72 protein-coding genes, 1 rRNA gene and 1 other annotated feature (1 of these 74 only partly in view) are annotated in these 54222 nt (G+C 51.3%); of the genes, 4 read left to right on the forward strand and 69 right to left on the reverse strand.

From position 1 onward, the window contains the following. The 3 genes from ACFSO0_RS05505 to ACFSO0_RS05515 form a co-directional block, all read right to left on the reverse strand. Positions 1 to 201, reverse strand: a 16S ribosomal RNA gene (locus ACFSO0_RS05505); the annotation flags it as partial. A 203-nt stretch (positions 202 to 404) separates the two neighbouring features. Then, positions 405 to 638 (reverse strand): hypothetical protein, encoded by a 234-nt coding sequence (locus tag ACFSO0_RS05510; RefSeq protein ID WP_376877471.1) that lies wholly within the window; start codon positions 636 to 638, stop codon positions 405 to 407. Positions 639 to 760: 122 nt separating this feature from the next. Next, entirely contained in the window at positions 761 to 1405 is a 645-nt protein-coding gene (locus ACFSO0_RS05515) for a stage II sporulation protein M (protein WP_376877474.1), read from the reverse strand. A gap of 127 nt (positions 1406 to 1532) precedes the next feature. Here ACFSO0_RS05515 and pdaB point away from each other — a divergent pair, with 127 nt between their 5' ends. Further along, the gene (pdaB, locus tag ACFSO0_RS05520) at positions 1533 to 2294 is read left to right on the forward strand and encodes a polysaccharide deacetylase family sporulation protein PdaB (protein ID WP_376877477.1); all 762 of its coding nucleotides are present in this window, start codon (positions 1533 to 1535) and stop codon (positions 2292 to 2294) included. A gap of 20 nt (positions 2295 to 2314) precedes the next feature. Here pdaB and ACFSO0_RS05525 read toward each other — a convergent pair whose 3' ends face one another. Continuing rightward, positions 2315 to 2902: a KinB-signaling pathway activation protein gene (locus tag ACFSO0_RS05525; RefSeq protein ID WP_376877480.1), complete on the reverse strand. Its 588-nt coding sequence runs from the start codon at positions 2900 to 2902 to the stop codon at positions 2315 to 2317. Positions 2903 to 3027: 125 nt separating this feature from the next. On the opposite strand from ACFSO0_RS05525, the gene gerD reads away from it, so the two are divergent. Then, positions 3028 to 3639, forward strand: a complete 612-nt coding sequence (gerD, locus tag ACFSO0_RS05530) for a spore germination lipoprotein GerD (RefSeq protein WP_376877483.1) — start codon at positions 3028 to 3030, stop codon at positions 3637 to 3639. A 62-nt stretch (positions 3640 to 3701) separates the two neighbouring features. Here gerD and ACFSO0_RS05535 read toward each other — a convergent pair whose 3' ends face one another. From ACFSO0_RS05535 to rpsJ, 38 genes are all read right to left on the reverse strand, one after another. Further along, positions 3702 to 4817: a P-loop NTPase gene (locus ACFSO0_RS05535; RefSeq protein ID WP_376877682.1), complete on the reverse strand. Its 1116-nt coding sequence runs from the start codon at positions 4815 to 4817 to the stop codon at positions 3702 to 3704. 100 nt (positions 4818 to 4917) lie between these two features. Beyond that, positions 4918 to 5634, reverse strand: a complete 717-nt coding sequence (gene cwlD, locus ACFSO0_RS05540; protein WP_376877486.1) for an N-acetylmuramoyl-L-alanine amidase CwlD — start codon at positions 5632 to 5634, stop codon at positions 4918 to 4920. A gap of 157 nt (positions 5635 to 5791) precedes the next feature. Continuing rightward, positions 5792 to 6184 carry a 30S ribosomal protein S9 gene (gene rpsI / locus ACFSO0_RS05545; protein WP_376877489.1) on the reverse strand — a complete coding sequence of 131 codons (393 nt, stop codon included), beginning with the start codon at positions 6182 to 6184 and terminating at the stop codon, positions 5792 to 5794. A gap of 20 nt (positions 6185 to 6204) precedes the next feature. After that, on the reverse strand, positions 6205 to 6642 hold the full coding sequence (gene rplM / locus ACFSO0_RS05550; RefSeq protein WP_376877492.1) for a 50S ribosomal protein L13: 438 nt from the start codon (positions 6640 to 6642) through the stop codon (positions 6205 to 6207). Between the two features lie 252 nt (positions 6643 to 6894). Beyond that, positions 6895 to 7629, reverse strand: coding sequence for a tRNA pseudouridine(38-40) synthase TruA (gene truA / locus ACFSO0_RS05555; RefSeq protein WP_376877495.1), 735 nt, complete (start codon positions 7627 to 7629; stop codon positions 6895 to 6897). Then, on the reverse strand, positions 7626 to 8423 hold the full coding sequence (locus ACFSO0_RS05560; protein WP_376877498.1) for an energy-coupling factor transporter transmembrane component T family protein: 798 nt from the start codon (positions 8421 to 8423) through the stop codon (positions 7626 to 7628). Before ACFSO0_RS05560 ends, truA begins: the two co-directional genes overlap by 4 nt. A 2-nt stretch (positions 8424 to 8425) precedes the next feature. Then, a complete protein-coding gene (locus tag ACFSO0_RS05565) occupies positions 8426 to 9298 on the reverse strand; it encodes an energy-coupling factor transporter ATPase (protein ID WP_376877501.1) in 873 nt (290 codons plus the stop codon). Next, positions 9274 to 10119 (reverse strand): energy-coupling factor transporter ATPase, encoded by an 846-nt coding sequence (locus tag ACFSO0_RS05570; protein WP_376877504.1) that lies wholly within the window; start codon positions 10117 to 10119, stop codon positions 9274 to 9276. Before ACFSO0_RS05570 ends, ACFSO0_RS05565 begins: the two co-directional genes overlap by 25 nt. 197 nt (positions 10120 to 10316) lie before the next feature. Beyond that, a complete protein-coding gene (gene rplQ / locus ACFSO0_RS05575) occupies positions 10317 to 10676 on the reverse strand; it encodes a 50S ribosomal protein L17 (RefSeq protein WP_376877507.1) in 360 nt (119 codons plus the stop codon). Between the two features lie 130 nt (positions 10677 to 10806). Continuing rightward, complete coding sequence (locus ACFSO0_RS05580; protein WP_376877511.1) at positions 10807 to 11751, reverse strand: DNA-directed RNA polymerase subunit alpha; 945 nt, start codon at positions 11749 to 11751, stop codon at positions 10807 to 10809. Positions 11752 to 11907: 156 nt separating this feature from the next. Beyond that, positions 11908 to 12309 carry a 30S ribosomal protein S11 gene (gene rpsK / locus ACFSO0_RS05585; protein WP_376877514.1) on the reverse strand — a complete coding sequence of 134 codons (402 nt, stop codon included), beginning with the start codon at positions 12307 to 12309 and terminating at the stop codon, positions 11908 to 11910. A gap of 16 nt (positions 12310 to 12325) precedes the next feature. Beyond that, positions 12326 to 12694 (reverse strand): 30S ribosomal protein S13, encoded by a 369-nt coding sequence (gene rpsM / locus ACFSO0_RS05590; protein ID WP_376877517.1) that lies wholly within the window; start codon positions 12692 to 12694, stop codon positions 12326 to 12328. A gap of 21 nt (positions 12695 to 12715) precedes the next feature. Continuing rightward, entirely contained in the window at positions 12716 to 12829 is a 114-nt protein-coding gene (gene rpmJ / locus ACFSO0_RS05595; protein ID WP_122906754.1) for a 50S ribosomal protein L36, read from the reverse strand. A gap of 34 nt (positions 12830 to 12863) precedes the next feature. After that, positions 12864 to 13082, reverse strand: coding sequence for a translation initiation factor IF-1 (gene infA / locus ACFSO0_RS05600; protein ID WP_023558720.1), 219 nt, complete (start codon positions 13080 to 13082; stop codon positions 12864 to 12866). Positions 13083 to 13197: 115 nt separating this feature from the next. Beyond that, positions 13198 to 13944: a type I methionyl aminopeptidase gene (gene map / locus ACFSO0_RS05605; protein ID WP_376877521.1), complete on the reverse strand. Its 747-nt coding sequence runs from the start codon at positions 13942 to 13944 to the stop codon at positions 13198 to 13200. Between the two features lie 6 nt (positions 13945 to 13950). Next, on the reverse strand, positions 13951 to 14595 hold the full coding sequence (locus ACFSO0_RS05610; protein ID WP_376877524.1) for an adenylate kinase: 645 nt from the start codon (positions 14593 to 14595) through the stop codon (positions 13951 to 13953). 60 nt (positions 14596 to 14655) lie between these two features. Next, positions 14656 to 15951, reverse strand: a complete 1296-nt coding sequence (gene secY, locus ACFSO0_RS05615; protein ID WP_376877527.1) for a preprotein translocase subunit SecY — start codon at positions 15949 to 15951, stop codon at positions 14656 to 14658. Beyond that, the gene (gene rplO, locus ACFSO0_RS05620) at positions 15951 to 16391 is read right to left on the reverse strand and encodes a 50S ribosomal protein L15 (protein WP_376877530.1); all 441 of its coding nucleotides are present in this window, start codon (positions 16389 to 16391) and stop codon (positions 15951 to 15953) included. Before rplO ends, secY begins: the two co-directional genes overlap by 1 nt. 32 nt (positions 16392 to 16423) lie before the next feature. Next, positions 16424 to 16603, reverse strand: coding sequence for a 50S ribosomal protein L30 (rpmD, locus tag ACFSO0_RS05625; RefSeq protein WP_092277020.1), 180 nt, complete (start codon positions 16601 to 16603; stop codon positions 16424 to 16426). 17 nt (positions 16604 to 16620) lie between these two features. Beyond that, the gene (gene rpsE / locus ACFSO0_RS05630) at positions 16621 to 17118 is read right to left on the reverse strand and encodes a 30S ribosomal protein S5 (protein ID WP_376877535.1); all 498 of its coding nucleotides are present in this window, start codon (positions 17116 to 17118) and stop codon (positions 16621 to 16623) included. Positions 17119 to 17136: 18 nt separating this feature from the next. After that, positions 17137 to 17499: a 50S ribosomal protein L18 gene (rplR, locus tag ACFSO0_RS05635; RefSeq protein WP_376877538.1), complete on the reverse strand. Its 363-nt coding sequence runs from the start codon at positions 17497 to 17499 to the stop codon at positions 17137 to 17139. 33 nt (positions 17500 to 17532) lie between these two features. After that, a complete protein-coding gene (rplF, locus tag ACFSO0_RS05640; protein WP_376877541.1) occupies positions 17533 to 18069 on the reverse strand; it encodes a 50S ribosomal protein L6 in 537 nt (178 codons plus the stop codon). 35 nt (positions 18070 to 18104) lie between these two features. Then, positions 18105 to 18503: a 30S ribosomal protein S8 gene (gene rpsH / locus ACFSO0_RS05645; RefSeq protein ID WP_376877544.1), complete on the reverse strand. Its 399-nt coding sequence runs from the start codon at positions 18501 to 18503 to the stop codon at positions 18105 to 18107. Positions 18504 to 18530: 27 nt separating this feature from the next. Further along, positions 18531 to 18716: a type Z 30S ribosomal protein S14 gene (locus ACFSO0_RS05650; RefSeq protein WP_005828830.1), complete on the reverse strand. Its 186-nt coding sequence runs from the start codon at positions 18714 to 18716 to the stop codon at positions 18531 to 18533. Between the two features lie 24 nt (positions 18717 to 18740). Beyond that, positions 18741 to 19283 (reverse strand): 50S ribosomal protein L5, encoded by a 543-nt coding sequence (gene rplE, locus ACFSO0_RS05655; RefSeq protein WP_376877549.1) that lies wholly within the window; start codon positions 19281 to 19283, stop codon positions 18741 to 18743. Between the two features lie 27 nt (positions 19284 to 19310). Then, positions 19311 to 19625, reverse strand: coding sequence for a 50S ribosomal protein L24 (rplX, locus tag ACFSO0_RS05660; RefSeq protein ID WP_376877552.1), 315 nt, complete (start codon positions 19623 to 19625; stop codon positions 19311 to 19313). Between the two features lie 49 nt (positions 19626 to 19674). Next, positions 19675 to 20043: a 50S ribosomal protein L14 gene (rplN, locus tag ACFSO0_RS05665; protein WP_310768134.1), complete on the reverse strand. Its 369-nt coding sequence runs from the start codon at positions 20041 to 20043 to the stop codon at positions 19675 to 19677. Positions 20044 to 20084: 41 nt separating this feature from the next. After that, the gene (rpsQ, locus tag ACFSO0_RS05670; RefSeq protein WP_092277002.1) at positions 20085 to 20351 is read right to left on the reverse strand and encodes a 30S ribosomal protein S17; all 267 of its coding nucleotides are present in this window, start codon (positions 20349 to 20351) and stop codon (positions 20085 to 20087) included. 22 nt (positions 20352 to 20373) lie between these two features. After that, positions 20374 to 20571 carry a 50S ribosomal protein L29 gene (gene rpmC / locus ACFSO0_RS05675; RefSeq protein ID WP_005828838.1) on the reverse strand — a complete coding sequence of 66 codons (198 nt, stop codon included), beginning with the start codon at positions 20569 to 20571 and terminating at the stop codon, positions 20374 to 20376. Continuing rightward, the gene (rplP, locus tag ACFSO0_RS05680; RefSeq protein ID WP_376877558.1) at positions 20561 to 20995 is read right to left on the reverse strand and encodes a 50S ribosomal protein L16; all 435 of its coding nucleotides are present in this window, start codon (positions 20993 to 20995) and stop codon (positions 20561 to 20563) included. The genes rpmC and rplP overlap by 11 nt, the downstream gene beginning before the upstream one ends. Positions 20996 to 20997: 2 nt before the next feature. Then, a complete protein-coding gene (gene rpsC / locus ACFSO0_RS05685; protein WP_376877561.1) occupies positions 20998 to 21660 on the reverse strand; it encodes a 30S ribosomal protein S3 in 663 nt (220 codons plus the stop codon). 13 nt (positions 21661 to 21673) lie between these two features. Beyond that, complete coding sequence (rplV, locus tag ACFSO0_RS05690; RefSeq protein WP_376877564.1) at positions 21674 to 22006, reverse strand: 50S ribosomal protein L22; 333 nt, start codon at positions 22004 to 22006, stop codon at positions 21674 to 21676. A gap of 29 nt (positions 22007 to 22035) precedes the next feature. Further along, complete coding sequence (gene rpsS, locus ACFSO0_RS05695; RefSeq protein WP_376877567.1) at positions 22036 to 22317, reverse strand: 30S ribosomal protein S19; 282 nt, start codon at positions 22315 to 22317, stop codon at positions 22036 to 22038. Positions 22318 to 22366: 49 nt separating this feature from the next. After that, on the reverse strand, positions 22367 to 23197 hold the full coding sequence (gene rplB / locus ACFSO0_RS05700; protein ID WP_063231107.1) for a 50S ribosomal protein L2: 831 nt from the start codon (positions 23195 to 23197) through the stop codon (positions 22367 to 22369). 32 nt (positions 23198 to 23229) lie between these two features. Beyond that, positions 23230 to 23520 (reverse strand): 50S ribosomal protein L23, encoded by a 291-nt coding sequence (rplW, locus tag ACFSO0_RS05705; protein ID WP_376877571.1) that lies wholly within the window; start codon positions 23518 to 23520, stop codon positions 23230 to 23232. After that, on the reverse strand, positions 23520 to 24143 hold the full coding sequence (gene rplD, locus ACFSO0_RS05710; RefSeq protein ID WP_376877574.1) for a 50S ribosomal protein L4: 624 nt from the start codon (positions 24141 to 24143) through the stop codon (positions 23520 to 23522). Before rplD ends, rplW begins: the two co-directional genes overlap by 1 nt. Before the next feature lie 17 nt (positions 24144 to 24160). Further along, complete coding sequence (gene rplC, locus ACFSO0_RS05715) at positions 24161 to 24793, reverse strand: 50S ribosomal protein L3 (protein WP_376877577.1); 633 nt, start codon at positions 24791 to 24793, stop codon at positions 24161 to 24163. Between the two features lie 145 nt (positions 24794 to 24938). Then, positions 24939 to 25247, reverse strand: a complete 309-nt coding sequence (gene rpsJ, locus ACFSO0_RS05720) for a 30S ribosomal protein S10 (protein WP_005828858.1) — start codon at positions 25245 to 25247, stop codon at positions 24939 to 24941. 375 nt (positions 25248 to 25622) lie between these two features. Between rpsJ and ACFSO0_RS05725 the strand changes: the two genes are divergently transcribed. Continuing rightward, the gene (locus ACFSO0_RS05725; RefSeq protein WP_376877581.1) at positions 25623 to 26021 is read left to right on the forward strand and encodes a globin domain-containing protein; all 399 of its coding nucleotides are present in this window, start codon (positions 25623 to 25625) and stop codon (positions 26019 to 26021) included. Positions 26022 to 26032: 11 nt separating this feature from the next. Here the strand turns inward: ACFSO0_RS05725 and ACFSO0_RS05730 are convergent, their stop codons facing one another. From ACFSO0_RS05730 to ACFSO0_RS05855, 26 genes are all read right to left on the reverse strand, one after another. Further along, positions 26033 to 26968, reverse strand: coding sequence for a DMT family transporter (locus tag ACFSO0_RS05730; protein WP_376877584.1), 936 nt, complete (start codon positions 26966 to 26968; stop codon positions 26033 to 26035). 147 nt (positions 26969 to 27115) lie between these two features. Then, on the reverse strand, positions 27116 to 28306 hold the full coding sequence (gene tuf, locus ACFSO0_RS05735; RefSeq protein ID WP_376877587.1) for an elongation factor Tu: 1191 nt from the start codon (positions 28304 to 28306) through the stop codon (positions 27116 to 27118). Between the two features lie 121 nt (positions 28307 to 28427). After that, the gene (gene fusA / locus ACFSO0_RS05740) at positions 28428 to 30506 is read right to left on the reverse strand and encodes an elongation factor G (protein ID WP_376877590.1); all 2079 of its coding nucleotides are present in this window, start codon (positions 30504 to 30506) and stop codon (positions 28428 to 28430) included. Positions 30507 to 30577: 71 nt separating this feature from the next. Further along, positions 30578 to 31048, reverse strand: coding sequence for a 30S ribosomal protein S7 (gene rpsG / locus ACFSO0_RS05745; RefSeq protein ID WP_376877593.1), 471 nt, complete (start codon positions 31046 to 31048; stop codon positions 30578 to 30580). Positions 31049 to 31102: 54 nt separating this feature from the next. Then, the gene (gene rpsL, locus ACFSO0_RS05750; RefSeq protein WP_376877596.1) at positions 31103 to 31546 is read right to left on the reverse strand and encodes a 30S ribosomal protein S12; all 444 of its coding nucleotides are present in this window, start codon (positions 31544 to 31546) and stop codon (positions 31103 to 31105) included. Between the two features lie 120 nt (positions 31547 to 31666). Then, positions 31667 to 31921, reverse strand: a complete 255-nt coding sequence (locus ACFSO0_RS05755) for a 50S ribosomal protein L7ae-like protein (RefSeq protein WP_376877599.1) — start codon at positions 31919 to 31921, stop codon at positions 31667 to 31669. Positions 31922 to 32059: 138 nt separating this feature from the next. After that, positions 32060 to 35686, reverse strand: coding sequence for a DNA-directed RNA polymerase subunit beta' (gene rpoC / locus ACFSO0_RS05760; protein ID WP_376877602.1), 3627 nt, complete (start codon positions 35684 to 35686; stop codon positions 32060 to 32062). 29 nt (positions 35687 to 35715) lie between these two features. Continuing rightward, positions 35716 to 39255, reverse strand: a complete 3540-nt coding sequence (gene rpoB / locus ACFSO0_RS05765; RefSeq protein WP_376877605.1) for a DNA-directed RNA polymerase subunit beta — start codon at positions 39253 to 39255, stop codon at positions 35716 to 35718. 309 nt (positions 39256 to 39564) lie between these two features. Then, positions 39565 to 40161 carry a class I SAM-dependent methyltransferase gene (locus tag ACFSO0_RS05770; RefSeq protein ID WP_376877685.1) on the reverse strand — a complete coding sequence of 199 codons (597 nt, stop codon included), beginning with the start codon at positions 40159 to 40161 and terminating at the stop codon, positions 39565 to 39567. 120 nt (positions 40162 to 40281) lie between these two features. Continuing rightward, positions 40282 to 40644 (reverse strand): 50S ribosomal protein L7/L12, encoded by a 363-nt coding sequence (gene rplL / locus ACFSO0_RS05775; RefSeq protein ID WP_376877608.1) that lies wholly within the window; start codon positions 40642 to 40644, stop codon positions 40282 to 40284. 63 nt (positions 40645 to 40707) lie between these two features. After that, the gene (gene rplJ / locus ACFSO0_RS05780; RefSeq protein ID WP_376877611.1) at positions 40708 to 41223 is read right to left on the reverse strand and encodes a 50S ribosomal protein L10; all 516 of its coding nucleotides are present in this window, start codon (positions 41221 to 41223) and stop codon (positions 40708 to 40710) included. 24 nt (positions 41224 to 41247) lie between these two features. After that, positions 41248 to 41411 (reverse strand) — a sequence feature (ribosomal protein L10 leader region). A gap of 42 nt (positions 41412 to 41453) precedes the next feature. Beyond that, a complete protein-coding gene (rplA, locus tag ACFSO0_RS05785) occupies positions 41454 to 42137 on the reverse strand; it encodes a 50S ribosomal protein L1 (protein ID WP_376877614.1) in 684 nt (227 codons plus the stop codon). A gap of 89 nt (positions 42138 to 42226) precedes the next feature. Continuing rightward, complete coding sequence (rplK, locus tag ACFSO0_RS05790) at positions 42227 to 42652, reverse strand: 50S ribosomal protein L11 (RefSeq protein WP_023558754.1); 426 nt, start codon at positions 42650 to 42652, stop codon at positions 42227 to 42229. 183 nt (positions 42653 to 42835) lie between these two features. Continuing rightward, entirely contained in the window at positions 42836 to 43372 is a 537-nt protein-coding gene (gene nusG, locus ACFSO0_RS05795) for a transcription termination/antitermination protein NusG (protein ID WP_376877617.1), read from the reverse strand. 45 nt (positions 43373 to 43417) lie between these two features. Next, positions 43418 to 43666 carry a preprotein translocase subunit SecE gene (secE, locus tag ACFSO0_RS05800; protein WP_376877620.1) on the reverse strand — a complete coding sequence of 83 codons (249 nt, stop codon included), beginning with the start codon at positions 43664 to 43666 and terminating at the stop codon, positions 43418 to 43420. Then, positions 43666 to 43815, reverse strand: a complete 150-nt coding sequence (rpmG, locus tag ACFSO0_RS05805; protein ID WP_029101087.1) for a 50S ribosomal protein L33 — start codon at positions 43813 to 43815, stop codon at positions 43666 to 43668. Before rpmG ends, secE begins: the two co-directional genes overlap by 1 nt. A gap of 298 nt (positions 43816 to 44113) precedes the next feature. Then, positions 44114 to 44764, reverse strand: coding sequence for an RNA polymerase sporulation sigma factor SigH (sigH, locus tag ACFSO0_RS05810; protein WP_092276940.1), 651 nt, complete (start codon positions 44762 to 44764; stop codon positions 44114 to 44116). 81 nt (positions 44765 to 44845) lie between these two features. Further along, entirely contained in the window at positions 44846 to 45370 is a 525-nt protein-coding gene (locus ACFSO0_RS05815; RefSeq protein WP_376877625.1) for an NYN domain-containing protein, read from the reverse strand. A 2-nt stretch (positions 45371 to 45372) separates the two neighbouring features. Further along, a complete protein-coding gene (rlmB, locus tag ACFSO0_RS05820) occupies positions 45373 to 46128 on the reverse strand; it encodes a 23S rRNA (guanosine(2251)-2'-O)-methyltransferase RlmB (RefSeq protein WP_376877628.1) in 756 nt (251 codons plus the stop codon). 3 nt (positions 46129 to 46131) lie between these two features. After that, positions 46132 to 46533 (reverse strand): Mini-ribonuclease 3, encoded by a 402-nt coding sequence (locus ACFSO0_RS05825; RefSeq protein ID WP_376877631.1) that lies wholly within the window; start codon positions 46531 to 46533, stop codon positions 46132 to 46134. A gap of 17 nt (positions 46534 to 46550) precedes the next feature. After that, positions 46551 to 47957, reverse strand: a complete 1407-nt coding sequence (gene cysS / locus ACFSO0_RS05830) for a cysteine--tRNA ligase (protein ID WP_376877634.1) — start codon at positions 47955 to 47957, stop codon at positions 46551 to 46553. Next, positions 47938 to 48603, reverse strand: a complete 666-nt coding sequence (gene cysE / locus ACFSO0_RS05835; protein WP_376877637.1) for a serine O-acetyltransferase — start codon at positions 48601 to 48603, stop codon at positions 47938 to 47940. Before cysE ends, cysS begins: the two co-directional genes overlap by 20 nt. A 382-nt stretch (positions 48604 to 48985) precedes the next feature. Next, entirely contained in the window at positions 48986 to 50452 is a 1467-nt protein-coding gene (gene gltX / locus ACFSO0_RS05840) for a glutamate--tRNA ligase (protein ID WP_376877640.1), read from the reverse strand. Between the two features lie 68 nt (positions 50453 to 50520). Continuing rightward, positions 50521 to 50994 (reverse strand): 2-C-methyl-D-erythritol 2,4-cyclodiphosphate synthase, encoded by a 474-nt coding sequence (ispF, locus tag ACFSO0_RS05845; protein ID WP_376877643.1) that lies wholly within the window; start codon positions 50992 to 50994, stop codon positions 50521 to 50523. 3 nt (positions 50995 to 50997) lie between these two features. After that, a complete protein-coding gene (ispD, locus tag ACFSO0_RS05850; RefSeq protein ID WP_376877646.1) occupies positions 50998 to 51684 on the reverse strand; it encodes a 2-C-methyl-D-erythritol 4-phosphate cytidylyltransferase in 687 nt (228 codons plus the stop codon). A gap of 21 nt (positions 51685 to 51705) precedes the next feature. Continuing rightward, entirely contained in the window at positions 51706 to 52794 is a 1089-nt protein-coding gene (locus ACFSO0_RS05855; RefSeq protein ID WP_376877649.1) for a PIN/TRAM domain-containing protein, read from the reverse strand. Positions 52795 to 53081: 287 nt separating this feature from the next. Between ACFSO0_RS05855 and ACFSO0_RS05860 the strand changes: the two genes are divergently transcribed. Beyond that, the gene (locus tag ACFSO0_RS05860) at positions 53082 to 53477 is read left to right on the forward strand and encodes a DUF1573 domain-containing protein (RefSeq protein ID WP_376877652.1); all 396 of its coding nucleotides are present in this window, start codon (positions 53082 to 53084) and stop codon (positions 53475 to 53477) included. A gap of 93 nt (positions 53478 to 53570) precedes the next feature. On the opposite strand, the gene pssA is transcribed toward ACFSO0_RS05860, so the two are convergent. Continuing rightward, positions 53571 to 54222, reverse strand: the 3' portion of a protein-coding gene (gene pssA, locus ACFSO0_RS05865; protein ID WP_376877655.1) for a CDP-diacylglycerol--serine O-phosphatidyltransferase. The gene runs 77 nt beyond the window's last position; 652 of the gene's 729 nt are visible here — the last part of the coding sequence; its start codon lies beyond the right edge, outside the window; it ends in the stop codon at positions 53571 to 53573.

A 54222-nucleotide genomic window follows, 5' to 3' on the forward strand; every position in this document is an offset into this window, starting at 1 on the left:
CACCTTTCCGTCTTCTCTCATGCGAGAGCAGACTCTATCTGGTATTAGCATAAGTTTCCCTATGTTATCCCAGTCTTACGGGCAGGTTGCCTACGTGTTACTCACCCGTCCGCCGCTAGGGTCCGAAGACCCTCGCTCGACTTGCATGTATTAGGCACGCCGCCAGCGTTCGTCCTGAGCCAGGATCAAACTCTCCAATAAAGTTTGTTTCTGGTTCATCGCTTTTCAAGCTGGCAAATCATTAAATAATAGACTCATCAACGCTTTCGCTGTTCAGTTTTCAAGGAGCAAATCGTCTTGCTTTCGCGCCTCAAGCTCATCGTATTTTGTTACGCCGTCTTAAGGACAAGAATTAATCTATCATGTTACCCATATTGGAGTCAATAGGTTTTTTAAAAAAGATTTCAAGTAAAATGCTCGTCCCCGATTTTTCTGCGTCTGACGTACTTGGAAAGCTCATTGGGGGAAGCGATTCTGGCGTACATGCGGAACATAATCGCGTACCTCTCCTCCATAGCCCGCTTTACCAAGCAGTCAATGCGCTTGTCACTTAAGTCCAGCAGCAACTCTTCCAATTCGCGTTTTAGCAGATACTCAAGCTCTTGCACTTCTTTCGTGTTAAACAAAAAACCTAACACTGAAATCGACCTCCGCCTAACGAATCTCCCTCTATCCTTTCCATCAGAATTCAGCCCTATTCAAAAATAAAAGCCTCCGTTTAGGAAGGCTTCAATACGATGGGCTATTTAGTTGGTAAAGCTCATTTCAGCAGGTTTAACTGCACCTTTCCTCCTATCCACTCATGCATGACATACGGCGTGATTGAGCTTTCCACAATCCCAGCCACCAGTAGCAACCCAATCACCAGCAAAACGGCTGCTGGAAATTGCTTCAGCGTATCATACCAATCATTTTTCAATTTTTCTGCTTTGTGCGGTTGAATCAGGACACCGACCGAGCGGAAACTCAGCACACCAAGACGCATCCCTACCCCTGCTGCAAAGAGCACCGCCGGCAGTTCAAAAATTCCGTGCGGCAAAATTCCAGCGGCGAGCATCAGCCACGGACTGACTCCCGAAGCATTGGCGAGGATAAACCCGAGCAAAATTCCGTTTGTGACCAATCCAATAATAGGAAACAATGCAAAAAACAGCCCAAGAGCCATCATCATCAATGCACTGACTACGTTGTTGGAGAAAATCATCCAGAAGGTCGCGAATACGCCCCCGCCACTTTCTTCAATCCTGTCCACTATTTCCTGCAGTTGACCGAGAAGCTCTTTGACCATGGCTTCCACAGCCGGTGCCTGCCAATATCCGATTAATCCGCCAAGAATAAACAGAAAGCATGCGGCAAGAAAATATCCCTTATTATCTGTCCACAACTGTCGCAATTGATTTTTCATGAGCCACGCTCCTTTTACAGCCTGGTAATTCCACTATATGCATTGTACCCCAACAATAGCCGGCAGGCCAAAGAATATCCTTGTCTTGCATGCATAAACTGTTATCGGACAAAGGAGGTGCTTTTCCATGAGAAGGATGTACGTGGTGAGTGCACAACGGCTGAAACAAATCTTGATCATTGTCACCGCCCTCTTGCTGGCTGCGGGGATCGGCTATGCGGAGCGCGACACCATCGCCGCCTTTTCGGGCAACAATCAGGCCCCTCAAGCGATCTACAAGGTCGATACCAAGGAAAAAAAGATCGCCTTGACCTTCGACATCAGCTGGGGAGAGACACGCACCGTTCCCATCCTGGACATTTTGAAAGCAAAAAACGTGAAATCGACCATTTTTCTCTCCTCTCCGTGGAGCCAGCGCCATCCGGAAATCGTTAAACGGATCAAGGAAGACGGTTTTGAAATCGGCTCACACGGCCACAAACATGACAATTACAGCAAATATACCGATGAGGAAATCCGCGCCCAGATCAGCAAAGCGGACACCATTCTCACGGAGATGACAGGCAAGAAGCCCAATCTGATCCGGCTGCCCAACGGCGACTTCGACAAACGCGTCCTGCAAATCGCCAGCGACCTGGGATATTCCGTCATTCAGTGGGATACGGACTCAAAAGACTGGACCAATCCCGGTACAGAGGCCATCATCAACAATGTACTGTCCAAAGCGCACCCTGGTGACATCATCCTGATGCATGCCAGCGATTCCTGTAAGGAGACGCATCTCGCCCTCCCTGTTATCATCGATAAACTGCGCCAGCAAGGCTACGAGTTTGTCACCGTATCCGAGCTGATCGCAGGAACGAATGTAAAAAGCAAAGAAGTTGAATAAAAAAAGCTGACCCACACCGGTCAGCTTTCTCTGTTTACCAGACGATGCAATTGCATGACTTGCCAGACGTTGCAAAACAATAACGGAACAAGCATGGACAAGGTGGAATGTACATCCGGCTGCTTGAGCGCAGGAATCCATTCCAGTGCCGTCCCGACAAACATGAAGAACAACGTAGGAATCCAGGCCGAACGGTTGGTCAAGCTCGATTTGCCATAGGCAGTCACCACGGCGACGATCAGCAGAAGAATCGGTTCAATAAAAAAAGGCCCGATGGCTCCCCCTTCTCCCAGAGCTGTATAACGCAGGTAAATCATATCAAAAAAGGCAAATATGACGAGGAAAACCTGGACGCTTTTCCACAAAGAAGGGCTTTTGAAGATAGTTTTGGCAAAGTAGTTGATCGTCATATACGCAAAAAAACCCATCTGGGCCACGATGCTGATGGTCATCCCGTACAATACGTACATCAAGATGCCTACCAAAAAATTGCCGACGCTGCTCTCCGTCAGTTTTCCAAAATCAAAAACAAGAGCGACAAGTGCTCCGCCTAATCCGCCGAGCAGCAAGGTCGTCAAGAACAGCCAGGCATACTTACGCAAACTCACCAAACATTCCCTCCCATCCACATCGAATATGATTGTACCAATGCATGCAAGAAAATACTAGCGTAAGAACGAAACAAAATGCGCACGTTACTTGTAGGTAGAGCAAAGAAGGAGGTGTCCACCCCATGGCAAGAAAGTCAATGACCATTTGGCTGCTGGCAATTGTCTGTCTGGTTATGACCGGTTGCTCAAGCGGCGGACAAGCACAAGGCTCATCGCAACCGGATTATAAAAGCGTAAAAGACATGGTGCTGGACATATTGCAAACGGACGAAGCGAAGGCGTCCATGGAAAAAATGATGAAGGACGAAAAGTTCAAACAAAATATTATGATGGACGAAGCTACGGTGCGCACCACTTTGATCCAGAGTATAACCAACCCGAACAGTCCCCATATCAAAGAGGCGTTCAAAGACCCGAAATTCGCCAGCACACTCGCCAAGTCCATGAAAAACGAGCAAAAGAACTTGATGAAGGACTTGATGAAAGACCCGGAATACCAAAAAGAACTGATCGCCGTCATGAAGGACCCGGAGTTTGAAAAAAATCTGATGGATCTGATGAAAAGCTCTGCTTATCGCCAGCAGACGATGCAGATTATGAAGGAAGCTTTGCAAAGCCCGCTGTTTCAGGCTGAAATGCTCAAGCTGATGACCAAAGCGCAGGAAGATTTGACCAAGCCGAAAGAGCTCAAGCCGAAAAAAGGCGGAAAGAGCAAAGACAGCGGCAATTCGTAGCAAAGCGGACAAAAAAGGTGAGCTCTTGATACGGAGAGCCCACCTTTTTGTTTCCGTTACGGTTATGATTTGACGATGCTGCTGCACTTCTCGTCGACGCGTTTGGCCATCTCCATGTAGAGCTGCCCGATGGCCGATTGCTCGCGGTAAATGGAAGGCGTATAGTCCGGCTCGGACGGATGGTTGTCAGGCTGACCCAGCGGAATTTGCGCCAGCAGCTCACAAGCCAGCGTTTCGGCCAGCTTGGCGCCTCCGCCTCGGCCAAAGACGTATTCCTTGGACCCGTCTTTCGCCTCGTACCAGGCCATGTTTTCCACAACGCCGAGAATTTCATGTCCGGTGCGCTTGGCCATAGCTCCGGCGCGTGCTGCGACGAAGGCAGCGGTCGCGTGCGGCGTCGTGACGACAATTTCCATGCTTTGCGGGATCATCGTATGGACGTCCAGCGCCATGTCCCCGGTGCCTGGAGGCAAGTCCAGCAAGAGGTAATCCAGGTCTTCTCCCCAGTGCACTTCCGAGAAGAAATTGCGCAGCATTTTGCCCAGCATTGGACCGCGCCAGATGATCGGGGAATTGTCCTCCACGAAAAAGCCCATCGACATGACTTTGACGTTCATTTTTTCCACCGGCAGGATCGTCTCGCCGATCACCGTCGGACGCTGTTCGATATTCATCATATCCGGCACGCTGAAGCCGTAAATATCGGCATCGATAATTCCGACCTTTTTGCCCAGGCGCGCCAGAGCGACTGCCAGGTTGACGGTTACGGTCGATTTTCCTACGCCGCCTTTCCCGGAAGTAATGGCGATGAAGGTCGTCTTCGAGTTTTTATCGAGGATCGGATTGAGCACAGGTGCTTGTCCGGGTGTCATGTTGTGCGTCTGTCCAGCACCTGCTCCTGCACGCAGCTGGGCACTCAATGCGGCACGCTCTTCATCTGTCATGGCTCCAAATTGCAGCTGGACATGCTCTGCGCCCAGCTCGCGCAATGCAGCGATGACATCGTCTTCGATCTTGGCTTTCAGCGGACAGCCCGTAATGGTGAGGACTACCGTAAGACTTACGGTAGTTCCTTCGATACGGATGTCACGGATCATATTCAATTCGACCAGACTGCGATTGATCTCGGGGTCCTTTACATCTCGCAGCGCCTCGAGCACTTTCTCTTTGGTCAACATCATGTTCACCTCATCTGTTTTCTTTTCGACGATCCCTAACTTTTATGTTCGCGCGTTCATTATAGCACATTCGCTTCCAAGGAACACGAGCCGCACATGTTCAGGGTGTATCTGGCACCTTTTCGCCCGAATAATGGCGCAGAATCCCTTGATAAATGGCATTTGCCATGGCTTTCTGGTAATCCACGGACTGCAGCTTCCTGGCCTCCTCTGTATTGCTCACAAACCCGACTTCGACCAAGACAGCCGGACACGTCACTTCGCGGATGAGAAAGACGTTGTTGATCTTGCTCGGCACCCGGTCTGTATTGCCGATCACGCGCTTGATCTCGTCCTGAATGAGGTAGGACATTTCCGCGCTCTTTTTGAAGGTCGGCGAGTAAAACGTCTGCGCACCCGACCACTTGGGAGATGGAATGGAATTGACGTGAATGCTGATGAGAAAGTCAGGAGCGTTCTCATTGACGAGCTTGACCCGGTTGCGGATGTCCTCGGACTTGCGCTTTCGGCTCGCGTCAGCATCCGGCGAGGCCAAATCTTTGTCCTCTTCCCTGGTCATGATGACGTACGCACCGGATTGCTGCAAAAAGTCCCGCAGGTACATGCTGATCGCAAGCGTCACGTCCTTTTCCACCACTTCTCCGGATGCGGAGGTTGCGCCGCCGTCTTTGCCCCCATGTCCAGGATCGATGGCAATCACTGTCCCAGCCAGTGGGAGCGACCACGCTGTCCAGGAAGAGCGATCCGGCGTTTCATAGGTGAACAACACCAACAGCAGCGCGAAAGCCAAAATCCAGCCTATCCCTTTTCGTGTCACTGTGTACCGTCCCCTTTGTCCCATTCTCGTATCCATCATATGGACAGACATGGGCAAATATTCCACGCGAAAACAGCGAGTCGGCAAAGGGAGCCAGCGGAAAGCATGAAAAAAGACCCCCAAACCAAAAGGTTCGAGAGCCTTGTACGCACAACAATTAGCGTTTGGAGAATTGAGGAGCGCGACGAGCAGCTTTCAAGCCGTACTTTTTACGCTCTTTCATACGAGGGTCGCGAGTCAGGAAGCCAGCGCGTTTCAGAGCGCCGCGCAGTTCCGGATCTGCTTTCAGCAGAGCGCGAGCCACACCGTGACGGATTGCACCAGCTTGACCAGTGGTTCCGCCGCCGTTTACGTTTACGAGAACATCGTAACGACCGAGGGTTTCAGTCAGAACGAGTGGTTGTTTTACAATCAGTTTCAGTGTTTCCAAACCAAAGTAAGTGTCCATGTCACGTTTGTTGATCACAATGCGACCTTCACCTGGAACCAGGCGAACACGTGCAACGGAGTGCTTACGACGACCTGTACCGTAGTATTGTACTTGTGCCACGTATATTTCCTCCCTTTACCTTAACCGCGAATTTGCCATACTTCTGGTTTTTGCGCTGCGTGCGGATGTTCAGTACCAGCGTATACTTTCAGCTTGGTGAACATTTGACGTCCCAGGCTGTTTTTCGGCAGCATGCCTTTTACAGCCAGTTCAAACATGCGAGCTGGTTTTTTGTTCAGCATGTCACCAGCAGTGGTCTTTTTCAAACCACCTGGATACAGGGAGTGAGTGTAGTAGATTTTGTCTTGCAGTTTTTTACCAGTCAGTTTCACTTTGTCAGCATTGATCACGATTACGAAATCGCCAGTATCAACGTGAGGAGTGAATTCCGGTTTCAGTTTGCCGCGCAGAATCGAAGCTACTTCGCTAGCCAGGCGGCCCAGCGTTTGACCTTCTGCGTCAACGATGTACCATTTACGCTCAACTTCGAGCGGTTTCGCCATATATGTGGTACGCATGTTTGTCCCTCCTAAGTATCTTACCTTGCACATTTCACATTTACTTGTAAAACAACACAGCTGAAACTTGCAATGGAAAGTGATGCTGCGTAACGGGTGAGCAACACTTCCAGGTGTTTCATCACGATCTTGTCTTTCAATCCCGGGGCTAGAGTGGGGCTAGCGGGGTTAAAATACCAAGGATTATCGTACTACAATCAAAGGGTCATAGTCAAGAGCCTTCACTCGCTCTATTAACTGGAAATTACGTCGTCAGTAGATGACTTCCCACATGGTTAGCCCTTTGGCTGGAGCGGTTTTCCCCGCCCTCTCCCGGTCGCAGGCAGCAAGAATGTCCCGCAGCTCATCGGGGTGGCGTTTGCCCTGTCCAACTTCCACCAGCGTACCTACGATGATCCTCACCATGTTGTACAAAAAACCGTTGCCCCGGCAGATCACCCACACTTCATTCCCCAGCCGCTCGACAGAAAGACTGTAAATCGTACGGACCTTGTCCTCCACAAAAGTCTTCGCCGAACAGAACGAGGTGAAGTCGTGCTCGCCGACCAAATGGCGGGCAGCCTGCTGCATCGCCGCAACATCGAGCGGAAAACGGATGTGATCCGCGTATCGATGGCGAAATACATCGGCAACCGGATTGTTGTCGATACAGTAGCGGTACTCTTTTACCTGCACGTCAAAGCGGGCGTGAAACGTATCCGGCACCTCTTCGACCGAGCGAACGACAATCGAGCCTGGCAGCTGATTGTTCAGCACAAATCCCCATTTTTCCAGCGGGATGCTGCTGGCCGTATCGAAATGAATGACCTGGCCGCGCGCGTGAACACCGGCGTCCGTTCGTCCGGAGCCGGATATTTGAATCTGCTCGCCTGTTACCCGCTGCAAAGCCGCTTCGATCTCTCCCTGCACCGTCACCTGATCTGGCTGCACCTGAAAGCCGCTAAAATCGGTACCGTCATAAGCTACTACACATTTCAGCCGTCTCAAGTACGCCACCACCCTATCACGCCCACCAGTACAACCCCTGCAACAGCGACGCAAACATCGCGCCAGGAAAAGGCGAGCTTGTTCAGCCTCGTTCTCCCGACTCCGCCCCGGTATCCGCGAGCCTCCATCGCAAGTGCCAACTCCTCTGCACGGCGGAACGCGCTGACGAACAGCGGGATCGCGATCGGAACGAGATTTTTCGCACGGCGAACGAGGTTGCCGCTGGTAAAGTCAGCTCCGCGAGCAGTCTGTGCCTTGATGATCTTGTCCGTCTCCTCCATCAGCGTCGGAATAAAGCGCAGGGCAATCGACATCATGAGCGCAATTTCATGGACGGGTACCCCGATGCGCCCAAACGGCCCCAGCAAACGCTCCAGCCCTTCAGTCAAATCAATGGGGGATGTCGTCAATGTCAGAAAGGAACTGATCAGCACGAGCAGCCCCAACCGCAGGGAAATAAAGATCGCTTGCCGCACTCCCTCTTCCTCGATGGTAAAGCTTCCCCATTGATAGTAGACGGCTCCGCCTTTTGTGATAAACACCTGCAGGACAACCGTAAACAGGATCAAGATCCAGACCGGCTTCAGGCTCTTCAAAATATAGCCGAGCGAAAGCCGGGACAGCAGCGCTACGAACAGCGAAAACACGACCAGCACCGCGTACGTCACCGTGTTGTTCGCCAAAAAGACCAAAGTGGCAAAAAGAATGATAAAGAGCAATTTGCTTCGCGGGTCCGCGCGGTGGAGAAAGGACTGTCCCGGCACGTATTGACCAATGGCAATGTTTTGCAGCATGCCTAACGCTCCTTTGGCACGGACAGCCGTTCCAGCAGATGGCCAATCAGCTCTTCTTCCCGATAAAGGGAGAGCGGCAAATGTTCGCTGTCCGGCAACAATTGATTCAGCCGGGAAACCATCGCGACAGTTTCCGGCACATCCAGAGATAACTGTTTCAGCAGATCAGCCTGCTGGAATACGTCCTGCGGCGTCCCCTCCAGCGCGACCTGCCCTCCTGCCATCACCAGCAAATAATCGGCGTACCGCGCCGCTTCCTCCATGCTGTGCGTGACGAGCAAAGTCGTCAGCCGCTGCTCCCGGTGAATGCGGTAGATCCCCTCCAGAATCGCCTTGCGCCCTGCAGGGTCCAAACCGGCTGTCGGTTCATCCAATACCAGCACTTTCGGCTGCAAGGCCAAAACGCCTGCGATCGCCACCCGCCGCATTTGCCCGCCGCTCAACTGAAACGGGGAGCGGTCCTTGACGGCTTCATAGTCAAGCCCGACGATTTCCAACGACTCCCGCGTCCGCGATTCGACCATGTCCGGGGGCAAATCAAAATTCAGCGGTCCGAACGCGACGTCCTTGGCCACGGTTTCCTCGAACAGCTGGTGCTCGGGGTACTGAAAGACCAGCCCGATCTCACGGCGCTTCGCATGGGGCAAACGCCGGGTCGGGGTAATTTCCACATCCCCGAGCAAGATCCGTCCGGACGTGGGGGCAAGGAGCCCGTTCAGATGCTGGATCAGCGTGGACTTGCCGGAGCCGGTCTGCCCGATAATGCCGACAAAGGAACCGGACGGAATCGTCAAAGAGACGTCCTGCAAAGCGAGCCGTTCAAATGGCGTTCCTCTGCCGTATATATGACTTACCTGGTCGAAAGTAATCTGCATACGTGCTCCACCAGCTCCTCTTGGTGCAGTACAAACGGGAGATTGATTCCCTGGGCCGCCAGCTCATGACGCACCCGAACGGCAAAAGGCACATCCAGCCCTGCTGCCTGCAACCGTTCTACCTGGCTGAACACGTCATGGGGCGTCCCTTCCATCAGAACTTCTCCCGCATTCATGACCGTCACGTGGTCGGAAAAGACCGCTTCCTCGGGGAAATGCGTAATGTTGATAATGGTAATGCCCTCTTCCCGATTAAGACGGCGAGCGAGCAGCATCACTTCCTGTCTGCCCTGGGGATCGAGCATCGCCGTCGCTTCATCCAAAATGATGGCAGATGGCCGCATCGCCATAATTCCCGCGATGGCGATGCGCTGCTTTTGTCCCCCTGACAACCGGTAGGGCTGCGTCGTCCTGTACTTCTCCATCCCGACCGCGTGCAGGGCCTCATCAATCCGTTTGCGCATCTCCTGTGGGTCTACCCCCATGTTTTCCAGGCCAAACGCCACATCGTCCTCGACGGTAGCTCCGACAATCTGATTGTCCGGGTTTTGAAAGACCATTCCGACATGACGGCGCACTTCCCACAGCATCTCCCCATCCCGGGTGTCAATGCCGCTGACGAGGATCGTTCCTTCCTCTGGCAAAAGCAATGCGTTCATCAGCTTCGCCATCGTGGACTTGCCCGATCCATTGTGTCCCAGGATGGATACAAACGAGCCTTTCTCGATCGTCAGGTCAACGCTTTTGAGCACCGGCACCCGCTCTTCCCCTTCGTACGAGAACGAGACATGGCGTAATGCCAGCAAACTCTCCTCACTCATGAGGCGTTCACATCCTCCCCAGCCTTCACAAGGAAATGAACCACAGACCATACTCCCTTATATCTGTACATAAGGAAAAAAGGGTTGAATCAGAGTCCAGCCTATGACCAGATCTGCCCCCACCCTTTTCGCGGTTGTTTCCGGGTCATGGCACGAGTCCCATACCCTTGATGAAACGACCAGATTGTATGGACCTATTAAACGAATTCGATGTAAGCCATTGGTGCAGCGTCGCCACGACGAGGGCCGGCTTTCAGGATACGAGTGTATCCGCCGTTGCGCTCTTTGAAGCGAGGAGCCAATTCATCGAACAGTTTTTGAACTGCATCGCGGCCTTCTGCGTTCGCTACTTCTTTGCGAACGAAAGCAGCTACTTGACGACGAGCGTGCAGATCGCCACGTTTCGCGAGAGTAATCATTTTCTCAGCGATTGGGCGGAGTTCTTTCGCCTTCATCTCAGTAGTTTCGATGCGCTCGTTGATGATCAGGTCAGTTACCAAGTCGCGGAACAGCGCTTTACGAGCATCGCTACGACGACCCAATTTACGGTGTGCCATGTTCTTACCTCCCTTTTCGCGCTGGCTATTCTTCGCAGATTGCTCTGCGATCACCCAGCCAGATCTGTAATCCCCCAAAGAGGGGACTTACTCGAGAGAACAGAGCGTGCCAAAGGGTATCCTGCTGTCTCTAGTCGTCGCTGCGGAGGGAAAGACCCAACTCAGCCAACTTTTCTTGAACTTCTTCCAGAGATTTGCGTCCCAGGTTGCGCACTTTCATCATGTCCTCTTCGGTCTTCTGCGTCAGCTCTTGCACGGTGTTGATACCGGCACGCTTCAAGCAGTTGTAGGAACGAACAGAAAGATCCAGCTCCTCGATCGTCATCTCGAGTACCTTTTCTTTCTTGTCTTCTTCCTTTTCCACCATGATTTCTGCATCTTTCGCCTCGTCGGTCAGACCGACGAACAGGTTCAGGTGCTCCGTCATGATTTTGGCGCCAAGGCTAACGGCTTCTTCCGGGCTGATGCTGCCGTTTGCCCAAACCTCAAGGGTCAACTTGTCATAGTTGGTCATTTGCCCGACACGGGTATTTTCCACTTGATAGTTAACGCGCTTGATTGGCGTGTAGATCGAATCAATCGGAATCACGCCGATTGGCATGTCTTCCGTTTTGTTTGCATCAGATTGAACATAACCACGACCACGTCCAGCTGTCATGCGGATGTGCAGACGACCGCCATTGGCCAACGTTGCAATATGAAGATCAGGGTTTAAGACCTCCACATCACTGTCAGCACGGATATCTCCCGCTTTGACAACGCCTTCGCCTTCTGCATCGATCTCGATTACTTTTTCTTCATCGGAATGGATCTTCAGCGCCAAGCCTTTGATGTTCAGGATGATCTCGGTTACATCTTCAACGACGCCTTCTACTGTAGAAAATTCGTGCAGAACTCCGTCGATTTGCACGGTACGAACCGCAGCTCCCGGCAAAGACGAAAGAAGGATTCGTCTCAGCGAGTTGCCAAGGGTTGTTCCGTAGCCACGCTCCAGAGGTTCTACAACAAACTTTCCATACGAGTTGTCGTCGCTAACTTCCACAACCTCGATTTTTGGTTTTTCTATTTCTATCATTAAACAAACCCTCCTTCAAAACGTCGAAATCCTTGGGTGGGCCGCATACGTGCCCACTCAGGAATTTCCCCGGCGGTTTACCGTTTGCGTGCATGACAAGCTATAAATCAGAATTTACCATTCTAGTATGGACATGTTCTGAACAATATAAACCAGTTACACGCGGCGACGTTTTGGTGGACGGCAACCGTTGTGCGGAATCGGTGTCACGTCTTTAATCACGTTCACTTCAAGACCAGCAGCTTGCAGGGAACGGATCGCAGCTTCACGACCAGCACCTGGGCCTTTTACAGATACTTCAAGAGAACGCATGCCGTGTTCCATCGCAACACGAGCAGCCGCTTCAGCAGCCATTTGCGCAGCAAACGGAGTGCTTTTGCGGGAACCCTTGAAACCGAGGGCACCAGCACTGGACCAAGAGATCGCGTTTCCGTGCGGGTCAGTGATCGTCACAATCGTGTTGTTGAATGTGGAGCGGATATGTGCTACGCCGACTTCCACATTTTTGCGATCACGACGACGGGTACGTGTAGCTGTAGCCTGTTTTCTTTTCGCCATGTCAGATTACCCTCCTTTACTTCTTCTTGTTAGCTACTGTACGGCGTGGGCCTTTGCGCGTACGAGCATTTGTTTTAGTGCGTTGGCCGCGAACCGGAAGTCCACGACGATGACGAATGCCACGGAAGCAGCCGATTTCCATCAGACGCTTGATGTTCAGGGAGATCTCACGACGGAGATCGCCTTCCACCTTGACGTTTTTGTCGATGTACTCACGAAGTTTAGCAACTTCGTCTTCTGTCAGATCGCGAACACGAGTGTTCACATCTACGCCAGTGGCGGACAGAATTTTTTGAGACGTGGGGCGGCCAATACCAAAGATGTAGGTAAGAGCGACTTCAACGCGTTTTTCGCGAGGCAAGTCAACGCCTGCAATACGTGCCATGTGTAAAAAGCACCTCCTTGTTTACCCTTGTTTTTGCTTATGCTTAGGATTTTCACAAATAACCATTACATTACCCCTGCGACGGATGACCTTGCATTTCTCGCAGATCGGTTTAACCGAAGGTCTCACTTTCATGGTTCTTGCCTCCCTTTTCTAGGGGTTTTACAAACTATTTATAGCGGTACGTAATACGTCCGCGGGTCAAGTCGTACGGCGACAGTTCAACAGTTACTTTATCCCCAGGCAGGATACGGATAAAGTGCATGCGGATTTTCCCGGAAACGTGAGCCAGGATCTTGTGTCCGTTCTCTAATTCTACCCGGAACATAGCATTCGGCAAAGGTTCGATTACCGTACCTTCTACCTCAATTACATCATCTTTTGCCATGGTAAACTCTCCTTTCTTCTGCTCTTCAGTCAGACCATGAGTTTTGCGAAATGATCACACAACGAACTTATCGTCGACACGTTGGACGACAATTCCAAACAAGAGGAATTCCCGCTTACACCCGTGTAAAAATCTCATAGCCATCTTCCGTAATCGCGATGGTGTGTTCAAAATGAGCACATGTTTTCCGATCCACTGTAACTACCGTCCAATTGTCCTCCAATGTGCGGACATAACGTTCGCCGGCATTTACCATTGGCTCAATTGCCAACACCATGCCCGGTTTCAACCGTGGCCCCCGACCGGGAGGCCCGTAGTTAGGAACCTGCGGATCTTCGTGCAAGTTTTGCCCAATCCCATGCCCCACGTACTCGCGAACGAGAGTGAAGCCGGCAGCTTCTGCATGAACCTGAATGGCATGTGAGATATCAGACAGTCTTGCACCCGGAACAGCCTTTTCAAGCCCCTTGTACAACGACTCTTCTGTCACCCGCAACAGCTTCTCATTTTCTGCAGAAATCGTACCTACCGGATACGTCCAAGCGGAGTCTCCATGGAACCCTTCAAACTGAGCCCCGATGTCCAAGCTGATGATGTCTCCCTCTTGTAATACCCGTTTTCCTGGGATCCCGTGTACGAGTTCTTCATTGACTGAAGCACAGATACTTCCTGGAAAGCCACCGTAGCCTTTAAACGATGGAATTGCTCCCATGCTACGGATAAACGTCTCGGCAATTTCGTCGAGTTGCTTTGTCGTGACACCAGGCTTGATCGCCTTGGCCAGTTCTTGATGGGTGAGTGCAACGATCCGACCAGCTTCGCGCATAACCTCAAGTTCTGCTTTCGACTTCAGGATAATCATTTGCAATTACCCTCTTAGCAAGGACGTAATTTCCGCAAACACTACCTGGATATCTTGTTCCCCATTGATATCACGCAGGAGCCCCTGAGCGGAGTAATAATCGATGAGCGGCTGCGTCTGTGCGATGTTGACATCCAGACGTTGTGCTACCACTTCCGGCTTGTCGTCATCACGCTGATACAGTTTGCCACCATCTTTGTCACACACGCCAGCCTCTTTCGGAGGGTTGAACATCGTATGATAGCTAGCTCCGCAAACCGGGCAGATCCAGCGACCGGTCAGACGTTCAATCAGCAGTTCCCGACGAACGTTGATATGAATCACATGATCAATATCGCGTCCCAGTTCCTTTAAAGTAGCTGTCAACGCTTCTGCCTGCGGAACAGTGCGAGGGAACCCATCGAGCAGGAATCCTTTTTCGCAGTCGTCCATCGACAGACGTTCCCGCACAATCCCGATGACGACCTCATCAGGAACGAGCAGACCTTTATCCATGTAGGACTTTGCCTGAAGTCCGAGCGGCGTTTCATTTTTGACCGCAGCCCGGAACATATCACCAGTCGAAATGTGCGGGATGGCAAACTCTTCAACAATTCGTTCTGCCTGTGTACCTTTCCCGGCGCCAGGCAGTCCCATCAGAATGATATTCACGTCCATTCCCTCCGTCCCATAAAGAAAAGCACAGAGACTTTTCCTGTAAAAACATAGGTATTACTTGATGAACCCTTGGTAGTGGCGCTTGATCATCTGGCTTTCGATCTGTTTCATCGTATCCAGGGAAACCCCGATTACGATCAAGAGCGAAGTGCCGCCGATGTAAATCGACTGCGGCAGATTCGCCAGCTTGCTGAAGAAGAACGGCAAGATGGAAATCAGCATCAAGAAGAGAGCGCCTGCCAATGTCAAACGGTTCAACGTACGTGTAATGTACACCTCAGTGTTTTTACCAGGTCGAATACCAGGAATGTAACCGCCGTTTTTCCTCATGTTCTCTGCCATTTGCACAGGATTCATCTGTACAAAGGTATAGAAATAAGTAAACCCGATAATCAAGATGGCGTACAGCACCATTCCAAGCGGTGCACTAACTTGGAAGTTTTGATAAATCCAGTTGGCAATGCCTGTTCCGGACTGGTCAACCCAGAACTGGGCGATTGTCGAAGGGAAAATCACGAGCGAGATGGAGAAGATAACCGGAATAACACCAGCAGAGTTGATTTTCAGTGGAATGTGGGTAGATTGACCACCGTACATTTTCCGTCCAACCACGCGCTTGGCATATTGCACCGGAATCTTGCGCACACCTTGCTGCATAAAGATAACCCCGACAACAATCGCGAGGATCACCACGAGGATAATCACAACTTTAACGATGCTGAAGAAAATGTTTTGGGATGGATCAGCAAACTGAGTCGAGTAAATCGTCGCAACACCGTTATGGATGTTCGCGATGATACCGGAAACGATCAGGATTGAGATCCCGTTACCGATTCCTTTCTCAGTAATCTGTTCACCCATCCACATCAAGAACGCGGTACCTGCCGTCAGTGACAACGCAATGAGAGCATAGCTGCCCACGGACGTATCCTTGAGCAAGCCAGGCGCCATATTGTTGAATCCGATTGTCATCCCGACCGATTGAATCGCACCAAGGACAATCGTACCATAGCGGGTAACCGTAGCGATCTTGCGTCGACCAACCTCGCCTTCACGTGCCCATTGCGTAAGCTTTGGGATAACGTCCATCGACAGCAGCTGCATGATAATCGATGCCGTAATATACGGCATGATTCCCATCGCAAAGATCGAGAAGTTTTTCAGCGCCCCTCCGGAGAAGGTATCCAACATACCAAGCAAATGGTTTGTGTTTTGCTTAAACAACTCGACGTTTACGTTAGGGACAGGTACGAAGCTTCCGATCCGGAAGACTACCAGCATCATGAGCGTAAACAAGATTTTGCGACGCAGGTCACTAATTTTAAAAATGTTAGTTAAGGACGCTAACATTAGATCACCTCGGTTGTTCCACCGACTTGTGCGATCTTCTCAGCAGCAGCTCCGGAGAACTTGTGAGCTTTTACAGTCAGCTTCACTTTCAGTTCGCCGTTAGCAAGAACCTTAACTCCGTCGCGCAGCGCACTGATAACACCAGCTTCTTTCAGCAACTCAGGCGTTACTACAGTACCCTCTTCAAAACGGTTCAGCGCATCCAGACTAACAATCGCAAATTCTTTGCGGCTGATGTTAGTGAAACCGCGCTTAGGCAGACGACGGTACAATGGGTTTTGACCACCCTCGAAACCAGGGCGTACACCACCGCCGGAACGAGCGTTTTGACCTTTGTGACCTTTACCGGCAGTTTTGCCAGTGCCGCTACCGATACCGCGACCGATGCGCTTACGAGTGTGACGGGAACCTTCTGCAGGTTGCAGTTCATGCAATTTCATACGTTGCACCTCCTAACTCTTGAGATGTTCAATTATACTTCTTTTACGTCTACCAGGTGTTTCACTTTAAAAACCATTCCACGGATTGCAGCGTTATCTTCTTTCACTACAGTGGAGTTGATTTTGCGAAGCCCCAGTGCTTTTACGGTTTCTTGTTGTCCTACTGGACGTCCGATCAGGCTGCGTGTGAGGGTGATTTGCAATTTTGCCATGTTCATTCCCTCCCTTATTAACCCAGCAACTCGTCAACAGTCTTACCGCGCAATTTCGCGACTTCTTCCGCTGTTTTCAGACGGCTCAGGCCTTCCAGCGTAGCGTTGACCATGTTGATAGGATTGTTGGAACCAAGAGACTTACTCAAAACGTCGCCTACACCGGCCAGTTCGAGTACGGCACGGATAGGTCCACCCGCGATTACACCAGTACCAGCGGAAGCAGGCTTGATGAGAACTTTACCAGCACCAAATTGGCACAGAACTTCGTGCGGAACAGTTGTTCCTCTCATTGGTACACGGATCAATTTTTTCTTAGCGTCGTCAATCGCTTTGCGAATGGCGTCTGGAACTTCTTGAGCTTTACCCATACCAGCACCTACGTGGCCGTTACGGTCACCCACAACAACCAGGGCGCTGAAGCTCATGCGACGTCCACCCTTAACCGTCTTTGCTACACGGTTAACAGCGACTACTTTTTCTTCGAGCTCTAATTTGCTAGGGTCGATACGCATTCCTTACCCTCCTTGTTGTTAGAATTGCAGTCCAGCTTCGCGAGCTGCTTCTGCCAGTGCTTTAATACGTCCATGATAAATGTAACCGCCGCGGTCAAAAATCACTTCAGTTGTACCTTTTTCTTGAGCACGCTTAGCGATCAGCGTACCAACTGCTGTAGCAGCTTCTACGTTAGCGCCGTTTTTCAGGCCCAGCTCTTTATCCAGAGAAGATGCAGATGCCAAAGTTACACCAGTCGCATCATCAATCAGTTGAGCGTAGATGTGCTTGGAAGAACGGAACACGTTCAGGCGCGGACGCAGCGCAGTACCGATCACGCGTCTGCGGATACGCAGATGACGTTTTTTCCGAGCTTTGTTTTTATCAGCTTTCGTAAACATTAAGCGGCCTCCTTTCTCATGAAGCTAACGAGCTTATTTACCTTTTTTACCTTCTTTACGACGAACCACTTCGTCACTGTACTTGATCCCTTTGCCTTTGTATGGCTCAGGTTTGCGCAGTGCACGGATTTCAGCGGCAACTTGACCTACGCGCTCTTTGTTGATCCCTTTAACCACCAGAGTGGTTTGGTTTGGCACTTCGATTTCAATGCCGGCTTCCGGTGTGATTTCAACCGGGTGGGAGAAACCGAGAGACAGTGTTACGCCGTTTCCGGATTTCGCTGCACGGTAACCTACACCGACCAGCTCCAGAGTGCGGGTAAAGCCTTCCGATACGCCTTTTACCATGTTGGCAATCAGCGCACGAGTCGTACCGTGAAGGGAACGATGCAGTTTGTTGTCGCTAGGACGTTCTACGACTACTTCGTTCTCAGCAATGTTGATTTTGATATCTTCATGAAAGTTACGAACGAGTTGACCCTTAGGGCCCTTTACCGTCAGCTCAGTACCGTTCAGAGTGAGGGTAACGCCTGCAGGGACCACGATCGGTTTTCTACCGACACGAGACATGTGGTGCACCTCCTGTGCTATTTCAATCTGTTAAATTACCAAACGTATGCAAGAACTTCTCCGCCGACAGCTGCTTGACGAGCTTGCTTGTCCGTCATTACGCCATTGGATGTGGAGATGATCGCGCAACCGAGGCCACCCAGAACCTTAGGAATTTCATTGTGTTTTGCGTAAACACGAAGCCCAGGTTTGGAGATACGTTTCAGACCTGTGATGACACGTTCGTTATCAGCACCATATTTCAGGAATACGCGGATGATACCTTGTTTGTTGTCTTCAACAAACTCTGCATCACGGATGAAACCTTCTTCCTTCAGAATGCGTGCGATTTCCTTCTTGATGGTGGACGCCGGGATTTCCACTTTCTCGTGGCGAACCATGTTGGCGTTACGAATACGAGTCAGCATATCTGCGATTGGATCAGTCATAACCATGAGAGAAAACCTCCTTCCCGTTTCAAATTACCAGCTTGCTTTTTTCACGCCTGGAATTTGACCTTTATAAGCAAGTTCACGGAAGCAAATACGGCAGAGTTTGAATTTGCGCAATACGGAGTGAGGACGTCCGCAACGCTCGCAACGAGTGTACGCGCGTACTGCGAACTTCGGCTGCCGTTGTTGCTTGATGATCATTGATTTCTTTGCCACATTCTTCCCTCCTTACGAGTGGGTTTATTTACGGAATGGCATACCCATTTCAGTCAGCAGTTGACGTGCTTCCTCATCCGTTTTCGCGGAAGTGACGATAACGATGTCCATACCGCGAACCTTGTCAATTTTATCATACTCGATCTCAGGGAAGATCAGTTGTTCCTTCAGACCAAGTGTGTAGTTACCACGGCCGTCAAATGCCTTGGAGGAAACTCCACGGAAGTCACGGACACGCGGAAGAGATACGTTCATCAACTTGTCGAGGAAGTGGTACATACGCTCGCCGCGCAGAGTAACCTTCGCACCGATCGGCATACCTTCACGCAGTTTGAAACCAGCGATGGATTTCTTAGCACGTGTTACTACTGGTTTTTGACCAGCGATCAATTGCAGGTCTTCTACAGCAGAATCCAAGGTTTTAGCGTTAGCAACTGCTTCGCCTACACCCATGTTGATGATGATCTTTTCGACTTTCGGCACTTGCATGATGGAAGTGTAGTTGAACTTGCTCATCAAGCTAGGCACGATCTCATTGGTATACTTTTCTTTCAGTCTTGCTGCCATCTAAGGACATCCTCCTTTCCAACCTGACTACTTGTCGATTACTTCGCCAGACTTTTTCGCGTACCGAACTTTCTTGCCGTTCTCCAATACTTTGTAACCGATGCGAGTAGCTTTTCCGGTCTTCGGATCGATCAAAGATACGTTGGAAACGTGAATAGCCGCTTCTTGAGTCACAATGCCACCTTGCGGGTTGGCTTGGGACGGACGGGTATGTTTCTTAATGAGGTTGATACCTTCAACCAGAACGCGTTCTTTTTTCGGATAAGCAGCGAGAACGCGACCTTTTTTGCCTTTATCTTTACCCGCAATTACGATAACAGTGTCGCCTTTTTTAACGTGCATCGCCTGGTGCACCTCCTATCGAACAAACTGCCTGAGTTTTTCCGTTCAATTAGATAACCTCTGGAGCCAGAGAGATGATCTTCATGAAATCCTTCTCGCGGAGCTCACGAGCCACAGGTCCAAAGATACGGGTACCACGAGGGGACTTATCTTCTTTGATGACTACAGCTGCATTTTCATCAAAACGGATGTAAGAACCATCCTGACGACGAACGCCGCTCACTGTGCGTACTACAACAGCTTTAACTACTTGACCTTTCTTGACAACGCCGCCGGGTGTAGCGGATTTAACGGAGCACACGATAACATCACCGATGTTCGCCGTTTTGCGACCGGAACCACCCAGAACCTTGATGCACATGAGTTCCTTTGCACCGGAGTTGTCAGCAACAGCCAATCTCGTCTGAGTTTGGATCATTTACTGTTCCTCCTTTCGGAATTGATATCCGAAAATCTGACTTATACGATTACTGCCTCTTCGACGATACGTACCAGGCGGAAACGTTTGTCTTTGGACAATGGGCGAGTTTCCATGATTTCTACGATGTCGCCCACTTTTGCCGTGTTGTTCTCGTCGTGAGCCTTGAACTTTTTGGAGTACTTCACGCGTTTGCCGTACAGTGGGTGAGTCTTGTAAGTTTCAACGAGAACAACAATGGTTTTATCCATTTTGTCGGAAACAACGCGACCAGTAACTGTTCGACGCATATTGCGTTCTGCGGTCATCGTTCAAACCTCCTTCCTATAATTAGCCGATTCCCAATTCTCTCTGGCGCAGGATGGTTTTCGCACGTGCGATATCCTTACGCACTTGTTTGATGCGAGATGTGGTTTCGAGTTGACCCGTAGCCAGCTGGAAACGAAGGTTGAACAACTCTTCTTTCAAAGAAGCCACGTTTTGTTCGATCTCGGCAGTGGTCAAATTACGGAACTCATTAGCCTTCATGTGCGTCACCACCCACTTCTTCACGCTTCACGAACTTGCACTTGATCGGCAGTTTGTGCATAGCCAGACGCATAGCTTCGCGAGCGACTTCTTCAGGAACGCCGGCAAGTTCAAACATGATCTTGCCTGGTTTCACTACCGCTACCCATTTCTCAGGAGAACCTTTACCGGAACCCATCCGTACTTCAAGCGGTTTTTGTGTTACTGGTTTATCAGGGAAAATTTTGATCCATACTTTACCGCCACGTTTGATGTAACGGGTCATCGCGATACGAGCAGCCTCGATCTGACGGTTCGTTACCCAAGATGGCTCCAATGCTTGCAATCCGTATTCACCGAACGCAACAGTAGTACCGCCTTTAGCATTACCATGCATTTTCCCGCGGTGTTGTTTACGGTGTTTCACGCGTTTTGGCGTCAACATGATTACTTGCCTCCTTCCTCAGTAGCGACGTTCTTTCTCGCTGGAAGGACTTCTCCACGGTAGATCCACACTTTTACACCGATACGACCATAAGTAGTATGCGCTTCTGCAGTACCGTAGTCGATGTCAGCACGCAGTGTGTGAAGCGGAACAGTACCCTCGCTGTAACCTTCAGAACGTGCGATGTCAGCACCGCCAAGGCGACCGCTAACCAAGGTTTTGATACCTTTAGCACCTGCGCGCAGCGTACGAGTGATCGATTGCTTTTGCGCACGGCGGAAGGAAATGCGGTTTTCCAGTTGGCGTGCAATGTTTTCAGCTACCAGAGTAGCATCCAGATCCGGACGTTTTACTTCGTTGATGTTGATGTGAACGCGTTTGCCGGTCAGATCAGTCAAAGCTTTGCGCAGGGTTTCAACCTCTGCTCCACCTTTACCAATTACCATACCAGGCTTAGCGGTGTGAATCGTAACGTTTACGCGATTTGCAGCGCGTTCGATTTCGATTGTGGATACTGCAGCATCTTTCAGACGCCCTTTTACAAACTTGCGGATTTTCAAGTCTTCATGCAACAGTGTCGCGAAGTCCTTGTCAGCGTACCATTTGGACTCCCAGTCACGAATGACACCGATACGAAGACCGACCGGGCTTACCTTTTGACCCACACGTAATCCCTCCTTATTTCTCGTTTAGTACCACTGTGATGTGGCTCGTGCGTTTATGGATGCGGCTGGCGCGGCCCATAGCGCGCGGACGGAAACGCTTCAACGTAGGACCTTGGTCTACGAAGATTTTGCTCACTACGAGGTTGTTTGGGTCCAGCTCGTAGTTGTGCTCAGCGTTTGCAATAGCCGACTTCAGGAGCTTTTCAACAACTGGAGAAGCTGCTTTTGGCGTGTGTTTCAGGATCGCCAGCGCTTCACCGACTTGCTTGCCTCTGATCAAGTCTACCACCAGGCGAACTTTACGAGACGCGATGCGAATATTGCGAGCAACTGCTTTTGCTTCCATCTTTGTACCTCCTCTCTCTCAAGAGAAAATTAGCGCTTCTTGGATTTCTTGTCGTTGTCGACGTGACCCTTGAAGGTACGAGTTGGTGCGAATTCACCCAATTTATGACCGACCATGTCTTCCGTAACATACACTGGTACGTGTTTACGGCCATCGTACACAGCAAAAGTATGTCCTACGAACTGAGGGAAGATGGTGGAACGGCGGGACCAGGTTTTGATCACGCGCTTCTCGTTCTTTTCATTTTGCTCGTCAACTTTTTTCATCAAGTGGTCATCCACGAAAGGACCCTTTTTCAAGCTACGTCCCATTAGTGAACCTCCCTTCGCCAATGGCGTTCGGTTATAGTATCAGCCTAGCTTACTTCTTGCGACGGCGGATAATGTATTGATCGGATTTGTTCTTCTTCTTGCGAGTCTTGAGACCCAGAGTTGGTTTACCCCAAGGAGTAACAGGTGCTTTACGTCCGATTGGAGCGCGGCCTTCACCACCACCGTGCGGGTGATCGTTCGGGTTCATCACGCTACCGCGAACAGTTGGACGAATACCCAACCAACGGGAACGACCTGCTTTACCGATGTTCAGCAGTTCATGATCCAGGTTACCTACTTGACCGATGGTAGCGCGGCATACGTTGTGGATGCGGCGGGTTTCACCGGAAGACAGGCGTACGATTACGAACTCGCCATCGCGGCCGAGCAATTGAGCGGATGCACCAGCAGCGCGAACCAGTTGGCCGCCTTTGCCAGGTTTCAGCTCGATGTTGTGGATCGTAGTACCTACAGGAATTTTTTCCAGAGGCAGCGCGTTACCGATTTTGATGTCGGCATCTGCACCGGATACGATCTCGTCGCCCACTTTCAGGTTGTGCGGAGCGAGGATGTAACGTTTTTCACCGTCAACGTAGTTGATCAGTGCGATGTTAGCGGAACGGTTTGGATCGTACTCGATCGTAGCAACGCGACCTACGATGCCATCCTTGTTGCGCTTGAAGTCGATAATACGGTATTTACGTTTGTGACCGCCACCTTGATGACGAACGGTAATTCTACCTTGGTTGTTGCGACCAGCTTTTTTGGAAAGAGGTGCCAGCAAGGATTTTTCGGGAGTCGAAGTGGTGATCTCCTCGAAAGTAGAAACCGTCATTTGGCGACGACCAGGAGAAGTCGGTTTAAACTTTTTGATACCCATGTTAATACCCTCCTTTTCGGTAGTCGTCGAGGTTATACGCCCTCGTAGAAGGCCAATTCTTTGCTGTCATCAGTCAGCTTAACGATCGCTTTCTTCCACTCAGATGTGTAACCGGAGTATTTTCCGTAGCGTTTTGGTTTCGCAGGAACACGGGAGGTGTTGACTGCTGCCACTTTTACGCCGAATACTTTTTCAACAGCTTGTTTGATTTCGGTTTTGTTGGCTTTGAGAGGTACTTCAAAAACGTACTTTTTCTCTGCCATCATGTCAGTGGTGCGCTCGGTAATGACAGGGCGCTTGATTACATCGTGAAGGCTCTTCATTATGCGAGCACCTCCTCTACTTTCGCAACCGCGTCTTTCGTCACGATTACTTTGTCATGCGCAACCAGGTCCAGAACGTTAATGCCTGCAGCATCTACGAATTTGGCTCCCGGGATGTTGCGAGAAGACAGCGCTACGTTTTGATCATACTCGGAAGTAACGATCAGCACTTTGCGGTCTACTTTCAGGTTGTTCAAAACAGCCGTCATTTCTTTGGTTTTTGGAGCTGCGAAGTTCAGAGTATCCAGTACCAGCAGTTCGTTGTTTTGAACTTTGGAGGACAGAGCGGATTTCAGTGCCAGACGGCGAACTTTACGGTTCAGTTTGTAACCGTATTTGCGCGGAGTCGGACCGAATACAACGCCGCCACCTTTCCATTGTGGAGCACGAATGGAACCTTGGCGTGCGCGGCCTGTACCTTTTTGGCGCCATGGTTTGCGGCCACCGCCACGTACTTCAGAACGGTTCTTTACATCATGTGTTCCTTGACGTTGGGATGCTTGCTGCATCACGATCGCATCGAACAGTACGGCGTTGTTAGGCTCGATACCAAACACGCTGTCTGCCAACTCGATTTCGCCAACTTGAGAACCGGATTGGTTATAAAGAGCTACTTTCGGCATGTCAGTTCCTCCTTTCCTTACTTGTTCTTCTTGACTGCCGTCGATACCAGCACGAAGCTGTTTTTCGGACCAGGCACGGAGCCTTTAACGAGAATCAGGTTGCGTTCTGCATCTACTTTCACAACTTCCAGGTTTTGAATGGTTACGTTGTCGCCACCCATTTGACCTGGCAGAGTTTGACCTTTGAATACACGGTTTGGCGCGATCGCACCCAGGGAACCTGGACCGCGATGGTAACGGGAACCGTGAGCCATTGGTCCGCGGGATTGGTTGTGACGTTTGATTGCACCTTGGAAACCTTTACCCTTGGTTACGCCGGAAACGTCTACGATTTCTCCCTCGGCAAAAATATCAGCTTTCAACTCTTGACCTACCTCGTAATCTGCGAGGTTAACTCCGCGGATTTCGCGAATGAAGCGCTTAGGTGCAGTGTTAGCTTTCGCTGCGTGTCCCTTTTCCGGTTTGTTAGCGCGCTGTTCTTTTTTGTCTTCAAAGCCGACTTGGATCGCTTCATAACCGTCATTCTCCAGGTCTTTCTTTTGGAGAACTACGTTTGGACCAGCCTCGATGACCGTTACAGCGATCGCTGCTCCGTTCGGACCAAAAACTTGGGTCATGCCAAGTTTTTTCCCTAAGATTCCTTTGGTCATTAGTGCCACCTCCTGTAGTTATTTCAAAAACATTTATGTTGTATCAAGTCCCCATCGATGCGCAGGGGTGCTATTTTAAGGGTTTGTTGCTTGGTATAACGCGCCCGGCAAGACAACGCCTACGCGTGTATCGCGTTTTGGGACCTTACAGTTTGATCTCGATGTCCACACCGGACGGCAGATCCAGACGCATCAGAGCATCTACTGTTTGCGGTGTAGGATTCAAAATGTCGATCAAACGTTTGTGAGTACGCATCTCGAATTGCTCGCGAGAATCTTTGTACTTGTGAACCGCACGCAGGATAGTGTAAACAGCTTTCTCCGTAGGGAGTGGAATTGGACCGGATACATTTGCACCGGAACGCTTCGCAGTGTCTACGATTTTTTCTGCAGACTGATCCAGGATTTTGTGATCATACGCCTTCAAACGAATACGAATCTTTTGCTTTGCCATTTTAGTCCCTCCTTTTTCGCCCATTTTCTAAACAGACATTTCTCCGTGGAAATATCCTGCACCCCGGTCATGGCAAAGGGGCCGGGTGTGTCAGCAACCTCCCACATCATCGCAAGTCCATGACCAACATTCACTATTGTACTAAATAGCATTGGGCAACGCAAGTTTTTTCTTAGGCTGCCATGCTTTTTTTGTACAAGCAAGCCTGTGCGCGGCAGGCTCACTTCGACCATCTTACCGAGAAAGCGCATGAAAGGCAAGCGGGATTGGCTGCCAACTGACCGATCAATCCGTCTACAGATCAGACTGTTTATATATAGAAGGAAGACGTTATACTTATAGTTGGACTTGTTCTCGTGAAGGAGGAACACACAGATGACCTTAGACAATCGAACCCCGTACGAACAGATCGGAGGCGCCGAAACATTGGCGCGTCTTGTCGATATTTTTTATAATCATGTGAAACGTCACCCGGATCTTGCTCCATTGTTTCCGGAAGATCTCACGCCGGTAAAGGAGAGGCAGTATCAGTTTCTCACGCAGTTTTTGGGTGGTCCTACCCTGTATTCAGACATACACGGGCACCCTATGCTGCGCGCACGGCACATGCGCTTTCCGATCGGGACCGCACAAGCGACAGCCTGGCTCGCTTGTATGGATAAAGCGATGACTCAAGCCGGAATCACCGGCGACATTCGCGAGCAGATTTTCGACAGACTTCGCCTCACTGCCCACCATATGATTAACCAATGGGAGCCAATAGAAGAAGCGTAGGGCCCTAACCCCTACGCTTTTGTCGTCAATTTGGAAGGCACTCCTGTCATAGCCGGCGAAGGCTTTGTCCGGCTGCCCGAGCCAAGGTATACACCTGCTACGATCATAAGCAGGGCGAGCAAATGAACAAGCTGCAGCTTCTCGCCTAAAAACAACGCTGCGAAAAGCAAACTGGCCAAAGGCATGCCGTTCAAAAACACGGCAGTTCTGCTCGCTCCCAGCTGACGGATGCCGTAATTCCATCCCAATGACCCGACCGCCGTAGACAAGATCGCAGAAGTCAAAATCACGAGCCACTGGAACGGTGTGACTTCCAGCCCTATATAATAGGAAGCCGGCTGAACGGCCAAAGCTGCACACCAGAGAAACAGGACGCCGAACATCTGCGACAGCGCCGTGATCAGCAGGACGGGAACTCCACGCACGGCCAGTTTGCGGATGAGCAAGCCCCCGGTTACATACATCAGCATCGAAAAGAACATGATCGCGTCTCCCCAGCCGTTTACGTGAATGCCGCCGTGCTGGGATACAACCACAATCAATACTCCCGCAAACCCGATGGCAACCCCAGCCCCTTTGCGCCAAGACATCCCCTCACCCAGGAACAACATCGCCAGAAGCGCCGTTGCCAGCGGATTTAACCCTAGAATGAGCGAAGCATTTCCCGCCGAGGTGTACTGCACTCCGGTCGCGAGCGTCACCTGGTGCATGGCGATAGAGCTGGCTCCTATCCCTGCCGCCAGCAACCAGTTCATCCGCCCGATCTGCAGCTTTTTTCGATAATAATAAACAATGGGCAATAATGCGACACCTGCAAGCGTCATGCGGATTGCCGCCACATACAAGGGCGGAAACATCGTCAAATACTTCACCATGACGACATTCAACCCCCAAAGCGTCACTACCCCCGCCAACATCGCGTACATCCATCGTTCTTTGTTTCTCATCTGATTTCCCCCATCCAATTCCTGTAGGTATTGTAGCACAATCCCTCAAAGTGGCTGGTTGAATCATTTTGATGGCAGTTATGAAAATAACCAATCAAAGGCAAAAACCCGACAACACGAGGCTGTCGGGTTTTCGGTTTGAAGAAATTACTCTTCGATGGAAGCTACAACACCAGCGCCTACTGTACGGCCACCTTCGCGGATAGCGAAGCGAGTACCTTGTTCCATCGCTACTGGAGCGATCAGTTCTACAGTGAACTCAGTGTTGTCGCCAGGCATTACCATCTCAACGCCTTCTGGCAGTTGGATGATACCTGTTACGTCAGTTGTACGGAAGTAGAATTGTGGACGGTAGTTAGCGAAGAAAGGAGTGTGACGTCCACCTTCTTCTTTGGACAGAACGTAAACTTCTGCTTTGAACTTGGTGTAAGGTTTAACGGAACCTGGTTTTGCCAAGCATTGTCCGCGCTCGATGTCTTTACGGTCAACACCGCGCAGCAGGGCACCGATGTTGTCACCAGCTTCTGCTTGATCCAGCAGTTTGCGGAACATCTCAACACCAGTTACAGTAGTAGTGCGAGTTTCTTCAGCCAGACCAATGATTTCTACTTGGTCACCAACTTTAACAACACCGCGCTCTACACGACCAGTAGCAACAGTACCACGACCAGTGATGGTGAATACGTCCTCTACAGGCATCAGGAATGGTTTGTCAGTTGCACGTTCTGGAGTTGGGATGTAAGAGTCAACTGCATCCATCAGTTCGATGATTTTCTTAGCCCATTCGCCGCTTGGGTTGTCCAGAGCTTCTTTAGCGGAACCTTTGATTACTGGAGTATCGTCGCCTGGGAATTCGTATTGGGACAGCAGGTCGCGGATTTCCATTTCAACCAGTTCCAACAGCTCTTCATCGTCAACCATGTCGCATTTGTTCATGAATACTACGATGTAAGGAACGCCTACTTGTTTGGACAGCAGGATGTGTTCGCGAGTTTGTGGCATTGGGCCGTCAGCTGCGGATACAACCAGGATTGCGCCGTCCATTTGAGCAGCACCGGTAATCATGTTTTTCACGTAGTCAGCGTGACCAGGGCAGTCAACGTGAGCATAGTGACGGTTTTCAGTTTCGTACTCAACGTGAGCAGTGTTGATGGTGATACCGCGCTCTTTTTCTTCTGGAGCAGCGTCGATGCTGTCATAAGCCATAGCTTTTGCTTTACCTTGTTGTGCCAATACAGTAGTGATCGCAGCAGTCAGGGTAGTTTTACCGTGGTCAACGTGACCGATGGTACCAATGTTAACGTGTGGTTTACTACGCTCAAATTTTTCTTTTGCCATGAGAGCTAAAGCCTCCTTAAATGATAAGGGTTTTATGTGTTGAAGAAAGGTTTACCCTATCCGGGATTGTCCCTCCAATATTGTAAACCTTTCCTGATTCAAGATAAAGCAGTACCTGCAATTATTCGCCTTTGGATTTCTTGATGATCTCTTCAGCGATGAACTTCGGTACTTCTTCGTAGTGGTCAATCACCATGGAGTAAACGCCACGGCCTTGGGTACGGGAACGCAGAACAGTGGAGTAACCGAACATCTCGGACAGTGGTACCATTGCACGGATGACTTGTGCGTTTGCACGAGCTTCCATACCTTCGATACGACCGCGGCGGGAGTTCAGGTCGCCCATTACGTCGCCCATGTACTCTTCCGGAATTGTGACTTCTACTTTCATGATTGGCTCAAGAATGACCGCGCCGCATTTTTTCGCTGCTTCCTTCAGAGCGAGGGAACCAGCTACTTTGAATGCCATCTCGGAGGAGTCGACATCATGGTAGCTACCGTCAACAAGCGCAGCTTTAATGTCTACCAGCGGGAAGCCGGCGAGAACACCATTCTTCATAGCCTCTTCGATACCTGCTTGAACAGCCGGGATGTATTCGCGCGGAACCACACCACCCACGATTTTGTTCTCGAACTCGAAGCCTTTTCCTGGCTCCAGCGGAGAGAACTCGACCCATACGTGACCGTATTGACCGCGACCACCGGACTGACGAACGAATTTCCCTTCGACTTTTGCAGAGTTGCGGAAAGTCTCACGGTATGCAACTTGTGGAGCGCCCACGTTCGATTCAACCTTGAATTCGCGTTTAAGACGGTCAACGATGATCTCCAGGTGAAGCTCACCCATACCGGAGATGATGGTTTGACCGGTTTCTTCGTCTGTGCGAGTACGGAACGTTGGGTCCTCTTCAGCCAGCTTGGACAGGCCGATACCCATCTTGTCTTGGTCTGCTTTGGATTTTGGTTCGATCGCAACAGAGATAACTGGCTCTGGGAATTCCATGGACTCCAGAATTACAGGAGCCTTTTCATCACACAGAGTGTCACCGGTTGTGGTGTCTTTCAAACCTACAGCAGCAGCAATGTCACCGGAGTAAACCGTTTGGATCTCTTCGCGGTGGTTTGCGTGCATTTGCAGGATACGGCCTACGCGCTCGCGTTTACCTTTGGTAGAGTTGAGTACGTAGGAACCGGAGTTCAGTACGCCGGAGTATACACGGAAGAAGGTCAGACGGCCTACATACGGGTCAGTCATGATCTTGAACGCAAGAGCAGCGAACGGACCGTTGTCGTCAGCAGGACGCTCAACTTCATCTTGAGTATCTGGCAGTACGCCTTTGATTGCCGGGATATCTACCGGAGACGGCAGGTATGTTACAACGTTGTCCAGCATAGGCTGAACGCCTTTGTTGCGGTAGGAAGAACCGCACATAACCACAGTCAGTTTGCACTCGATGGTACCTTTGCGCAGAGCTGCACGGATTTCGTCATTGGTCAGCTCTTCGCCTTCCAGGTACTTCATCATGAGCTCTTCGTCTTGTTCTGCTGCTGCTTCAACCAATGCGAGGCGAAGCTCATCGCATTTATCTTTCAGTTCAGCAGGGATATCGGTTGCGTCAGCAGTTTTACCCAAGTCATCGGTATAGATGATGGCCTTCATTTCGATCAGGTCAACCATACCAACGAATTGATCTTCTGCTCCGATCGGATATTGGATGGCAACAGGGTTAGCACCCAGGCGAGTTTTGATCTGCTCCAGGCACATATCGAAGTTGGCACCGATAATATCCATTTTGTTGATGTAGCACATACGCGGTACGCCGTAGCGGTCAGCCTGGCGCCATACGGTTTCGGTTTGCGGCTCAACGCCACCTTTTGCGTCAAAAACGGTTACAGCACCGTCGAGAACGCGCAGGGAGCGCTCAACTTCTACAGTGAAGTCTACGTGTCCAGGCGTATCGATAATGTTGATTCGATGGCCTTTCCATTGAGCGGTTGTAGCAGCCGAAGTAATGGTGATACCGCGCTCTTGCTCTTGTTCCATCCAGTCCATGGTAGCCGCACCTTCGTGCACTTCACCAATCTTGTGAACGCGACCGGTGTAGAACAGAATACGCTCAGTCGTAGTCGTCTTACCAGCATCGATGTGAGCCATGATACCGATATTACGCGTATTCGGCAAAGAGAACTCGCGAGCCATTCAGGTATGCTCCTTCCATACTCGAGTTTTTGAATAAACGGGTATCCAAAACGGACACCCGATTCAATTTCCTACCAGCGATAGTGAGCAAACGCTTTGTTCGCTTCAGCCATCTTGTGCGTGTCTTCACGCTTTTTCACTGCTGCACCAGTGTTGTTGGCAGCATCCATGATTTCGTTAGCCAGACGTTGCTCCATGGTTTTCTCACCGCGGGAACGGGAGTAGTTAACCAACCAACGCAGACCCAGAGTCGTGCGGCGCTCCGGTTTCACTTCGATCGGAACTTGGTAGTTCGCACCACCGACACGACGAGCTTTTACTTCCAGTACTGGCATTACGTTTTTCAGTGCTTCCTCAAAAACTTCCATCGGATTGCGGCCAGTACGCTCCTGAATGATGTTAAATGCGTTGTAGAGAATATTTTGCGCTACACCGCGTTTACCATCCAGCATCAAACGGTTAATCAAACGAGTAACCAGTTTGCTGTTGTAAATCGGATCAGGCAACACGTCACGACGGGTTACAGGACCTTTACGAGGCATCGTATTCCCTCCTTCTTTTCGTTATCAATTCACGCCAACTCACGGGCGCTTTTCTTATTTCTTTTTCGCTGCTGCAGCTGCTTGACCTGGTTTCGGACGTTTCGTACCGTACTTGGAACGACCTTGTTTACGGTTGTTCACACCAGCAGTGTCAAGAGCACCACGGACGATGTGGTAGCGTACCCCTGGCAAGTCTTTTACACGACCGCCGCGAACCAGCACGACGCTATGCTCTTGCAGGTTGTGGCCAATACCACCGATGTAAGCTGTTACCTCGATCCCGTTAGTCAAACGCACACGAGCGTATTTACGCAACGCGGAGTTTGGTTTTTTCGGAGTCATGGTACCTACACGGGTGCAAACACCACGTTTTTGAGGAGAGCTTTGGTTGGTTTGGCTTTTCTTGAAGCTGTTGTACCCTTTTTGCAGAGCTGGGGACTTCGACTTCACAACCTTATCCTGGCGACCTTTACGTACCAGTTGGTTAATTGTAGGCATGATGTTACCTCCCTTCTTAATACCCAATCTCAAGACCACAGATCCAGGTGAGTCATTTTTGGTCAAATAGAAAGTTCTTGTCCAAACTTACAACTCGTGTAAACACGGACAAAAACACCGTCAACCACTTTTCTTAATAGCAGCAGTAGCTGCTCCCACTTCGATCCCGCACGCCTTGCCTAACCGGCGCATGGAATCTACATGGATGACTGGAACACCCTTCTCTTTGCAAAGGAGCTCGACTTTTTGGGTCAAACGCTTGTCAGCATCAACCGCGATGTAAACAGCTTCTACCTGTTCGGTCTCCACTGCTTTCATCGTTTGCTTGATACCGATCGTTAACTCCTTGGCCCGCTCTACTTTTTCATAAGACATGATGTTCATATCCTCCAAAGTACAGAAGTCAGGCACACTTGAATATAATATCAGGTGGGCTTTTTGTTGTCAACTGCCCGACTACTATTTTTTATTTGGAAAAGCGCCCACGTACAAAGCATGGGCGCTTTTTCCCCCTTACTCGACAGAAACGGTTTCTTGCAGCGAATTCAGCGCTTCTCGCTCTGCTTCGTAATCGGCTTTGCTCGCTACCTTGATGTTGCGGTAACGGGACATACCCGTTCCAGCAGGTACCAGTTTCCCGATAATGACGTTCTCTTTCAGACCGAGCAGGCGGTCCACTTTTCCTTTGATCGCCGCATCGGTAAGTACGCGCGTCGTCTCCTGGAAAGAAGCTGCCGACAGGAAGGAGTCTGTCTCCAGGGACGCCTTCGTGATCCCAAGCAATACCGGACGACCGACGGCAGGGTTTTTGCCTTCGATCAGCACTTTTGCGTTCGCTTGCTCAAACTCCGGAACTTCCACATAGGAGCCTGGCAGAAGGTCGGTATCGCCGCTGTCGATGACGCGCAGTTTGCGCAGCATCTGGCGAATCATGACCTCGACGTGCTTGTCGTTAATTTCTACCCCTTGCATACGGTACACTTTTTGTACCTCTTGCAGGATGTAGTTGGAAACGCCGCGCATGCCGCGAACTTTCAGCATTTCTTTCGGGTCAACAGAACCCTCGGTGAGCTCATCCCCTGCGCTCAGCTTGGTACCGACAGACACCTTGATGCGAGCGCCGTATGGAGCGGAGTACACCTTGCTCTCTGCTTCCCCGCGGACTTCGATCTCGCGGCGGTCTTTGCCCTCGCGGATGTCCACTACTTCCCCGTCGATTTCGGAGATGACAGCCTGCCCTTTCGGATTGCGCGCCTCGAAAAGCTCCTGAATACGCGGCAAACCTTGGGTGATGTCGTCTCCCGCAACCCCACCGGTATGGAAGGTACGCATGGTCAGCTGGGTACCCGGCTCACCAATAGACTGAGCAGCAATGATACCGACTGCTTCCCCGACTTCCACTTCGGCACCTGTCGCCAGGTTGCGTCCGTAGCACAGTTTGCAGACACCGTGGCTGGTGCGGCAAGCGAGCACGTTGCGGATGTAGACTTCGGTAATGCCAATTTTCTCGATATACTCCGCCACTTCCTCGGTAATTTCCTCGTTGCGGCGAACGATGATTTCTTTTGTTTCCGGATGGCGGAGTGTCTCGAAGCAAGTACGTCCAACCAGACGGTCAGACAGCTTCTCGATTTCCTCTTTCCCATCCTTGATCGCTGTAACGCGAATCCCTTTATCCGTTCCGCAATCTTTTTCGCGGACGATCACGTCTTGGGCAACATCTACGAGACGGCGGGTCAGGTACCCCGAGTCCGCTGTACGCAGCGCCGTATCGGCGAGACCTTTCCGCGCACCGTGCGTCGAGATAAAGTACTCGAGTACGGTCAGACCTTCACGGAAGTTGGATTTAATCGGCAGCTCGATGATTCGACCGGACGGGTTCGCCATCAGACCGCGCATACCAGCCAGCTGTGTAATCTGGGATACGTTACCGCGGGCACCGGAGTTCGCCATCATAAAGATCGCATTGAACTTATCCATCGACTTCATGAGCACGTCGGTTACTTCGTCCTTGGCTTTGGACCAAATGGAGATGACGCGGTCATAGCGCTCGTCTTCGGTAATCAGACCGCGACGGAACTGCTTCATGACAGTTTCGACCTTTTGGTCTGCTTCCTCGAGAATGTCTTTCTTTTTGCCTGGTACGGCAATGTCCGCGACCGCAATCGTGATACCGGCCTTCGTCGAATAGGTGAAGCCCAGTTCCTTGATCTTGTCGAGAATCATCGAGGACTTCATCGTTCCGAAGCGACGGAAGCATTCGGAAATGATCGTGCCCAGGAAGCCTTTTTTCACTGCGCCCGGGTCCGGCAAGGCCTTGATGAACTCCTTCACGTTCGTACCTTTTTCAAAGATAAAGTACTCGTCCGGAACCTTCTCTTGCAGGTTCGCTTTGGTCGGTACATTGATATACGGCAACTCTGGCGGGAAGATCTCGTTGAAGATCACTTTCCCTACGGTCGTCACGAGGAGCGCGTTTTGCTGGCGCTCTGTGAAGCTCGTTTTGTTCAGGCTCTTGGCAGGCAGCGCGATGCGCGTATGCAGGCTGATGTAGCCTTGCTGGTAGGCTGCGATCGCATCCTGCGGATCGCGGTAGATTGTACCTTCGCCGCTGTCGCCTTCGCGCTCCAGCGTCAGGTAGTACGAACCAAGCACCATGTCTTGGGATGGCGTTACTACCGGCTTGCCGTCTTTCGGGTTCAAGATGTTTTGCGCCGCCAGCATGAGGATGCGCGCTTCTGCTTGCGCCTCCGCAGACAGCGGAACGTGCACAGCCATCTGGTCACCGTCAAAGTCCGCATTGTATGCCGTACATACGAGCGGATGCAGACGGATTGCGCGGCCTTCTACCAGCGTCGGTTCAAACGCCTGGATACCCAGACGGTGCAAGGTGGGGGCGCGGTTCAACAGAACAGGATGCTCGCGGATGACATCCTCGAGAACGTCCCATACTTCCGGCTGAACGCGTTCGACCTTGCGCTTGGCACTCTTGATGTTGTGAGCGAGGCCTTTGGCGACCAGCTCTTTCATGACAAACGGCTTGAAGAGCTCCAGTGCCATTTCTTTTGGCAAGCCGCACTGGTACATCTTCAGGTTTGGCCCTACGACGATAACGGAACGGCCGGAGTAGTCAACGCGCTTACCGAGCAGGTTTTGGCGGAAACGTCCTTGTTTCCCTTTCAGCATGTGGCTGAGGGATTTCAGCGGACGATTACCCGGTCCAGTCACCGGGCGACCGCGGCGGCCGTTGTCGATGAGCGCATCTACGGCTTCCTGCAGCATCCGTTTTTCGTTTTGTACGATGATGTCAGGAGCACCCAGCTCAAGCAGGCGCTTCAGACGATTGTTCCGGTTGATTACACGGCGGTACAGATCGTTCAGGTCGGAGGTGGCGAAGCGGCCGCCATCCAGTTGAACCATCGGACGAAGCTCAGGCGGAATGACCGGCAGTACGTCCAGAACCATCCATTCCGGGTGGTTTCCGGAGTTGCGGAACGCCTCTAGCACTTCCAGACGCTTGATTGCACGGTTGCGCCGCTGTCCTTGTGCCGTTTTCAGATCTTCTTTCAACGCTTCCACTTCTTTGTCCAGGTCGATCTCCGCGAGCAGGCGCTTGATCGCTTCTGCTCCCATCATCGCTTGGAAAGAGTGGCCGTATTTTTCCCGATAGTTGCGGTACTCTTTTTCCGAGAGCAGCTGCTTTTTATCGAGCGGCGTATCGCCTGGGTCCGTTACGACATAAGAAGCAAAGTAAATGACTTCTTCCAGGGAACGAGGGGACATGTCGAGCACCAAACCCATACGGCTCGGAATCCCTTTGAAATACCAGATGTGAGAAACGGGGGCAGCCAGTTCAATATGCCCCATCCGCTCACGACGTACTTTGGCGCGGGTCACTTCCACGCCGCAACGATCGCACACGACCCCTTTATAACGAACACGCTTGTATTTTCCGCAATGGCACTCCCAGTCTTTGGTTGGCCCAAAGATGCGTTCGCAGAACAAGCCGTCTTTTTCCGGTTTCAGCGTACGGTAGTTAATCGTCTCCGGCTTTTTGACTTCCCCGAAAGACCACGAACGGATCTTGTCGGGGGAAGCCAAGCCGATCTTCATATATTCAAAGTTGTTCACGTCTATCACAGGGCGTTACCTCCCTTTGTACCGGAATCTTACTCGTCGTTCAAGCTTCCGCCTTCGAGCACGAGGTTCAGTTTTTCACCGCTGCCCTCATCCTCGTCTTCCATTTCACGCATTTCGATCTCTTGCTCGTCACCGGACAGGATCTTCACGTCCATACCCAAGCTTTGCAGTTCCTTGATCAATACTTTGAAGGACTCAGGAACGCCCGGTTCTGGAACGTTTTCGCCTTTGACGATCGCTTCGTACGTCTTCACGCGGCCCACGACGTCATCGGACTTGACGGTAAGGATCTCTTGCAAGGTGTAGGCTGCACCGTATGCTTCCAGGGCCCAAACCTCCATCTCCCCGAAACGCTGTCCGCCAAATTGAGCTTTACCGCCCAACGGCTGCTGGGTAACGAGAGAGTATGGCCCCGTAGAACGGGCGTGGATTTTGTCGTCCACCAAGTGAGCCAGCTTCAGCATGTATACACAACCGACTGTTACGCGGCGATCGAACGGTTCACCGGTACGTCCATCGTACAGAATCGTTTTTCCGTCGCGGTCGAGGCCGGCTTCTTCCAACGTCTCGAACACTTCTGCCTGGCGCGCACCGTCGAATACCGGTGTCGCTACGTGGATGCCGAGCAGCTTGGCTGCCATCCCCAGGTGAGTCTCGAGTACCTGACCGATGTTCATCCGGGAAGGTACACCCAGAGGGTTGAGGACGATCTCTACCGGAGAACCGTCTGGCAAAAACGGCATGTCTTCTTCAGGCATGATGCGGGCAATAACCCCTTTGTTACCGTGGCGTCCGGCCATTTTGTCACCCACGGAAATTTTCCGTTTTTGGGCGATGTAGACACGCACCAGCTGGTTTACGCCAGGAGGCAGCTCGTCGCCGTTCTCGCGGGTAAATACTTTTACGTCTACGACGATACCGGAACCGCCGTGCGGCACGCGCAAGGAAGTATCGCGCACTTCACGTGCCTTTTCACCGAAGATGGCGTGCAGAAGTCGCTCTTCTGCAGTCAGCTCGGTAACCCCTTTTGGCGTAACCTTACCTACGAGAATGTCGCCGTCCTGAATTTCCGCACCCACGCGGATAATACCGCGTTCGTCCAGGTTTTTCAGCGCGTCTTCCCCTACGTTCGGGATGTCGCGGGTGATTTCTTCCGGACCGAGCTTGGTGTCGCGCGCTTCGGATTCGTATTCTTCGATATGGATAGACGTATAAACGTCGTCTTTCACCAGTTTTTCAGAAAGAAGAATCGCGTCTTCGTAGTTGTACCCTTCCCATGTCATAAACGCGACGATCACGTTACGACCGAGAGCCAATTCACCTTTTTCGGTGGATGGGCCGTCCCCAATGATATCGCCTTTTTCAATCCAGTCGCCGCGTTTTACGATCGGGCGTTGGTTGATGCACGTACCTTGGTTGGAACGGATAAACTTGTGCAGTTTGTACTTGTCGAGGTCGCCGGCGACTTTCTTGCCGTCGATCTCCTTGTAACGGCGCACCCAGATCTCGCGGGCAGTCACGCGCTCGACTTGCCCCGGATGCTTGGCAACGATCGCTACGCCGGAATCCTGTGCTGCTTTGTGCTCCATGCCGGTACCGACGAACGGCGCCTGCGGGATCAAAAGCGGAACGGCCTGCCGCTGCATGTTGGAACCCATCAATGCGCGGTTGGCGTCGTCGTTTTCCAGGAACGGAATCAAAGCGGTCGCGACAGACACAACCTGCTTCGGCGATACGTCCATGAAGTCGACCTTGTCGCGCGGCACGCTCAAGATCTCGCCTTTGCGGCGGCAAATGACCATGTCGTTGACGAAACGGCCTTCTTCATCCAGCGGCTGGTTTGCCTGCGCTACGTTGAACACGTCTTCTTCGTCCGCTGTCAGGTAGACGATGTCGTCCAAAACGCAACCGGTCTCCGGGTCTACCTTGCGGCGAGGCGTCTCGATGAAGCCGTAGTCGTTGATGCGTGCAAAGGACGACAGGGAGTTGATCAAACCGATGTTCGGACCCTCTGGCGTCTCAATCGGACACATACGACCGTAGTGGGAATGGTGAACGTCGCGCACTTCAAAGCCCGCGCGCTCACGGGTCAAACCGCCAGGACCGAGTGCAGAGAGACGGCGTTTGTGCGTCAGTTCGGCAAGCGGGTTGGTCTGGTCCATGAACTGGGACAGCTGCGAGCTGCCGAAGAACTCCTTCAGCGATGCGATCACTGGACGGATATTGATCAGCGCTTGCGGCGTAATCTGGTTCTGATCCTGAATGGACATGCGCTCGCGAACCACGCGCTCCATCCGGGACAACCCGATGCGGAACTGATTTTGCAAGAGCTCGCCCACGGAACGCAGACGACGGTTGCCCAGGTGGTCAATATCGTCAGTAGAGCCTACACCGTGCAGCAGGTTCATGAAGTAGTTGATCGCCGCCACGATATCGGATGGCGTGATATGTTTAAACGATTTGTCTACATTTCCGTTTCCGATTACTTTGATGATCTTTCCATCTTCAATCGGAGAGAAAATATTGATAGACTGCAGATGAATCGTTTCATCTTCCAAAACGCCGCCGTGCGTGCGAGCGTGGAAGGAGTTGATGTTGCCTTCGAGCGCTGGCAAAATGCGGTCCAGAACGCGGCGATCGATCATTTGGCCAGCTTCCGCCAAAATTTCACCTGTGCTCGTGTCCACCAATGTCTCTGCCAGACGCTGGTTGTACAGACGGTTTTTCAGGTGAAGCTTTTTGTTCATTTTGTAACGGCCAACAGAAGCGAGGTCATAACGCTTTGGATCAAAGAAACGAGAGATCAACAGGCTCTTCGCGTTTTCGACTGTCGGCGGCTCGCCCGGACGAAGGCGCTCGTAGATTTCGATGAGCGCTTTCTCGGTAGAGTCGGTATTGTCTTTTTCCAGCGTGTTCTTGATATACTCGTCCTCGCCCAGCAAGTTGAGGATTTCGATGTCAGAACCAAAGCCCAGCGCACGCAAAAGGACCGTTACCGGGATTTTACGCGTACGGTCGATGCGGACATAAATCACGTCTTTCGCATCTGTCTCCAGTTCCAGCCATGCCCCGCGGTTCGGGATCACAGTTGCTGTGAACGTCTGCTTGCCGTTTTTGTCCACTTTGGTGTTGTAATATACACTGGGGGAACGAACAAGCTGGCTGACAATGACACGCTCAGCTCCGTTAATAATGAAGGTTCCCGTTTCAGTCATGAGCGGGAAATCCCCCATGAAGACTTCTTGTTCCTTCACTTCTCCCGTCTCTTTGTTCAACAAACGTACCTTCACACGCAGAGGCGCCGCATAGGTGACGTCACGTTCTTTCGACTCGTCAACATCGTACTTTGGCTCTCCCAGGCTGTAGTCGATAAACTCCAGCACGAGATTACCTGTGAAGTCCTGAATCGGCGAAATGTCCTGGAACATCTCGCGCAGCCCCTCATCTAGGAACCATTGGTAGGACTTTTGCTGAATCTCGATGAGATTTGGAAGGCCCAGCACTTCGTTAATACGTGAATACGTACGACGCTGGCGGTGTCGGCCACTTTGAATCACTTTACCTGCCAACTTATTCACCCCTCAGGTTGTGTTTTCACACATAGAAACTTGGCATTCGGCCGCTTCAGAGCGTAGACGAATGCCTCAAAAATAAAAATGGGTTAAACCAGTGCTACCATTTTTAACCCAGAGAAACTCTATTTTAAAAGAATTCCCATGTTTTTACTCGAACATTCCTCCCTTTGCAAAATAAAGAAGAAAATGCCTGACAGACAGGGAATTGCTGAAAAATAGACATTTATCCCATATTGACATTTTATAATGCTATCACAATGAAATATGCGCGTCAAGAAAAGTTTTCTAAAAACATCTTCCTGACTATTTCACTGCCCGTAAAATGAAGTAGCCCTTCGAGCGGTCTACCTCTTCCACTTCCCGATAAGTTTCCTGCAGCTTCTTCCAAGCGGATGGCGCCCCCTGCTTCTTCTGGATGACGACCCACATCTCTCCGCCCTCCTCCAGCAACTCATGCCCTTCCGTAAAAATGCGGTGGACAATCTCCTTGCCAGCCCGGATCGGGGGATTCGTCAAGATGACATCGAACTTCTCGCCCTGCACTTCGCTGTACACGTCACTGACCCGAATGTCGACATTGCGAATGCCGTTTCTTTCGGCATTGCGGCGAGCCAGAGCAACCGCACGCTCATTCACGTCGATCATCGTCACCCGGCCCTCTGGTGCGAGCTTGGCAGCAGTCAGGCCGATGGGACCGTACCCACACCCCACGTCGAGTACGCGCGCACGGGGAGCCACCTGCATATTTTCGATGAGCAACACGCTGCCGAAATCGATTCGGTCGCGGGAAAAAACGCCGGCATCCGTATAAAAGCGCAGCTCGAATCCACGGAGTACAAAAGAAAATTGCTGTTCGTCATGCGCAGCACTCGGTCGATTGGTGTAGTAGTGATCTGACACGTGCATGTTCCACCTTTCCTCATCGGTGCAACATCAGCGGTTGCACCTTCAAGCCGTTCAGCAAAGCCCTACAGAAAAACCCCCTGCCGCAGGCAAGGGGATTTCCATGAGGAAGCTAACTTACTTTACTTCTACTTGTGCGCCAGCTTCTTCCAGTTTCGCTTTGAGAGTTTCTGCTTCTTCCTTGGAAACGCCCTCTTTGAGTGTTTTTGGAGCGTTGTCTACCAGGTCTTTTGCTTCTTTCAGGCCCAGACCAGTCAGCTCGCGAACAACTTTGATAACGTTGATTTTGGAAGCGCCGCCGCTTACCAGGTTTACAGTGAATTCAGTTTGCTCAGCAGCAGCTTCAGCAGCGCCGCCAGCAACTACAGCTACAGGAGCAGCAGCAGTTACGCCGAATTCTTCTTCGATTGCTTTTACCAGGTCGTTCAGTTCGAGAACGGACATGCCTTTAATGGCTTCCAAGATTTGCTCTTTAGACATTTTGAAATCCTCCCATTCAAGGAATAGTATAGTGTTTGTCAACCAATCAAGCCGATCAGGCAATTACGCGCCTTGACCTTCTTTTTGCTCTGCCACTGCTTTGACTGCCAGTGCGATGTTGCGCATTGGAGCTTGCAGGACGGAGAGAAGCATGGAAAGGAGACCTTCGCGGGATGGCAATGCTGCCAGCGCTTTGATTTGTTCAGCACCAACAACTTTCCCTTCGATTACGCCGCCTTTGATTTCCAGCTTTTCGTTTTTCTTCGCGAATTCAGCAAGAATCTTCGCTGGAGCGATTACATCGTCTTTGGAGAACGCCAGAGCGTTCGGGCCAGTCAGATATTGATCCAGTTCAGTCAAGCTTTCTTTCGCCGTAGCCAGGCGAGTCAGGGAGTTTTTCAACACCTGGAACTCAACACCTGCTTCGCGCAATTGTTTGCGCAGCTCGGTAACTTGGGCTACAGTCAGACCGCGGTAGTCAGCCACCACTGTTGTTTGGCTTTCGCGCAGTTTGTCAGCGATTTCGTTGATCGCTTGTACTTTTTCTTCACGAATAACGGTTGGACGAATTTCTGCCATTGTTTACACCTCCCGTGCTCTATCTTAGAAAATGAAAAATGCCCTCGCAGACAGCTCGAGGGCATAATGCTCTATCGTCAAAGGAAAGCGTCGTTTCCTCTTTCGTACATTACACGCCTCGGAGGGATATTAAGCCTGACTCTATTGAGCCCTGCACCTTCTGTCTACGGCATATTCTTTTCATCAACAGGCACTATCGTATCAACTTCCCAACAGGAAGTCAAGCGTCATTATTTTACAGCAACGCGTACACCAGGTCCCATAGTGGAGCTCAGTGTTACATTTTTCATGTAAACGCCTTTTGCTGCAGCCGGTTTCGCACGGTTCAGTGCTTCGGTCAGCGCTGCCAGGTTTTCAGCCAGTTTCTCTGCATCGAAAGAAGCTTTTCCGATCGGAGCGTGGATGTTACCTGCTTTGTCAACGCGATACTCAATTTTACCAGCTTTGATTTCGTTAACCGCTTTGGTTACGTCGAACGTAACGGTACCGGTTTTCGGGTTTGGCATGAGGCCTTTTGGACCGAGTACACGACCCAGTTTACCTACTTCACCCATCATGTCAGGAGTAGCTACTACGACGTCAAAGTCGAACCAGCCGCCCTGGATTTTTGCGATCATGTCTGCATCGCCCACGAAGTCCGCGCCAGCTGCTTCTGCCTCTTTCGCTTTTTCGCCTTTTGCGAATACCAGAACACGTTGAACTTTACCAGTACCATGAGGCAGTACAACTGCGCCACGGATTTGTTGATCAGCACGCTTAGGGTCTACGCCCAGGCGGAAAGCTGCTTCAACAGTCTCATCGAATTTAGCAGTAGCTGTTTTTTTCACCAGCTCAATACCTTCTGCTACTTCGTAAACTTTGTTTTTATCAACGAGCTTTGCAGCCTCTTGATATTTCTTACCTTTTTTAGCCATTAGTTAAATCTCCCTTCAATGTGGTCGTAGCGGTTAATCCTCCCACAGACAAGGGGCACAAGGTCTGTGCCCCCTTTGCAACAAGACAATCAGTCTTCGATCACGATACCCATGGAACGAGCAGTACCTTCCACCATGCGCATAGCCGCTTCCACGGATGCTGCATTCAGGTCAGGACGCTTCAGTTCCGCGATTTCACGAACTTTGTCGCGTTTCAGCGTAGCAACCTTTGTTTTGTTTGGTACGCCAGAACCGGACTCGATACCAGCAGCTTTTTTCAGGAGAACAGCAGCTGGTGGAGTCTTCGTGATGAAAGTGAAAGAACGATCTTCAAATACGGTGATTTCCACCGGAATGATCATACCTGCTTCGCTTTCAGTGCGAGCGTTGAATTCTTTACAAAAGCCCATGATGTTTACACCAGCTTGACCGAGAGCCGGACCTACTGGAGGTGCAGGGTTTGCTTTACCTGCCGGGATTTGTAATTTGATTACGCGGATAACCTTCTTAGCCACGTAAGACACCTCCTTACTTCACATGTGGTTATTACGGGGGAATGCCCCCTCCCACTGTTTGGTGAAAGTCTCGCAAAAGACTTTCGATCTATAGTGAGAGTGCAAGAAACCCCAAATATTGTGGTGGGATTGTAAAAACAAAATGAAATGTACCACATCACGCGATACTTTTCAAGTTGAATCCTAATCCAATTTCTGAACTTGAGTAAAGTCTAGCTCTACCGGTGTTTCGCGACCGAAGATGTCCACCAAAACGCGGACCTTCTGTCTGTCCGGGTGAATCTCGATAATCTCCCCGGTACGATTGGAAAACGGACCATCTGTGACGCGCACCATATCGCGGAGAGCATAATCGACTCTGATCTTGGGAATTTCGATCCCCATTTGCCTAAGGATCGCATCGGCCTCTTCAGGACGCAGCGCTGTCGGCTTGGAACCGGCGCCCGTGGATCCGACAAAGCCGGTAACCCCAGGAGTGTTGCGCACGACATACCAAGAGTCGTCCGTCATCACCATTTCAACAAGGACGTATCCGGGAAACACTTTTTTCGTGACGGTGCGCTTTTTGCCATCCTTGGTCTCCACCTCTTCTTCAGTGGGGACAAGAACGCGAAAGATCTTGTCTTCCATGCCCATCGACTCGACGCGCTTCTCCAGATTGGTTTTAACCTTGTTTTCGTAACCTGAGTACGTATGAACGACATACCATGCTTTTTCCATATCCACCAGGACGATTACCGTCCGTCCCTCCTAAGACTAGCAAAATTACTTTCCTAGAATCAAATCGATCAAGCGCGAGATACCCAAATCGACGACGAAGAAGAATAGTGCCATGACCACAACCGTAACCATAACAACCAAAGTATAGGTCGTCAGCTCTTTCCGGTTAGGCCAACGTACTTTCTTCAGTTCGGACATTACGTCGCCAAAAAATCCACCGGTTCGGCGAAAACTGGCTCCGATTCGTGCTAAAAGACCCACTTTGCCACCCCCAGACTTCGTCGCGTCAGCCATTACTTCGTCTCGCGATGAAGGGTATGCTTCTTGTCGCGGGAGCAATACTTTTTCAGTTCAACACGTTCAGTAGTGGTGCGCTTGTTCTTGGTGGAGATATAGTTACGCTCGCCACACTCAGTGCACGCCAACGTGATGTTTACTCGCATTTATTGCCACCTCCATCTCATTTCAAACCTGCTATTCGTTGAAAGTAACCCGATGATCAATAGTACGGGAAAACCGCTACTTTTTCCTGACCATTTCACCTAAGCAACCATAGAACAAGAGAGATAAGAGTCTATGGCTACCTAAACAAATTTATCACACCCAAAAACTCATGTCAACAAAACAGCTTGACAACAGGAAAACATTTTGTTCCATCAACTGTCGGCATTTTCCCTTGACTGGGGCGCTATGTACGTTTCAATAGTTGGGGCGGCGAAATAAAAGAGAGATTCTCTGATTCTACAGATGAATCTCCCTGCCTTCCAAATATCGCTCCAGCTTGCGTTTGACGCGCTGCAGAGCGTTGTCGATCGATTTCACGTGCCGCTTCAGCTCGACTGCGATCTGCTGATACGATCTCCCGTCCAAATAGAGCATCAGGACTTGCCGTTCCAGATCGCTCAAGATTTCACTCATCTTGCCTTCGATATCATCGAACTCTTCGCGATTGATAAACAATTCCTCCGGGTCCGTAACCTTGGTGCCCGAGATGACATCGAGCAGAGTGCGGTCCGAATCCTCGTCATAAATAGGCTTGTCCAATGACACGTAGGAATTGAGCGGGATATGTTTTTGTCTCGTCGCCGTCTTGATCGCCGTAATGATCTGGCGAGTGATGCACAGTTCGGCAAACGCCTTGAAAGAAGTGAGCTTGTCCCCTCGGAAGTCGCGAATCGACTTGTACAGGCCGATCATGCCTTCTTGTACGATGTCTTCGCGGTCAGCCCCAATAAGAAAATAGGATCTCGCTTTGGCACGCACAAAGTTTTTGTACTTGTTGATCAGGTACTCCAGTGCTTCGGCGTGATTATCGCGAACCAGGTCGACTACTTCTTCGTCGGTCATCAGTTCATATTGGGCATGCATTAGCTCCTTGAGGTCAACACTCACAAATGATCCCTCCGCCAACCGGTTTCTCCATAGATAGCGTTATTATACATGTGCCGTAAAAAAGCGTCAACCGAATCCAAGTTATTCCCTTCTCCATTTTTCGAATATTTTCGCTATTTCCTCATTCAAGGCAATGCGTTTGGAGAAGCGTTCTTCCCTGGTTTTGTCCACTTCCTGCCTGATCTCCTTGCCCGCAATTTCCATGTCAAGCAACAACTCCCGCGCTGATTTTCGCAACGCTCCCTGGCCGAAAATGACGCGCTGGGAAGTATAGTCAGAAGTGGCGACGTAGATTTGTCGGTTTTTTTGTTGAAATTCGGAGACAAGCTGCTCGATTTTTTCGTCAGCCGTCTCCTTTTTCTTTGTAAAATAGATTTCCACCCGTGAATCCTCGATTTGACGCCCAGCTCCCGGCACGTTGTAGGCATCGAACACGATGATGACCTTCGTGCCGGTGAAGCTCTGGTATTCTGCCATTTTGGAAACCAGCAGATCGCGGGCCTCGTCCATTCGCTCCTGCTCCTTCAACAGGCGCAGGTCCGGCCAGGCACCGATGATATTGTAGCCATCTACGATCAACAGCTGCTTGGCTTTCTTTTTGGTCATGCTTATTTCACCGGAGTCGGCAGCGGACTCCTGCAGCGATATACTTCATACATCAAGAGCGCAGCGGCTACAGAGGCATTGAGCGAGGTGACATGGCCTGCCATCGGAAGGCTGTACAGAAAGTCGCAGTTCTCCCGGACCAGCCTGCTGATGCCTTTGCCCTCGCTGCCGATGACGATCGCGAGCGGCATCGTAAAATCGCCTTGGCGGAAGTCTTGCTTGGCGCTCGCGTCCGTACCTGCGATCCACACTCCGCGCTCTTTCAGCTCTTCCATCGTCCGCACGAGATTTGTGACCCGTGCGACAGGCACGTAGTTGATGGCACCTGCTGATGCTTTGGCAACCGTAGCGGTCAGACTCACGGAGCGCCGCTTCGGAATGATCACTCCGTGTGCGCCGACCGCATCTGCCGTCCGCAAAATGGAGCCGAGATTGTGCGGGTCCTCCAGCTCGTCCAGCAGCAAAATAAACGGCGGCTGGTTTTTCTCCTCGGCCCGCCGCAAAATGTCTTCCACTTCGGCGTAGTCGTACGCAGCGACGGAAGCCACTACCCCCTGATGATTATCGGTGGAAACGAGCTGATCCAGCTTTTTGCGATTGGCCGTTGTCACGATGACGCCCTGCTCCTTCGCCAGAGCAAATACCGGGGCCATCAAGTTTTTGTTCGTTCCCTCTGCAATCCAAATCTTGTTGATCGTGCGCCCGGAACGCAGCGCTTCGATCACCGGGTTTTTCCCGACAATCCACTCTTCACTCATCGTTTATTCTCCTTCCACAATCGCAAAAGCCTGCTGCATGATTTCAGCGATCCGCTCTTCTTTTCCGTTCAGATACAAATATCCGATGAGCGCTTCAAAAGCCGTTGCATGCCGATAGTCAATAATGTCCGCGTTTTTGGCGGTGGAGCCGGACTTGGCGTTCCTGCCCCGCTTCACCACGCTCACCTCATCCTCCGCGAGCGTGGGCAGAAGCGTCAGCAAAATATTGGCTTGCGCCTTGGCAGAAACGTAACGGTTGGCTTCCTTGTGGAGCTGGTTCGGTTTGACCAGCCCCTTGGCGATCAAATGATACCTTACACAGTGGGCATAGGTAGCATCCCCGAGAAACGCCAGGACCAGCGGATTCGTCTGGTTGGGGTCCCGGGTCAGTTCTTCTTTTTGCATTTCGTCTCTTCGGCCCCTTATTTTCGGCGCCAGCGAACACCCTGCGGAGTGTCTTCCAGCACGATTCCTTTTGCAGCAAGCAGGTCGCGGATTTCGTCGGAACGCGCAAAGTTGCGTGCTTTGCGGGCCTCTGTGCGCTCTGCGATCAGCGCATCGATCTCGTCGTCCAATAGCTCATCCTCTTGCTCGAGCAAAAGTCCGAGTACGCCAGTCAGCTCCACGAGCAGGTCCATGTACGCCTGGATCTCGTGCGTACCGACGTTCTCATGGTGCATGTACAGGTTTGCTTCTTTTACCACATCGAACAAGACGGTAATGGCATTGGCCGTATTCAGGTCATCGTCCATTTCCGCAATGAATTTCTCCCGCAGCTCGCCGATGATACGCGCCTGCTCTGCCGCCAGGCCGTTCGGCTCTTCTGCGCGAGACGTCGCCAGCCGGTATTTCAGATTGCTGTATGCCGTCTTGATCCGATCCAGACCGCCAGCCGCTTGCTCCAGCAGGTCGTCGCTGAAGTTGATCGGGTTGCGGTAGTGACCGAGCAGCATGAAAAAGCGAATCAGCTGACCGCCGAACTTCTGCACCAGGTCTCGCGCCAGCAGGAAGTTGCCCAGCGACTTGGACATTTTTTCGTTGTTGATGTTGAGCATTCCGTTATGCAGCCAGTAGCGGGCAAATACCTTGCCCGTAAAGCATTCAGACTGGGCGATTTCATTTTCGTGGTGAGGGAACACCAGGTCGGTTCCGCCGGCATGGATGTCGATTTCTTCCCCGAGGAATTTGAGCGCCATCGCCGAGCATTCAATATGCCAGCCGGGACGGCCTTCTCCCCACGGACTGCTCCAGGAGACTTCGCCCGGCTTGGCTGCTTTCCACAGGGCGAAGTCGAGCGGATGCTCCTTTTTCTCGTTGATTTCCACGCGCGCTCCCGCTTGCAAATCATCCAGCGGCTGGTGGGAGAGCTTTCCGTACTCGCTGAAACGCCCGGTGCGGAAGTAGACGTCTCCTTCGCTTTCATACGCGAACCCTTTTTCAATCAGACCGGATACGAACTCGATGATTTCCGGGATCGTCTGCATCACGCGCGGCTGGATGTCCGGAGGCAGCACATTCAAGGACCGCAAGTCTTCGTTAAAAGCAGCCGTGTAGCGGTCAGCGACTTCCTTGACAGTCGTCCCTTCCTCGTTCGCCACGCGAATCAGCTTGTCGTCCACATCCGTGATGTTTTGCACAAAAGTCACCTGGTACCCCCGGTATTTCAGGTAACGGCGCAATGTGTCGAATACGATGGCGGGGCGAGAGTTGCCAATGTGAATGTAGTTGTACACCGTAGGACCGCACACGTACATCTTCACCTTGCCCGGCTCCAACGGGATGAATGGTTCCTTTCGCCGCGTCAATGTATTAGTCAACTGAATGCTCATGCTTCTTTTTATCCTCCCTCAATTGCTCCAATTCCTTACGCAAGTGATCAATTTCCCGCTGCATTTGGCGGATGGTATCTGCTACAGGGTCCGGCAGATTGACATGATCCAGATCGTGCTTGACGCGCTTGCCGTCCTGAATGACGATGCGCGCCTTGATTCCGACCACTGTGGAGTTCGGCGGTACTTCCTGCAAGACGACCGCACCAGCGCCTATCTTTGAATTATCGCCAATCTTGAAGGAACCCAACACTTTCGCTCCCGTGGCAATAATGACATCATTGCCGATGGTGGGGTGACGCTTCCCTTTTTCCTTCCCTGTCCCGCCCAGGGTGACTCCCTGGTAGATGGTAACGTTGTCGCCGATCTCGCACGTCTCCCCAATGACGACGCCCATTCCGTGATCGATAAATAATCCTCTGCCGATTCGCGCGCCCGGATGAATCTCGATCCCCGTAAAAAAGCGGAACAGTTGGGAGACAGCGCGCGCCAATGTACACCAGTTCGCCTTCCACAGCTTGTGGGCAATCCGGTGCCCCCATATGGCATGCAAACCGGAATAGGTCAAAACAACCTCCAGAGTGCTTCGCGCAGCCGGGTCACGTTCAAATACAACCTGAATGTCATCTTTCAATTGTGCAAACACGGGTGGCACCTCCTGCCTGAATTTGTTCCGACCGAAAACTTGGCTGCCGGAAAGGAATGGATCTGTACTGTCTGTAAAATAAAAAACGCCTCTGCCCCTTCACAATGGAAGGGACAGAGACGGCGTTACCGTGGTTCCACTCTGCTTGCGATCGCACCGCCCGGCGATCTGCCGGCGCTGTGATCTTGCTCGTAAACCCGATAACGGCGGGCTGCCGACTCACCTACTGATGCGCTCTTTGAGCAGCACGTTCAGCTCATTGCTCACAGGTGCATTTCCGGACGGGACACAACGGGCGGCTCTCACCCCTCCACCCTCTCTGTCGATGTGTCTTGCGCCGTACTTCTCCCGATCTTCGCATATGTCTATTGTATTGACGGGCTTACTTCCCGTTTGCAATTACCTGTTTGGTGCGAGCCAGCACTTTTTCCCGGCCCAGCAAATACAGCGTTTCCGCGAGGTCGCGTCCATGAGCCTGTCCGGTGGCTGCCACGCGAATCGGCATGAACAGCGCCTTGCCTTTTTGTCCTGTTTCCTTTTGCACTTCTTTCAATGTGGCTTTGATCGTATCCACATTATATTCCTCTTGTGCGGAGATGTGTGTGACAAAAGATTCCAGTACCTGCGGCAATTGCGGTTCTTTCAAAACGAGTGTCGCCTCTTCATCGTACACTACTTCATCGAGGAAGAAAAGAGCCGCGAGCGGAACGATCTGCGCACAGTACGACATTTGCTCCTGATACAGTGCAACAATGCTGCGAACCCAATCCCGCTTGGCATCGGACAGGTTCTCTTCAATGAAGCCCGCCTTTTGCAGATGCGGCACACACATATCCGTAATCAGATCCAAAGGCTGGCGTTTCAGGTAGAAGTTGTTCATCCAGTTCATCTTGGCGGCGTCAAATACAGCCGGAGACTTGTTCACCCGGTCCAACGAGAACAGCTTGATGAGATCGTTCATGAGGAAAATCTCTTCTTCGCCGCCCGGAGACCAGCCCAGCAGGACGAGGAAGTTCACGATCGCTTCCGGCAAGAAACCGAGATCGCGATACTGCTCGACGAACTGCAGGATGCTCTCGTCGCGCTTCGACATTTTTTTGCCTTCCTGGTTCAAGATCAGAGCCAGGTGTGCAAATTGCGGAGGCTCCCAGCCGAACGCCTCGTAAATCATCAGCTGGCGCGGCGTGTTGGACAGATGTTCTTCGCCGCGGATGACGTGGCTGATTTTCATCAAATAGTCGTCGATCACGACGGCAAAGTTGTACGTGGGAATCCCGTCCGGACGGCAAATCACGAAATCGCCCATCTCGTTGGAATTGAAGGTCACACGTCCGCGGATCAAATCGTCCACCACGTACTCCCGATCGTCCTGCACCAGGAAGTGGATGGATGGCACGCGGCCTTCCGCTTCATATTGGGCACGCTGCTCTTCCGTCACATGACGATGCTTTTCCAGAATGCGCGGCGTCTCTCCGCGCGCGATCTGCTCCTCGCGCTCTGCATCCAGCTCTTCCTTGGTCGCGTAACAGTAGTACGCCTTGCCTTCCGCGAGCAGCTGGTCGATATATTTGCGGTAGATGTCCAGACGTTCCATTTGGCGATAAGGCCCATAAGGACCGCCAACGTCTGTACCCTCTTCCCAATTCACCCCGAGCCATTTCAGGTTTTTCATTTGCTCTTCGTCAGCATTTTCCTTGTTGCGGGTTTGGTCCGTATCTTCAATCCGAACGATGAAGGTACCGCCGTGATGTTTCGCAAACAAGTAGTTGAAAAGCGCTGTACGAGCACCGCCGATATGCAAATGCCCCGTAGGACTCGGAGCATATCGCGTGCGGATTTCTTTCGCCATGGGTAGCACCATCCTTATGAATATAAACGAAAAATGTTTCTTAATGCCTTATGTTACACCTTGCCCCTCTACTTGACAAGCAAGCATACAGCCTGAGCGGCGATTCCTTCTCCCCGTCCGGCAAAGCCCAGCTTTTCCGTCGTCGTCGCCTTCACGTTGACCTGCGAAAGCTCGTCCGCCTCCAGCACGCGCGCGATCACTTCACGCATTTGCGGAATGTACGGAGCCATTTTCGGCGCTTGGGCAATGATCGTCGCATCGACATTCCCCAGCCGGTATCCGCGCTCCCGCACCAGCCCCCATACATGCTGCAGCAGCTTTACGCTGTCTGCATCCTTGAACGCGGGGTCCGTGTCGGGAAAATGCCTTCCGATGTCCCCCTCGCCTATCGCCCCAAGGATCGCGTCGCTGATCGCATGCAGAAGCACATCGGCATCCGAATGCCCAAGCAATCCTTTCTCATAGGGGATGGTGACGCCGCCGATAATGCACGGCCGTCCCTCCACCAGCTGATGTACATCAAACCCTTGTCCAATCCGCATGAACTACTCTCCCCTTCGTTTCCGCAAGATCTCCTCGCCCAGCCACAAATCGTCCGGGGTCGTGATCTTTATATTCTCGTAGCTTCCTTGCATTACCGTCACCGGATGGCCCAGCCACTCCACCAGCATGGCATCATCCGTGCCCATTTTGCCCGCTTCCAATGCCGCCTGATGCGCCTCCCGCAGCAAAGACATACGAAAAGCTTGTGGGGTTTGCACGGCCCACAAGCTTTCACGCGCCGGGGTCGACTCGACAATCCCTGTCGTCCCCACCACTTTAATCGTATCCTTGACTGGCACAGCCATGATCGTCGCCTGATCCTCTTTTACCTTTTGGATCATGGCACTGATCTGCTCACGAGTAACAAAAGGACGGGCAGCATCGTGGACAAGCACATATGAACAGTCACGGGAGAGTGCGGACAATCCGTTTCTCACGCTGTCCTGCCGTTCGGCACCGCCCAAGGCAACCGTAACGCGGATGCGCTCCCGATCGAGCCATTTCAGTACACTATCATGATCCTGTGCACTGACAACCAGCGCGATCTCATCTATCTCCCTGTGTGTCGCAAACAGGCGTACCGTGTGAGCCAGTATCGGTTCACCGCCCAAAGGCAACCACAGCTTGTTTCGTTCGCCGCCCATCCGCTTTCCGGAACCGGCGGCAACGATCACGACTCCCGTACCCACGTATCTTTCTCTCCTGTCTCTTTACAATGCTTTTTCCAACAGCTTCGGCTTGGCGAAAATCATCCGGCCTGCCGAGGTTTGCAGCACGCTGGTGACGAGGACATCCACATCATTGCCGATGTACTCGCGTCCGCCCTCCACGACGATCATCGTGCCGTCGTCCAGATAAGCGACGCCTTGACCGTGCTCCTTGCCATCCTTGATTACTTGCACGTTCATTTCCTCGCCTGGCAGGACGACCGGCTTTACCGCGTTTGCCAAATCGTTGATGTTCAAGACAGAGACGCCTTGCAGCTCGCACACTTTGTTCAGGTTGAAGTCATTCGTCACGACCTTGCCGTTCATGACTTTGGCCAGCTTGATCAGCTTGCTGTCCACTTCCGAGACTTCCTCGAAATCGCCTTCCCAAATTTGCACTTTCACTTTCATTTCTTTTTGGATCTTGTTCAAAATATCCAGTCCCCGGCGTCCCCTGTTTCGCTTGAGCACATCGGAGGAATCCGCGATGTGCTGCAGCTCTTCCAGCACGAAACCCGGAATGACGAGCACGCCCTCCAAAAAACCGGTGCGGCAGATGTCCGCGATGCGTCCGTCGATGATGACGCTCGTGTCGAGAATTTTGTTCTCCACGTTAGTGGCTGTGGCGTTATTGTCTTTTTTCTTATCCTTCCGGCCGATAGAAAATACAGCCATAATTTCATCCCGTTTACGGAAACCTACCTGGAATCCCAAATAACCAAGCAAACCGGACACGACCAAGGGCAACAGATCTCCTATCACCGGGATCGGAATTTTGCTGATGGGCAGGAATAATAAAAAGGCAACAATAAGACCACTAATCAACCCCATCGCTCCGAACATGACATCGACAATCGGCATTTTGACGAGCGTCTCTTCTCCCCAGCGAATCACTCTCAAAATGTAATCCAGAAGCCAATTCGCCAAAAAGAAGAACAGAATGGCGCCGAGTACCGCACCAATGTACTGCGTCCCTGCTATTTCTCCAAAATTCAGCAGCTGGTTGAGCAACAAGAACAGGTCGGCACCGTACTGGTACCCCAAGCCTCCACCAATCAATACGAAAAAGATTTTTCCAATGCGGCGTACCATGCCTTCACCTCCTTATATTAATATAGACAGAAGCCTATAAGTAAAACCTTGATTCTTTCCAAATGGCAAAAACTTTTCATCACCACTTCCCCCCCACTATAGCAAAAGTTAAATTGCTATGTCAAATGGCCAAAAATTTTAACACAGTTTTCATTTTGTCGTCAACCTCGAACATCCGTTTCCTTCCGATATAATTTGACATCGGCCTGACTCCCTTCTTATAATGTCAGTAGCACAATGCGCGAAAATTTTGACGATAATTGCAGCCTAAAGCAGGGGTGAACCATATGGACAAAAGCAATGTAGACGACTTTCAAACGCAAGTATCGGAACTCTTGATCAGACATCGGAGCGTGCTGGACGTCATGTCCAAAGTTCAGGAAACTGCGTCCCGCATCAATCGGTCTCTGACCAAGGCGATCACGGAATGTGGCTGTGTCGAGGTAGTGGCGAAAAAGCAGACGTACGATCCAAACAAGAACCTGGAAGAAAACAAACTGCATCTGGACACTCATTTCAATGGCTCGTTATGCGAGCATTGCCGCGACGTATTTACGGCGGAACTCGGCAAAAACCTGTTTTACCTCACCGCTCTGTGCAATATTACGGACATCAGGCTGGAAGACGTGTTGCAAAAGGAATCGAACCGATTGAACACACTCGGAGTCTTCAACCTCTCGTAGACCTCTTTTCGTAATACGAGCGACCCCGCAGAAAAGTTGCATAAAAAAATGGAAAACCCGCTGGATAGAAGCGGGTTTTTTCTATGCTGACGCTTATTCAAAAGGGACAGATTCCTCTTCCTTGTTTTTTCCCTTCCGAAACTTTTTGACAAGAAAGTCAACGTTTTTTTTTATTCCGTACAAGGCGTAAAAGGCCAGCGGCAGGAACACGATTTTCGGAAACTGCTGCGGGTATTTGATTGCTACCACAACGACGATGGCGATAATGACCGGGGTAATCCAATACGCCGATTTCGGAATCCCCACCTTTTTGAAGTTGGGGTACTTGATCTTCGACACCATCAGAAACGCGAGCAGCAGCATGCTGATGGCGAGCAGGGCCGTGTTAAACACTTGATGGTACAAGGCCAGCGTCGCGAGAACACCGCCCGCAGCCGTGATCGGCAAACCGATGAAATAGCCGGGAACGCCAGCCTGTACGTTAAAGCGGGCCAGACGGAGCGCCCCGCAGATCGGAAAGATCGCGGTAATCAAGATCCCCAGCCAGTTAAAATCATTCAACACGACGACATACATGATAAAGGCAGGCGCTACACCAAACGTGATCACGTCCGAGAGGGAATCCAGTTCCTTCCCGAACTCGCTTTGCACGTTCAGCATCCGGGCCACGCGACCGTCCAGGCCGTCTGCCAGCATGCCGATAATTACCGTGATGGCCGCATAATCGACGAACTCATCGCCCCGA

Source organism: Brevibacillus sp. GCM10020057 (genome assembly GCF_042683565.1).
GTDB lineage: Bacteria > Bacillota > Bacilli > Brevibacillales > Brevibacillaceae > Brevibacillus.

Excerpts from the sequence above, each read along its gene's own strand:
- ACFSO0_RS05515 (WP_376877474.1), bottom strand. The coding sequence starts at position 1,405 with ATGAAAAATCAATTGCGACAGTTGTGGACAGATAATAAGGGATATTTT.
- pdaB (WP_376877477.1), top strand. The coding sequence starts at position 1,533 with ATGAGAAGGATGTACGTGGTGAGTGCACAACGGCTGAAACAAATCTTG.
- gerD (WP_376877483.1), top strand. The coding sequence starts at position 3,028 with ATGGCAAGAAAGTCAATGACCATTTGGCTGCTGGCAATTGTCTGTCTG.
- ACFSO0_RS05535 (WP_376877682.1), bottom strand. The coding sequence starts at position 4,817 with ATGTTGACCAAAGAGAAAGTGCTCGAGGCGCTGCGAGATGTAAAGGAC.
- rplM (WP_376877492.1), bottom strand. The coding sequence starts at position 6,642 with ATGCGTACCACATATATGGCGAAACCGCTCGAAGTTGAGCGTAAATGG.
- ACFSO0_RS05560 (WP_376877498.1), bottom strand. The coding sequence starts at position 8,423 with ATGCTGCAAAACATTGCCATTGGTCAATACGTGCCGGGACAGTCCTTT.
- ACFSO0_RS05565 (WP_376877501.1), bottom strand. The coding sequence starts at position 9,298 with ATGCAGATTACTTTCGACCAGGTAAGTCATATATACGGCAGAGGAACG.
- ACFSO0_RS05570 (WP_376877504.1), bottom strand. The coding sequence starts at position 10,119 with ATGAGTGAGGAGAGTTTGCTGGCATTACGCCATGTCTCGTTCTCGTAC.
- rplQ (WP_376877507.1), bottom strand. The coding sequence starts at position 10,676 with ATGGCACACCGTAAATTGGGTCGTCGTAGCGATGCTCGTAAAGCGCTG.
- ACFSO0_RS05580 (WP_376877511.1), bottom strand. The coding sequence starts at position 11,751 with ATGATAGAAATAGAAAAACCAAAAATCGAGGTTGTGGAAGTTAGCGAC.
- rpsK (WP_376877514.1), bottom strand. The coding sequence starts at position 12,309 with ATGGCGAAAAGAAAACAGGCTACAGCTACACGTACCCGTCGTCGTGAT.
- rpsM (WP_376877517.1), bottom strand. The coding sequence starts at position 12,694 with ATGGCACGTATTGCAGGCGTTGACTTGCCTCGCGAAAAACGCGTTGAA.
- rpmJ (WP_122906754.1), bottom strand. The coding sequence starts at position 12,829 with ATGAAAGTGAGACCTTCGGTTAAACCGATCTGCGAGAAATGCAAGGTC.
- infA (WP_023558720.1), bottom strand. The coding sequence starts at position 13,082 with ATGGCAAAAGATGATGTAATTGAGGTAGAAGGTACGGTAATCGAACCT.
- map (WP_376877521.1), bottom strand. The coding sequence starts at position 13,944 with ATGATTATCCTGAAGTCGAAAGCAGAACTTGAGGTTATGCGCGAAGCT.
- secY (WP_376877527.1), bottom strand. The coding sequence starts at position 15,951 with ATGTTAGCGTCCTTAACTAACATTTTTAAAATTAGTGACCTGCGTCGC.
- rplO (WP_376877530.1), bottom strand. The coding sequence starts at position 16,391 with ATGAAATTGCATGAACTGCAACCTGCAGAAGGTTCCCGTCACACTCGT.
- rpmD (WP_092277020.1), bottom strand. The coding sequence starts at position 16,603 with ATGGCAAAATTGCAAATCACCCTCACACGCAGCCTGATCGGACGTCCA.
- rpsE (WP_376877535.1), bottom strand. The coding sequence starts at position 17,118 with ATGCGTATCGACCCTAGCAAATTAGAGCTCGAAGAAAAAGTAGTCGCT.
- rplR (WP_376877538.1), bottom strand. The coding sequence starts at position 17,499 with ATGTTTACGAAAGCTGATAAAAACAAAGCTCGGAAAAAACGTCATCTG.
- rplF (WP_376877541.1), bottom strand. The coding sequence starts at position 18,069 with ATGTCTCGTGTCGGTAGAAAACCGATCGTGGTCCCTGCAGGCGTTACC.
- rpsH (WP_376877544.1), bottom strand. The coding sequence starts at position 18,503 with ATGGTTATGACTGATCCAATCGCAGATATGCTGACTCGTATTCGTAAC.
- rplE (WP_376877549.1), bottom strand. The coding sequence starts at position 19,283 with ATGGCAGCAAGACTGAAAGAAAAGTATACCAATGAGATCGTGCCTAGC.
- rplX (WP_376877552.1), bottom strand. The coding sequence starts at position 19,625 with ATGCACGTTAAAAAAGGCGACACTGTTATCGTAATTGCGGGTAAAGAT.
- rplN (WP_310768134.1), bottom strand. The coding sequence starts at position 20,043 with ATGATCCAAACTCAGACGAGATTGGCTGTTGCTGACAACTCCGGTGCA.
- rpsQ (WP_092277002.1), bottom strand. The coding sequence starts at position 20,351 with ATGACCGCAGAACGCAATATGCGTCGAACAGTTACTGGTCGCGTTGTT.
- rpmC (WP_005828838.1), bottom strand. The coding sequence starts at position 20,571 with ATGAAGGCTAATGAGTTCCGTAATTTGACCACTGCCGAGATCGAACAA.
- rplP (WP_376877558.1), bottom strand. The coding sequence starts at position 20,995 with ATGTTGACGCCAAAACGCGTGAAACACCGTAAACAACACCGCGGGAAA.
- rplV (WP_376877564.1), bottom strand. The coding sequence starts at position 22,006 with ATGGAAGCAAAAGCAGTTGCTCGCAATATTCGCATCGCGTCTCGTAAA.
- rpsS (WP_376877567.1), bottom strand. The coding sequence starts at position 22,317 with ATGGGACGTAGCTTGAAAAAGGGTCCTTTCGTGGATGACCACTTGATG.
- rplB (WP_063231107.1), bottom strand. The coding sequence starts at position 23,197 with ATGGGTATCAAAAAGTTTAAACCGACTTCTCCTGGTCGTCGCCAAATG.
- rplW (WP_376877571.1), bottom strand. The coding sequence starts at position 23,520 with ATGAAGAGCCTTCACGATGTAATCAAGCGCCCTGTCATTACCGAGCGC.
- rplD (WP_376877574.1), bottom strand. The coding sequence starts at position 24,143 with ATGCCGAAAGTAGCTCTTTATAACCAATCCGGTTCTCAAGTTGGCGAA.
- rplC (WP_376877577.1), bottom strand. The coding sequence starts at position 24,793 with ATGACCAAAGGAATCTTAGGGAAAAAACTTGGCATGACCCAAGTTTTT.
- rpsJ (WP_005828858.1), bottom strand. The coding sequence starts at position 25,247 with ATGGCAAAGCAAAAGATTCGTATTCGTTTGAAGGCGTATGATCACAAA.
- ACFSO0_RS05725 (WP_376877581.1), top strand. The coding sequence starts at position 25,623 with ATGACCTTAGACAATCGAACCCCGTACGAACAGATCGGAGGCGCCGAA.
- ACFSO0_RS05730 (WP_376877584.1), bottom strand. The coding sequence starts at position 26,968 with ATGAGAAACAAAGAACGATGGATGTACGCGATGTTGGCGGGGGTAGTG.
- tuf (WP_376877587.1), bottom strand. The coding sequence starts at position 28,306 with ATGGCAAAAGAAAAATTTGAGCGTAGTAAACCACACGTTAACATTGGT.
- fusA (WP_376877590.1), bottom strand. The coding sequence starts at position 30,506 with ATGGCTCGCGAGTTCTCTTTGCCGAATACGCGTAATATCGGTATCATG.
- rpsG (WP_376877593.1), bottom strand. The coding sequence starts at position 31,048 with ATGCCTCGTAAAGGTCCTGTAACCCGTCGTGACGTGTTGCCTGATCCG.
- rpsL (WP_376877596.1), bottom strand. The coding sequence starts at position 31,546 with ATGCCTACAATTAACCAACTGGTACGTAAAGGTCGCCAGGATAAGGTT.
- ACFSO0_RS05755 (WP_376877599.1), bottom strand. The coding sequence starts at position 31,921 with ATGTCTTATGAAAAAGTAGAGCGGGCCAAGGAGTTAACGATCGGTATC.
- rplL (WP_376877608.1), bottom strand. The coding sequence starts at position 40,644 with ATGTCTAAAGAGCAAATCTTGGAAGCCATTAAAGGCATGTCCGTTCTC.
- rplJ (WP_376877611.1), bottom strand. The coding sequence starts at position 41,223 with ATGGCAGAAATTCGTCCAACCGTTATTCGTGAAGAAAAAGTACAAGCG.
- rplA (WP_376877614.1), bottom strand. The coding sequence starts at position 42,137 with ATGGCTAAAAAAGGTAAGAAATATCAAGAGGCTGCAAAGCTCGTTGAT.
- nusG (WP_376877617.1), bottom strand. The coding sequence starts at position 43,372 with ATGGAAAAAGCATGGTATGTCGTTCATACGTACTCAGGTTACGAAAAC.
- secE (WP_376877620.1), bottom strand. The coding sequence starts at position 43,666 with ATGGCTGACGCGACGAAGTCTGGGGGTGGCAAAGTGGGTCTTTTAGCA.
- rpmG (WP_029101087.1), bottom strand. The coding sequence starts at position 43,815 with ATGCGAGTAAACATCACGTTGGCGTGCACTGAGTGTGGCGAGCGTAAC.
- ACFSO0_RS05815 (WP_376877625.1), bottom strand. The coding sequence starts at position 45,370 with ATGACCAAAAAGAAAGCCAAGCAGCTGTTGATCGTAGATGGCTACAAT.
- rlmB (WP_376877628.1), bottom strand. The coding sequence starts at position 46,128 with ATGAGTGAAGAGTGGATTGTCGGGAAAAACCCGGTGATCGAAGCGCTG.
- ACFSO0_RS05825 (WP_376877631.1), bottom strand. The coding sequence starts at position 46,533 with ATGCAAAAAGAAGAACTGACCCGGGACCCCAACCAGACGAATCCGCTG.
- cysS (WP_376877634.1), bottom strand. The coding sequence starts at position 47,957 with ATGAGCATTCAGTTGACTAATACATTGACGCGGCGAAAGGAACCATTC.
- gltX (WP_376877640.1), bottom strand. The coding sequence starts at position 50,452 with ATGGCGAAAGAAATCCGCACGCGATATGCTCCGAGTCCTACGGGGCAT.
- ispF (WP_376877643.1), bottom strand. The coding sequence starts at position 50,994 with ATGCGGATTGGACAAGGGTTTGATGTACATCAGCTGGTGGAGGGACGG.
- ACFSO0_RS05855 (WP_376877649.1), bottom strand. The coding sequence starts at position 52,794 with ATGGTACGCCGCATTGGAAAAATCTTTTTCGTATTGATTGGTGGAGGC.
- ACFSO0_RS05860 (WP_376877652.1), top strand. The coding sequence starts at position 53,082 with ATGGACAAAAGCAATGTAGACGACTTTCAAACGCAAGTATCGGAACTC.